At 60.0% G+C, this 57,671-nt stretch carries 51 protein-coding genes and 1 pseudogene (2 of these 52 cut by a window edge); 31 read left to right on the top strand and 21 right to left on the bottom strand.

Translation table 11 applies throughout. The features are described from left to right. From AB4N84_RS08570 to ubiE, 10 genes and pseudogenes are all read right to left on the bottom strand, one after another. Window positions 1-754, bottom strand: a pseudogene (locus tag AB4N84_RS08570) (methyl-accepting chemotaxis protein) (its annotated part extends 260 nt beyond the left edge of the window); the annotation flags it as partial. A gap of 172 nt (window positions 755-926) precedes the next feature. Continuing rightward, the gene (locus tag AB4N84_RS08565; RefSeq protein ID WP_460045975.1) at window positions 927-1,634 is read right to left on the bottom strand and encodes a 16S rRNA (uracil(1498)-N(3))-methyltransferase; all 708 of its coding nucleotides are present in this window, start codon (window positions 1,632-1,634) and stop codon (window positions 927-929) included. After that, a complete protein-coding gene (gene tatC, locus AB4N84_RS08560; RefSeq protein ID WP_460045974.1) occupies window positions 1,631-2,425 on the bottom strand; it encodes a twin-arginine translocase subunit TatC in 795 nt (264 codons plus the stop codon). The genes AB4N84_RS08565 and tatC overlap by 4 nt, the downstream gene beginning before the upstream one ends. Next, window positions 2,422-2,949, bottom strand: a complete 528-nt coding sequence (tatB, locus tag AB4N84_RS08555) for a Sec-independent protein translocase protein TatB (RefSeq protein WP_460045972.1) — start codon at window positions 2,947-2,949, stop codon at window positions 2,422-2,424. Before tatB ends, tatC begins: the two co-directional genes overlap by 4 nt. A gap of 10 nt (window positions 2,950-2,959) precedes the next feature. Continuing rightward, window positions 2,960-3,232 (bottom strand): twin-arginine translocase TatA/TatE family subunit, encoded by a 273-nt coding sequence (locus AB4N84_RS08550; RefSeq protein WP_074751517.1) that lies wholly within the window; start codon window positions 3,230-3,232, stop codon window positions 2,960-2,962. Window positions 3,233-3,275: 43 nt separating this feature from the next. Continuing rightward, complete coding sequence (locus AB4N84_RS08545) at window positions 3,276-3,608, bottom strand: phosphoribosyl-ATP diphosphatase (protein WP_062379266.1); 333 nt, start codon at window positions 3,606-3,608, stop codon at window positions 3,276-3,278. A 2-nt stretch (window positions 3,609-3,610) separates the two neighbouring features. Continuing rightward, window positions 3,611-4,003 carry a phosphoribosyl-AMP cyclohydrolase gene (gene hisI / locus AB4N84_RS08540; RefSeq protein WP_074751519.1) on the bottom strand — a complete coding sequence of 131 codons (393 nt, stop codon included), beginning with the start codon at window positions 4,001-4,003 and terminating at the stop codon, window positions 3,611-3,613. A 56-nt stretch (window positions 4,004-4,059) separates the two neighbouring features. Continuing rightward, window positions 4,060-5,679, bottom strand: a complete 1,620-nt coding sequence (ubiB, locus tag AB4N84_RS08535; RefSeq protein WP_074751521.1) for a ubiquinone biosynthesis regulatory protein kinase UbiB — start codon at window positions 5,677-5,679, stop codon at window positions 4,060-4,062. Further along, window positions 5,676-6,299 (bottom strand): ubiquinone biosynthesis accessory factor UbiJ, encoded by a 624-nt coding sequence (locus tag AB4N84_RS08530; RefSeq protein WP_460045970.1) that lies wholly within the window; start codon window positions 6,297-6,299, stop codon window positions 5,676-5,678. Before AB4N84_RS08530 ends, ubiB begins: the two co-directional genes overlap by 4 nt. Continuing rightward, on the bottom strand, window positions 6,299-7,069 hold the full coding sequence (ubiE, locus tag AB4N84_RS08525) for a bifunctional demethylmenaquinone methyltransferase/2-methoxy-6-polyprenyl-1,4-benzoquinol methylase UbiE (protein WP_074752160.1): 771 nt from the start codon (window positions 7,067-7,069) through the stop codon (window positions 6,299-6,301). Before ubiE ends, AB4N84_RS08530 begins: the two co-directional genes overlap by 1 nt. 141 nt (window positions 7,070-7,210) lie before the next feature. Here ubiE and AB4N84_RS08520 point away from each other — a divergent pair, with 141 nt between their 5' ends. From AB4N84_RS08520 to AB4N84_RS08510, 3 genes are all read left to right on the top strand, one after another. Continuing rightward, complete coding sequence (locus AB4N84_RS08520) at window positions 7,211-7,489, top strand: polyhydroxyalkanoic acid system family protein (protein WP_074751525.1); 279 nt, start codon at window positions 7,211-7,213, stop codon at window positions 7,487-7,489. A gap of 118 nt (window positions 7,490-7,607) precedes the next feature. After that, complete coding sequence (locus AB4N84_RS08515) at window positions 7,608-8,045, top strand: phasin family protein (RefSeq protein ID WP_074751527.1); 438 nt, start codon at window positions 7,608-7,610, stop codon at window positions 8,043-8,045. 10 nt (window positions 8,046-8,055) lie between these two features. Further along, the gene (locus AB4N84_RS08510; protein ID WP_460045968.1) at window positions 8,056-8,973 is read left to right on the top strand and encodes a phasin family protein; all 918 of its coding nucleotides are present in this window, start codon (window positions 8,056-8,058) and stop codon (window positions 8,971-8,973) included. Window positions 8,974-9,158: 185 nt separating this feature from the next. Here AB4N84_RS08510 and AB4N84_RS08505 read toward each other — a convergent pair whose 3' ends face one another. The 10 genes from AB4N84_RS08505 to AB4N84_RS08460 all read right to left on the bottom strand — a co-directional run bounded on the left by AB4N84_RS08505 (window position 9,159) and on the right by AB4N84_RS08460 (window position 22,624). Continuing rightward, entirely contained in the window at window positions 9,159-9,773 is a 615-nt protein-coding gene (locus tag AB4N84_RS08505) for a TetR/AcrR family transcriptional regulator (RefSeq protein ID WP_460045967.1), read from the bottom strand. A gap of 193 nt (window positions 9,774-9,966) precedes the next feature. Beyond that, window positions 9,967-11,649 (bottom strand): class II poly(R)-hydroxyalkanoic acid synthase, encoded by a 1,683-nt coding sequence (phaC, locus tag AB4N84_RS08500; protein WP_460045965.1) that lies wholly within the window; start codon window positions 11,647-11,649, stop codon window positions 9,967-9,969. A gap of 170 nt (window positions 11,650-11,819) precedes the next feature. After that, entirely contained in the window at window positions 11,820-12,674 is an 855-nt protein-coding gene (gene phaZ, locus AB4N84_RS08495; RefSeq protein ID WP_062379246.1) for a poly(3-hydroxyalkanoate) depolymerase, read from the bottom strand. 248 nt (window positions 12,675-12,922) lie between these two features. After that, on the bottom strand, window positions 12,923-14,602 hold the full coding sequence (gene phaC / locus AB4N84_RS08490; protein ID WP_074751535.1) for a class II poly(R)-hydroxyalkanoic acid synthase: 1,680 nt from the start codon (window positions 14,600-14,602) through the stop codon (window positions 12,923-12,925). A 352-nt stretch (window positions 14,603-14,954) separates the two neighbouring features. Beyond that, on the bottom strand, window positions 14,955-15,332 hold the full coding sequence (locus tag AB4N84_RS08485; RefSeq protein WP_460045964.1) for a gamma-butyrobetaine hydroxylase family protein: 378 nt from the start codon (window positions 15,330-15,332) through the stop codon (window positions 14,955-14,957). A 174-nt stretch (window positions 15,333-15,506) separates the two neighbouring features. Then, window positions 15,507-16,844, bottom strand: coding sequence for an ATP-dependent protease ATPase subunit HslU (hslU, locus tag AB4N84_RS08480; RefSeq protein ID WP_074752161.1), 1,338 nt, complete (start codon window positions 16,842-16,844; stop codon window positions 15,507-15,509). Window positions 16,845-16,912: 68 nt separating this feature from the next. Beyond that, complete coding sequence (hslV, locus tag AB4N84_RS08475; protein WP_074751539.1) at window positions 16,913-17,443, bottom strand: ATP-dependent protease subunit HslV; 531 nt, start codon at window positions 17,441-17,443, stop codon at window positions 16,913-16,915. A gap of 241 nt (window positions 17,444-17,684) precedes the next feature. Continuing rightward, the gene (locus AB4N84_RS08470; RefSeq protein ID WP_074751541.1) at window positions 17,685-18,377 is read right to left on the bottom strand and encodes an SPOR domain-containing protein; all 693 of its coding nucleotides are present in this window, start codon (window positions 18,375-18,377) and stop codon (window positions 17,685-17,687) included. A gap of 1 nt (window position 18,378) precedes the next feature. Further along, a complete protein-coding gene (argS, locus tag AB4N84_RS08465; RefSeq protein WP_460045962.1) occupies window positions 18,379-20,124 on the bottom strand; it encodes an arginine--tRNA ligase in 1,746 nt (581 codons plus the stop codon). A 280-nt stretch (window positions 20,125-20,404) separates the two neighbouring features. Beyond that, window positions 20,405-22,624: a primosomal protein N' gene (locus AB4N84_RS08460; protein WP_460045960.1), complete on the bottom strand. Its 2,220-nt coding sequence runs from the start codon at window positions 22,622-22,624 to the stop codon at window positions 20,405-20,407. A 168-nt stretch (window positions 22,625-22,792) separates the two neighbouring features. On the opposite strand from AB4N84_RS08460, the gene rpmE reads away from it, so the two are divergent. The 3 genes from rpmE to AB4N84_RS08445 all read left to right on the top strand — a co-directional run bounded on the left by rpmE (window position 22,793) and on the right by AB4N84_RS08445 (window position 25,291). Beyond that, a complete protein-coding gene (gene rpmE, locus AB4N84_RS08455) occupies window positions 22,793-23,014 on the top strand; it encodes a 50S ribosomal protein L31 (protein WP_062379238.1) in 222 nt (73 codons plus the stop codon). A 74-nt stretch (window positions 23,015-23,088) separates the two neighbouring features. After that, on the top strand, window positions 23,089-23,841 hold the full coding sequence (locus AB4N84_RS08450) for a thermonuclease family protein (RefSeq protein ID WP_460045959.1): 753 nt from the start codon (window positions 23,089-23,091) through the stop codon (window positions 23,839-23,841). Between the two features lie 181 nt (window positions 23,842-24,022). Then, on the top strand, window positions 24,023-25,291 hold the full coding sequence (locus tag AB4N84_RS08445; protein ID WP_460045957.1) for a malic enzyme-like NAD(P)-binding protein: 1,269 nt from the start codon (window positions 24,023-24,025) through the stop codon (window positions 25,289-25,291). A 164-nt stretch (window positions 25,292-25,455) separates the two neighbouring features. Here the strand turns inward: AB4N84_RS08445 and AB4N84_RS08440 are convergent, their stop codons facing one another. Further along, complete coding sequence (locus AB4N84_RS08440; RefSeq protein ID WP_460046965.1) at window positions 25,456-27,930, bottom strand: penicillin-binding protein 1A; 2,475 nt, start codon at window positions 27,928-27,930, stop codon at window positions 25,456-25,458. 208 nt (window positions 27,931-28,138) lie between these two features. On the opposite strand from AB4N84_RS08440, the gene AB4N84_RS08435 reads away from it, so the two are divergent. The 25 genes from AB4N84_RS08435 to gspL all read left to right on the top strand — a co-directional run. Beyond that, window positions 28,139-29,203 carry a pilus assembly protein PilM gene (locus AB4N84_RS08435; protein WP_074751550.1) on the top strand — a complete coding sequence of 355 codons (1,065 nt, stop codon included), beginning with the start codon at window positions 28,139-28,141 and terminating at the stop codon, window positions 29,201-29,203. Continuing rightward, entirely contained in the window at window positions 29,203-29,769 is a 567-nt protein-coding gene (locus AB4N84_RS08430) for a PilN domain-containing protein (protein ID WP_074751552.1), read from the top strand. The genes AB4N84_RS08435 and AB4N84_RS08430 overlap by 1 nt, the downstream gene beginning before the upstream one ends. Then, window positions 29,766-30,413: a type 4a pilus biogenesis protein PilO gene (pilO, locus tag AB4N84_RS08425; protein WP_074751554.1), complete on the top strand. Its 648-nt coding sequence runs from the start codon at window positions 29,766-29,768 to the stop codon at window positions 30,411-30,413. The genes AB4N84_RS08430 and pilO overlap by 4 nt, the downstream gene beginning before the upstream one ends. Next, on the top strand, window positions 30,410-30,937 hold the full coding sequence (gene pilP / locus AB4N84_RS08420) for a type 4a pilus biogenesis lipoprotein PilP (protein WP_074751556.1): 528 nt from the start codon (window positions 30,410-30,412) through the stop codon (window positions 30,935-30,937). Before pilO ends, pilP begins: the two co-directional genes overlap by 4 nt. A 53-nt stretch (window positions 30,938-30,990) precedes the next feature. Then, the gene (gene pilQ / locus AB4N84_RS08415; protein ID WP_074751558.1) at window positions 30,991-33,081 is read left to right on the top strand and encodes a type IV pilus secretin PilQ; all 2,091 of its coding nucleotides are present in this window, start codon (window positions 30,991-30,993) and stop codon (window positions 33,079-33,081) included. Between the two features lie 4 nt (window positions 33,082-33,085). After that, window positions 33,086-33,604 (top strand): shikimate kinase AroK, encoded by a 519-nt coding sequence (aroK, locus tag AB4N84_RS08410; RefSeq protein ID WP_074751560.1) that lies wholly within the window; start codon window positions 33,086-33,088, stop codon window positions 33,602-33,604. Between the two features lie 129 nt (window positions 33,605-33,733). Then, a complete protein-coding gene (gene aroB, locus AB4N84_RS08405; RefSeq protein ID WP_074751562.1) occupies window positions 33,734-34,837 on the top strand; it encodes a 3-dehydroquinate synthase in 1,104 nt (367 codons plus the stop codon). 10 nt (window positions 34,838-34,847) lie between these two features. Beyond that, window positions 34,848-36,464: an AAA family ATPase gene (locus tag AB4N84_RS08400; RefSeq protein ID WP_074751564.1), complete on the top strand. Its 1,617-nt coding sequence runs from the start codon at window positions 34,848-34,850 to the stop codon at window positions 36,462-36,464. Window positions 36,465-36,823: 359 nt separating this feature from the next. Continuing rightward, window positions 36,824-41,269 (top strand): glutamate synthase large subunit, encoded by a 4,446-nt coding sequence (gene gltB, locus AB4N84_RS08395; RefSeq protein WP_460045956.1) that lies wholly within the window; start codon window positions 36,824-36,826, stop codon window positions 41,267-41,269. 122 nt (window positions 41,270-41,391) lie between these two features. Further along, window positions 41,392-42,810 carry an FAD-dependent oxidoreductase gene (locus AB4N84_RS08390; protein WP_074751568.1) on the top strand — a complete coding sequence of 473 codons (1,419 nt, stop codon included), beginning with the start codon at window positions 41,392-41,394 and terminating at the stop codon, window positions 42,808-42,810. Window positions 42,811-42,973: 163 nt separating this feature from the next. Beyond that, entirely contained in the window at window positions 42,974-44,503 is a 1,530-nt protein-coding gene (locus tag AB4N84_RS08385; RefSeq protein WP_460045955.1) for an amidase family protein, read from the top strand. Window positions 44,504-44,712: 209 nt separating this feature from the next. Further along, window positions 44,713-46,242 carry an amidase family protein gene (locus AB4N84_RS08380; RefSeq protein WP_460046964.1) on the top strand — a complete coding sequence of 510 codons (1,530 nt, stop codon included), beginning with the start codon at window positions 44,713-44,715 and terminating at the stop codon, window positions 46,240-46,242. 98 nt (window positions 46,243-46,340) lie between these two features. Then, a complete protein-coding gene (gene hemE / locus AB4N84_RS08375; protein ID WP_074751575.1) occupies window positions 46,341-47,405 on the top strand; it encodes a uroporphyrinogen decarboxylase in 1,065 nt (354 codons plus the stop codon). Between the two features lie 349 nt (window positions 47,406-47,754). Beyond that, entirely contained in the window at window positions 47,755-49,206 is a 1,452-nt protein-coding gene (gene gbpA, locus AB4N84_RS08370; protein WP_460045954.1) for an N-acetylglucosamine-binding protein GbpA, read from the top strand. Window positions 49,207-49,269: 63 nt separating this feature from the next. Continuing rightward, entirely contained in the window at window positions 49,270-49,785 is a 516-nt protein-coding gene (locus tag AB4N84_RS08365) for a cytochrome b (protein ID WP_460045953.1), read from the top strand. Between the two features lie 32 nt (window positions 49,786-49,817). Then, the gene (locus AB4N84_RS08360; protein WP_460045951.1) at window positions 49,818-50,285 is read left to right on the top strand and encodes a type II secretion system protein N; all 468 of its coding nucleotides are present in this window, start codon (window positions 49,818-49,820) and stop codon (window positions 50,283-50,285) included. Window positions 50,286-50,287: 2 nt separating this feature from the next. After that, complete coding sequence (gene gspD / locus AB4N84_RS08355) at window positions 50,288-52,189, top strand: type II secretion system secretin GspD (protein WP_460045949.1); 1,902 nt, start codon at window positions 50,288-50,290, stop codon at window positions 52,187-52,189. Continuing rightward, window positions 52,186-53,652, top strand: coding sequence for a type II secretion system ATPase GspE (gspE, locus tag AB4N84_RS08350; protein WP_460045947.1), 1,467 nt, complete (start codon window positions 52,186-52,188; stop codon window positions 53,650-53,652). The genes gspD and gspE overlap by 4 nt, the downstream gene beginning before the upstream one ends. Window positions 53,653-53,655: 3 nt before the next feature. After that, window positions 53,656-54,867 carry a type II secretion system inner membrane protein GspF gene (gene gspF / locus AB4N84_RS08345; protein ID WP_460045946.1) on the top strand — a complete coding sequence of 404 codons (1,212 nt, stop codon included), beginning with the start codon at window positions 53,656-53,658 and terminating at the stop codon, window positions 54,865-54,867. Window positions 54,868-54,871: 4 nt separating this feature from the next. Beyond that, complete coding sequence (gspG, locus tag AB4N84_RS08340; RefSeq protein ID WP_074751589.1) at window positions 54,872-55,315, top strand: type II secretion system major pseudopilin GspG; 444 nt, start codon at window positions 54,872-54,874, stop codon at window positions 55,313-55,315. Continuing rightward, a complete protein-coding gene (gene gspH, locus AB4N84_RS08335; RefSeq protein WP_460045945.1) occupies window positions 55,315-55,782 on the top strand; it encodes a type II secretion system minor pseudopilin GspH in 468 nt (155 codons plus the stop codon). Before gspG ends, gspH begins: the two co-directional genes overlap by 1 nt. Next, window positions 55,772-56,146: a type II secretion system minor pseudopilin GspI gene (gene gspI / locus AB4N84_RS08330; RefSeq protein ID WP_460045943.1), complete on the top strand. Its 375-nt coding sequence runs from the start codon at window positions 55,772-55,774 to the stop codon at window positions 56,144-56,146. The genes gspH and gspI overlap by 11 nt, the downstream gene beginning before the upstream one ends. Further along, window positions 56,143-56,694, top strand: coding sequence for a type II secretion system minor pseudopilin GspJ (gene gspJ, locus AB4N84_RS08325; protein ID WP_460045941.1), 552 nt, complete (start codon window positions 56,143-56,145; stop codon window positions 56,692-56,694). Before gspI ends, gspJ begins: the two co-directional genes overlap by 4 nt. Then, window positions 56,691-57,548: a type II secretion system minor pseudopilin gene (locus AB4N84_RS08320; protein ID WP_074751597.1), complete on the top strand. Its 858-nt coding sequence runs from the start codon at window positions 56,691-56,693 to the stop codon at window positions 57,546-57,548. The genes gspJ and AB4N84_RS08320 overlap by 4 nt, the downstream gene beginning before the upstream one ends. Beyond that, window positions 57,545-57,671: the start of a type II secretion system protein GspL gene (gene gspL / locus AB4N84_RS08315; RefSeq protein ID WP_460045940.1), read on the top strand. Its footprint extends 983 nt past the window's final position; only the first 127 of its 1,110 coding nucleotides appear in the window; its start codon is at window positions 57,545-57,547; its stop codon lies off the right edge, out of view. The genes AB4N84_RS08320 and gspL overlap by 4 nt, the downstream gene beginning before the upstream one ends.

The following is a 57,671-nucleotide window of genomic DNA, read 5'->3' as shown; positions in this document are numbered from 1 at the left end:
CTTGTCGGCTGACCTGTTGAGCGTCGCGGTATTGACCCACGGCAGCGCGATAGCCCTTGAGCGCGAGATTGGCCTTTTGCAGCTGTGGGATGTACTGAGACGAGACGTCGCCGGCCAGCGTGTTCACACCGATGATGGCTTCGTCGATGGCCGCGTTGGCGTTCTTCTCGAAATCGGGGTTGCCGCTGAAGGTGTAACCGCGCACCTGAAACCGCGCCTGCTGGATCAACTTGCTGACGCCCACTGCGCTGTTGAATTGCAGAATGTTGTCGTGCTGGATCAGGGCTTCTTCGATCTTGTTGACCTCGTCCACGGCCGCATCGGCCGTGGCGCCCAGGTTCACACGGCTGGTTTCGCGGACCTGAATGGCCTTGGTCATGTCGTCAAACGCGCGACGGTAATCGGCAGCGGCCTGAATCTGCGCGTCCAGCAGCTTGAGGTCATCAGCGCCGGCGATTTTGCTGCGGGCGTTCTTGAGGTCGATGTCGAGCGTGTCCAGCGCGGTCATGACACCCGTCGCCGCCTCGGCACTGGATTGCGTTTCATAGCGCATGCGGGCGGTGCGCAGTTCCATGGTCTGTTCGCTGATCTGCGAGATGGCCGCCAGCTTGTCACCGCGCTCGATCAGCGACGAAACGCTCGACCAGCCTGTGCCGGTGATGATCAGGGTCAACAACAGCACCAGCCCGAAACCGATACTCAGTTTGCGACTGACGCTCACGTTTCCGAGGCGTTGGGCAGACCAGCGATACATGGTGTGATTCCTTGCACATTGTTTTTATGGACGTCTGTAGATCGGCCATCATGCCCCAAACTGAAGCACCGTATGGCGGGTGATTCGGCCAACTGCTGTAGGGATTGCCGCGGCCTCGAGCGCTGTGATGCAGGCAGGTGAAATACCCTCCCTGCGGGGAATGATCGGAGGCTTAAAACAACCGGGCGAGGAGGGCGGTGACGGCGGTTTCGACGCGCAGGATGCGCTCACCGAGCTGGACAGGGTTCAAACCCGATGCGCGCAGCAGCTCGACTTCATAGGGAATCCAGCCACCTTCAGGGCCGATCGCCAGCGTCACCGGCTGCTCGACGGCACGGGGGCACGCAGGGAAGTCCCCAGGGTGCCCGACCAGTCCCAGTTTGCCGTCGACAATGGCGGGTAACCGGTCTTCAACGAACGGCTTGAAGCGTTTCTCGATGACGATCTCAGGCAGCACGCTGTCGCGGGCTTGTTCCAGGCCCAGAATCAACTGCTCGCGAATGGCCGCTGGCTCCAGAAACGGGGTTTGCCAGAAGCTTTTTTCTACGCGGTAGCTGTTGACCAGAATGACCTTGGGCACGCCCATCGTAGCGATGGTCTGGAACACCCGGCGCAGCATCTTCGGGCGTGGCAGCGCGAGGACCAGCGTCAGCGGCAGCTTGGCGGGAGGTTCGCGGTCGAAGGCCACCGACAGCTCAGCCTCGCGAGGTTCCAGGCGCAGCAATTCAGCGCTGCCCAGCAGGCCACCCACGCGACCGACGCGCAGGCTGTCACCGACTTCCGAGCGATGCACCTCCTGCATATGCTTGAGGCGCCGGTCACGCAGGACCACGCGATCCGCCGCAATGAAGTCGGCGTCTTCAAGAAGCAGCAGGTTCACGGCTGGGTCGCTGGCGGTTGGTCTTGTTCGTCTTCGGCCTTTTCGTCGTCTTCGTGGTCACCCCGTTTGGTGACCATCGAGCTGCACAGCACACCGATCTCAAACAGCAGCCACATCGGCACGGCGAGGAGTGTCTGCGAGAAGATGTCCGGCGGGGTGAGGATCATGCCGACCACGAAACAGCCGATGACCACGTACGGACGAATCTTCTTCAGGTATTTGACGTCGACGATGCCGATCCACACCAGCAACACGACGGCCACGGGAATCTCGAAGGCCACGCCAAAGGCCAGGAACAGCGTCATGACGAAATCCAGATAACTGGCGATGTCCGTCATCATCGACACGCCTTCCGGGGTCACGCTGGCGAAGAAGTGGAAAATCAGCGGGAAGACCAGGAAGTACGCGAACGCCATCCCGGCATAAAACAGAATGATGCTGGAAACCAACAGCGGCACGGCCACGCGTTTTTCGTGCTTGTACAGGCCCGGCGCAATAAATCCCCAGATCTGATAGAGGATGACCGGCATGGCCAGAAACAGCGCGACCATCATGGTCAGCTTGAAAGGCGTGATGAACGGCGAGGCCACGTCGGTGGCGATCATCGTCGCGCCTTCCGGCAAGAACTTGCGCAATGGCGCCGAAACGAAGGTGTAGATCTTCTGCGTGAAGTAGAACAGCGCGCCGAAAATCACAAAGATCGCCAGCACACAACGCAGCAGGCGCGAGCGCAGTTCAGTGAGGTGCGAGACCAACGGCATTTGCTGGTCGTTTTCCGGAATTTCGCTCATGGGGCTCGTGGTGGCTGTGACGAATCGTTAGCGGAAGGTGCGCTCTGCACCGCAGTGGCCGGCGTGGTCACCGGTGCTGGCGCAGGTGTCGATGCTGGCTGTGCCGGCTCGGCGTGAGTCTGAGCGGGCGGCGGGCTGACCGACGCACTTTCAGCCGGTGCGGCAGGGCCTATATCGGCAGCAGGGCCGGGAGAGGGCGCTGCGCCCATGACCGGTTCACTGGCAGGCGGCGTTTCGGTCTGCGCACTCGGCTGCACGACAGGCGGAGCCGGTGGCTGCTGCGGCTGCATGATTTTGCGCGCTTCTTCTTCCAGCGACAGAATGTGCTCGTTGTGCAACTGACGGCGAATTTCATCGGCGCCGATTTCGCGCTCAACTTCCTGTTTGATCGCATTGAAGCTGCGTTTCAGACGCCCGACCCAAAGCCCGGCGGTACGCGCTGCGCCCGGCAGGCGCTCGGGACCCAGCACCAGCAGGGCAACGAGACCGACCAGCAGCAGTTCAGAGAAGCTGATACCAAACATGCGTCACGACCTAGTCTTTGCGGATGGGCTCTTCGACTTTCTGTGCCTGCGCATCGATGGTGTGTGGCTGATGCAACGGCTGGGTCGGCGGAACGGGCTGCGCAGTCGGTTGCGGCTGAACCGGAGGCTGCTCGGAAGGCTTCTCGTCGTCGTTCATGGCTTTGCGAAAGCCTTTGATCGATTCGCCGACGTCAGTACCCAGATTCTTGAGTTTCTTGGTGCCGAAGACCAGCACGACGACCACAAGAATGACGATCCAGTGTTTCCAGTCAAAAATGCCCATGTCACGTTCCTCACAAGAAATTCAGAGCCCGCAGGCCCACTGTTTATTCCGCCGAACGAGCCGCTTTTTCGGCGTGGCCGGACAGCCCGAAACGGCGATCCAGTTCATCCAGTACGGCTTGTGGATGCTGGCCCAGTGCTGCAAGCATGACCAGGCTATGGAACCACAAGTCAGCGGTTTCGTAGATGACATCGCTGCAGTCACCGCTGATGGCGGCGTCTTTGGCGGCGATGATGGTTTCGACCGACTCTTCGCCGACCTTCTCCAGAATCTTGTTCAGTCCCTTGTGGTAGAGACTGGCGACATAGGAAGAGTCGGCAGCCGCGCCCTTGCGTTCTTCGAGCACTTGCGCAAGGCGAGACAAGGTATCAGTCATGTTCAGTGTCCTGCTTGATAAATGGCTTCTGGGTCTTTGAGCACCGGGTCCACGGTCTTCCAGCCAGCGTCGTCGTAGACGCGGTAGAAGCAGCTTTCGCGGCCGGTATGGCAGGCGATGCCGCCGATTTGCTCGACCATCAGAATGATCACGTCGGCGTCACAATCCAGACGCAGTTCGTGCAGTTTCTGCACATGGCCCGATTCTTCACCTTTGCGCCACAACTTGCCACGCGAACGCGACCAGTAGATGGCGCGGTTCTCAGCGGCGGTCAGGCTCAGTGCTTCACGGTTCATCCAGGCCATCATCAGGACGCGCCCGGTTTTATGGTCCTGCGCAATCGCAGGCACCAGACCGTCGCTGTCCCACTTAATCTCGTCCAGCCAGTCTTTCATCCTCGGCTCCGGCCGCTCTATCGAAGGGTTAGTGTGCCAGCGGCGCCCGCCGATGGCTATCGGCGCACGACCAGATAAAGGCCGGCGACCAGCATCAACACGGCGGGCCAGGCACTAAAGGCCATCAGTTCGTCACCCGACTGAGTATGGGCGGTGGCCAGAACCACGCCACCGGCCAACAGCCCGGCCCCGATCAGGCGCAAGGCCCAATGATCGCCCCGATTCGAGTAAGGCGGTGGTGGATCAGCGGCGTGGGGTTGTGACAGACGCTCCAGCAGGTCGCGTGTCATGTTGGCCAGGTGCGGAATCTGCTCGACCTGGGATTGCAGGTTGCCGATCAGCGTCTTGGGGCTGACGCGCTCGCGCATCCAGCGCTCCAGGAACGGTTGTGCGGTGCTCCACAGGTCCAGTTCCGGATACAGCTGACGGCCCAGCCCTTCGATGTTGAGCAGGGTTTTCTGCAGCAATACCAATTGGGGCTGGACTTCCATGTTGAAGCGGCGCGCGGTCTGGAACAGGCGCATCAACACCTGACCGAAGGAAATGTCCTTCAGGGGCTTCTCAAAGATGGGCTCGCACACCGTGCGGATGGCGGCTTCGAATTCGTTGAGTTTGGTTTCCGCAGGCACCCAGCCGGAGTCGATGTGCAGTTGGGCGACGCGGCGGTAATCGCGCTTGAAGAAGGCGAACAGGTTGCGTGCCAGGTAGTCCTGGTCTTCCGGTGTCAGGCTGCCCACGATGCCGCAGTCGATGGCGATGTACTGCGGATCCCACGGCGCAACGGTGCTGACGAAGATGTTGCCGGGATGCATGTCGGCGTGGAAAAAGCTGTCGCGGAACACTTGGGTGAAGAACAGCTCCACGCCACGTTCGGCGAGTTTCTTCATGTCAGTGCGCTGATCGGCCAGCGTCGCCAGATCGGTGACCTGAACCCCGTAGATGCGCTCCATCACCAGCACTTTCGGCCGGCACCAGTCCCAGTAGACCTGCGGGACGTAGAGCATGGTAGAGCCTTCGAAGTTACGGCGTAGCTGGCTGGAGTTCGCCGCCTCGCGCAACAGGTCGAGTTCGTCGTAGATGGTCTTTTCGTAGTCGGCGACCACGTCCACCGGGTGCAGCAGACGGGCGTCGGCAGACAGCCGTTCAGCGATTTTGGCGAGAATGAACAACCAGGCCAGATCCGACCCGATGATCGGTTTCAAACCAGGACGCACCACCTTGACCACCACCTCTTCGCCGGTTTTCAGTTGCGCGGCGTGGACCTGTGCCACCGAAGCGGACGCCAGCGGGGCGACGTCGAAGCGGGTGAAGACCTGGCTGATCTTCGCGCCCAGCTGAGACTCGATCAGCGCGATGGCTTTCTCGGATTCGAACGGCGGTACACGGTCCTGCAAGAGCATCAGCTCGTCGGCGATGTCTTCAGGCAGCAGGTCGCGCCGGGTCGAAAGCAGCTGGCCGAACTTGATGAAGATTGGCCCCAGGTCCTGCAACGCCAGGCGCAACCGTGCGCCGCGCGTCAGCTCATTCTTGCGTCGCGGAATCCAGCGCCACGGCAGCACGAAGCGTACGGCCAGCAGCCACCAAGGCAGCGGCAGGGCAAACAGCAGGTCATCGAGGCGGTAACGAATTACGACACGCTGGATGCGAAACAGGCGGCGGACGGCAAGCAGGCTCATGCGTTATCGCTGGATTTGAGGGATTGGGCCAGACGCTCGAAGCGGGCTTCGAGGCGTTCCAGGTCTTGTTTGGTCTGATCCAGTTCGGCGAAGCGGGCTTCTGCCTCGCGTTTGCCGACCAGGGTGCGTGATTCTTCGGCCAGATACTCGGCCAGGTTCAGGCTCAGGCTGGCAACGCTGTCACTGGTCCAGCGTGCACTGTTGCGCAAGTGGCCACCGATCAGCGTCGTGGCCACAGGCCCCAGCCAGCGTTGCAACTCATATTCCCAGTCCAGATCGAGATCCTGCAGCACGCCGGTCAGTTCCAGCAGCACGGCACTCTCGCCATCCAGCTCGACTTCCGGGCTGTGCAGGACCGCAGTCTTGTCCTTGCTCAACGCCAGACGCATCAGGCTCGCCGCAGGTGCGCGCAGGGTCACGTCGGCACCGCCTTCCCAATTCGCGGCCAGCATCAGGCCTTCGTCGCTGGGCAGGATGTACAGATGAAACGCAGGGCTGCTGCACTCGACCGCGATCACCTTGCCACTGAGCCGGTCAAGGCGTGGCAAGGCAGTGCTGTCCATCTGCAGCACGCGATTGATGCCGTGCTCGACGCCGGCGAGCAAGCCGCTGATCAACATCAGGGCTTGATACCACGGTGCAACGCGACGATGCCGGAGGTCATGTTGTGGTAAGTCACGCGGTCGAAACCGGCGTCCACCATCATCGACTTCAGGGTTTCCTGATCCGGGTGCATGCGGATCGATTCGGCCAGATAGCGATAGCTTTCCGAATCATTGGTGATCAGCTTGCCGGCCAGCGGCATGAAGGCGAACGAGTAGGCGTCGTAGACCTTGGACATCACTTTGTTGGTCGGTTTGGAGAATTCCAGCACCAGCAGGCGGCCACCCGGTTTGAGCACGCGCAGCATGGAGCGGATGGCGTCGTCCTTATTAGTGACGTTGCGCAGCCCGAAGGCGATGGTTACGCAATCGAAGTAGTTGTCCGGGAACGGCAGCTTTTCAGCGTCGGCCTGGACGAACTTGATGTTGCCGGCCACGCCGCGATCAAGCAGACGGTCACGACCGACCTTGAGCATCGAGGCGTTGATGTCGGCCAGCACGACTTCGCCGGTCGGGCCGACCAAGTGGGAAAACTTCTTCGCCAGATCGCCCGTTCCGCCTGCGATGTCCAGCACGCGGTTGCCGGTGCGCACGCCCGATAGCTCGATGGTGAAGCGCTTCCACAGGCGGTGCATGCCGCCGGACAGCACGTCGTTCATCAGGTCGTACTTGGCTGCAACGGAGTGGAAAACCTCGGCGACTTTCTCGGCCTTCTGGCTTTGCGCTACGGTTTTGTAACCGAAGTGGGTGGTGGGTTCGGCATCGCTGCCTTTGCGCGGATCGTTCATATCGCTGTCACCGGAATAAAGTGCCGCCATTCTAATCGTCGGGGCTGGCTTTGTCTTGACAAGGCTTACCGTGAACAGTTTCTTCGTTGAGCACCGCTGGTATAGTGCGCCGACGATTTACCTCGACGAAGGAGCCCGCCAATGGCGCGAATTACCGTAGAACGCCCGCATGCGCTGGGTAAGGACAAGGCCCGCGAGAAGGCCGAGCTGCTCGCTGAAAAGCTGGGCGACAAATATGGCATCGAGCACACCTGGAATGGCGACACCGTGTCGCTGGAAGGCAAAGGCGCAAAAGGGACCGTTCAGGTCGAAGACGCGCTGGTGCGGGTCAACATCGAACTCAATTTCTTCCTCTCGGCCATGAGCAGCACGATTCAGTCCGAAATCGAGAAGCAGCTGGACAAAGCGCTGACGGCGTAACGCCTACATCACCCGACCGCAACCTAGGGTGAGCTTTCTAATTTTTCTCTCTACTTTGTGCCCATGCCCCGACTTCAGCGGGCGGTTCCTCCTATCCCTTTCGAGCGTGAGGTGCGACATGGTCAAAGTTACCTTGAAGAAGAAAATCGAAGCCGAAGAAACGAAGGCCGTTTCCGAGGTTCGTCTTTATGCGCGCAAGATCTGGCTCGCGGGCCTGGGCGCTTATGTGAAGGCCGGGCAGGAAGGCGCCGACTACGTCAAAGAGCTGATCAAAACGGGCGAACAGACCGAGAAAAAGGCCAAGAAGGTCATCGATGAAAAGGTCGAGGCGGCCAACAGTGAAATCGATTCGGCCAAGGGCGAATTCAAGGGCGAAATCACCAAGGTCAAAGGTCGTGTCGAAGTGCAGCTCGACAAAATCGAAAGCGCATTCGACCGTCGTGTGGCCAGCGCCTTGAATCGCATTGGCATTCCGTCTAAACATGATGTTGAGACACTCTCTGCTAAGCTCGATGAGCTGACGGCATTGCTCGAACGTGTCGCGCGTAAACAATAAGGAGAGCAGGATGGCTGGCAAGAAGAAAACTGAAAAAGAAGGCAGCTCCTGGATTGGCGAGGTTGAAAAATACTCCCGCCAAATCTGGCTGGCTGGTTTAGGCGCTTACTCGAAGATCAGCAATGACGGCAGTAAGCTTTTCGAAACGCTGGTGAAAGACGGCGAAAAAGCCGAGAAGGAAACCAAGGCGACCGTTGGCAAGACGGTAGACACCGCCAAGGCTTCCACCAAATCCCGTGTCGGCGATGTGAAAGACCTGGCACTGGGCAAATGGGGCGAGCTGGAAGGGGCTTTCGACAAGCGCCTGAACAGCGCGATTTCCCGTCTGGGTGTTCCGAGCCGCAACGAAGTCAAAGCCCTGCACAGCAAGGTCGATCTGTTGACCAGGCAAATCGAGAAGCTGACCGGTGCATCGGTCACCCCCATCTCGAAAACCGCAGCGGCCAAACCTGCAGCCAAACCGGCGGCAAAAACCACCGCCAAGCCGCTGGCTAAAGCAGCCGCCAAGCCGTTAGCGAAAGCGGCGAGCACTGTGGCGAAGAAAACCGCAGCGGCCAAACCCGCAGTGGCCAAGGCGGCGGCCAAGCCGGTAGCGGCAGCGTCGAAAGCGGCGGCCTCCACCGCAGCCAAGGCGAAAACGGTCGCCGCGAAACCGGCTGCCAAGCCAGCACCGAAGGCCGCAGCGAAACCGGCGGCCAAGCCTGCGGCGAAACCGGTAGCTGCGGCGAAACCTGCAGCCAAGCCAGCGGCAAAACCCGCCGCCGCGAAGAAGCCGGCCGCAGCCAAAAAGCCTGCCGCTGCCAAACCCGCCGCAGCGCCGACTCCGGCTCCTGCTGCCAGCGCTACACCCACCGCGTCAGCACCGTCGGCCCCGGCCGCTACCCCGTCGCCAGCCTCCACGGCGTCGACACCGTCCAGCCAATCCTGATTCCCGGCTGGCGACACCGAAGCCCGATCTGTGAAAGCAGGTCGGGTTTTTTGTAGGTGACCTCTTGCCTGTGTAGGCGCGCGCTTGCCCGCGATTGCGGTATGTCAGGCAATCAATCAATGCCTGACGCATTGCAATCGCGGACAAGCGCGCTCCTACAGGGGGGGCGCCAAACCCAACGTGGTTCAATCTTCCAGATAATGCCGTGCCAGCTGCTCGGCCGCATGCCGTGCGCCGGGTTTAAGGTGCGGCGCGACCAGCATCATGATCTGGTAAACCACCACGCGTGTTTCACCTTCGCGATCCAGAATGCGCTGGTAATCCAGCGAGAACAGCAGCGTCATGGTGATCTGTTCCACCAATTGCCCCAGCGCCTGCGTGTCGCTGGTGACCTGGCCTTCGGCTTTGAGGCGAGCCAGTAACGAGGCGAGGGTGCGTTTGATCGAGTTGAGCAGATTCCGGATACCGCGAGCGAGTTTGGGCAGGCGGCTGGCGAGGTTCGACAGGTCCTGGAACAGAAAGCGATAGTGCGACAGGCGCTCGACGATCAGGTGCAGGAACAGCCAGTAATCTTCGGCGTCCAGACGTGCATCGGCCGGTGGATCGAGCAGCGGCGCCAGTTCATGCTGAAAGCGCTCAAACAGCTCCATCACCAACGGCTCCTTGCCGTGAAAGTGGTAGTAGAGGTTGCCCGGGCTGATCTCCAGTTCGTTGGCAATTTCCAGGGTTGAAACGTTGGGTTCGCCCTGCTGATTGAACAGCAGCAGGGCGCATTCGAGTATGCGGTCGCGGGTTTTCATCCAGTCTTCTTAATCAGTGTTCATGGCGAACTGTAGGAGCGTGGCTTGTCTCTGGGCCGCATCCGGACGATCTGCCGGGCACCGGCAGCAAATCCGGCGACCGCCATGTTCCGACGTTGCGCAGCGTCTGAGTTTGCGGGTGCTGCGCACCCGATCGCGGGACAAGCCGCGCTCCTACAGGTTTTGCAAATATTCAACGGACACGCACATACGTCCCCGGCGCAGCTTCCATCGGCGGGTAATTCTGGTTACCCAGCGCCGTCAGGGTTTCACGCTGCGCCCCGGACCGCTCCTGAACCCAGCTCAGCCAGCTTGGCCACCAACTGCCATCGGTGCGTTGGGCGTCGTAATACCAGGCGCGTGGGTCGCTGCTCAGTTTGCCGTTCTCGACAAAATTGGCCTTCGGGTGACCCGGTGGATTGAGAATGCTTTGGACGTGCCCGCTGTTGGAGAGCAGAAAACGGCGATCGCCACCCAGCAGCAACGTCGAGCGATAGACCACGTCCCAGGGCGTGATGTGATCGTTGATGCCCGCCACGCTGAAGCTCTCCACGGTGACCTTCTGCAGGTCGATGGGCGTGCCGCAGACCTCAAGGCCGCCAGGGTGTGTCAGCGGGTTGTGCTTGAAGAAGTCCAGCAGGTCGCCGTGCAACGCGGCGGGCAGACGCGTGCTGTCGTTGTTCCAGTAGAGAATGTCGAACGGCGGCGGCGCCTTGCCCAGCAGGTAATTGTTGACCCAGTAAGACCAGATCAGATCGTTGGGACGCATCCAGGCGAACACCTTGGCCATGTCACGCCCGTCCAGTACCCCGCGCTGATAGGAGCGACGCTTGGCTGCTTCCAGCGTCTGCTCATCAATGAACAGCGTCGCCGGGCTCTCGATCTGGCTGTCCAGCAAACTCACCAGATACGTCGCGCTCGACACCCGACGCATCTGCCGTTTGGCCTGCAAATGCCCCTGCAACGCAGCGATGGTCAGACCGCCCGCGCAGGCACCCATCAGGTTGACCTCGCGCGCACCGGTGATGGCGCGGCACACGTTCATCGCTTCTTCGGCGGCTTCAACGTAACTGGACAGCCCCCATTCACGGTGTCGCACATCCGGGTTGCGCCAACTGATGATGAAGGTCTGCAACCCGTTTTTCAGCGCGTACTGGACGAAGCTGTTGGTCGGGCTCAAGTCGAAAATGTAGTACTTGTTGATTTGCGGCGGCACGATCAGCAGCGGGCGCGCGTACTGCTTTTCGCTCATGGGCTTGTACTGGATCAACTCCAGCAGCTCGTTGCGAAACACCACGGCACCGGGCGTTACCGCCAGCGTGCGGCCAATCTCGAACGCGTCCTTGGTGGTCTGGCTGGGCAGGCCATTGTTGTGCATGAAGTCGTCGAGCATATGGCTCAGGCCTTTCACCACGCTGGTGCCGCCTGAGTTGAACAGCTCTTTTACCGCCAGGGGGTTGAGCAGGCTGTTGGTCGGCGCGAGGGCGTCGTTGAGCAGGGCAAAGATGAACTGCGCCCGGGAGCGATCATCGTCGGACAGTTCACTGTCGTCGATCCAGTGACGCACCTGGTGCTGCCAGCTCAAATAGGCCTGCAGCCCACGGCGGTAGAGTGGATTGTGGGTCCATGTCGGGTCGCTGAAGCGTGTGTCGTTAGGGTGCGGCTGATGCGGCGTGTCGCCCAGCATCACACGCCCCAGCTGCCCACCGAGCGCCAGCGCATGACGCGCTGTATAGACCGGGTGCTTGAGGCCTTGCAGCGCCACGTTGCGCAAGGTCGAAAACAGGTCCCTGCCCCGCAGGCCGGTGATCGCACTCTGCGCGTTGATGTAGGTCGCAGGCGTTGTATAAGGACTCTTCGCCGGTTTATCTCGCATGGATCAACACTCCTTCGTCAGACCATCAGCACATACACCTGCGCAGGCGACGAAGTGATCCGTTGCCCGCGCCACCCTGCACCTTGGCAATCCCGCTGACAGTGCAGTCAATGAAGCGATTTCTTTTTTTAAAGCACGAACGCCAGCCAGTCCCGACAAATCCTTTGGGGTTATCGCACGATAGGTGCGGGTTGAGGATGCATGACGGCACGTTGCCGTTCTTGCTGTAGGAACTTCATGATGATGGGCGCCACGGCCTCGGCGCGAGTGATCAAAAACAAATGACCATCATCGATTATGTGTAGCTGGGCATTGGGTATCCGCCAGGCCAGCAGTCGCATGTTGATCAGCGGAATCAATGGGTCATCGTCACCGGCGAGCACCAGCGTGGGCTGCCGGATCTTGTGCAACCAGTGAATGCTGGTCCAGCCCATGCCGGCGAAGAGCTGCCAGTAATAACCCAGCTTTCCGGACGAGCGGACCTTGGCCGCGTGGTTCGCGGCCAGGTGTGGATCGCGACGGAACGCGCCTCCGTAGATTTCCGGTGCGATGCGAATCACGTGAGACGGCTGGATGTAGCGGCGCGGGCTGGCCATCAACCACAGCACCTTCGGCTTGCCCGGCACCATCACGGCGCCTGCTGCGGTGGCGGCAAGCACGAGCTTTTTACAGCGCTCGGGGTAGTCGTGCGCGAACTGCTGAGCCAGCGCACCGCCCCAGGACACGCCAATCGCATTGACCTGACCATAGTCCAGATAATCGAGCATGCGCGCCGCCAGTCTGGCCAGACCGGGAAAGCGGTAAGGGCGACTGGGCGTCGACGAGCCGCCTACGCCGGGTACATCGAAAGCGATGACCTCAAGGTCCGGGTCCAGTGCGTCGACGAAGGGAAACACCAGCTCCAGGTTGGCGCCGATGCCGTTGAAAATCAGGAGCGGCGTGAGATGACTCTTGCCGGGGCGCACCGCGGTGCGGATGTTGTGGCCATCCAGATCGATGGTGCGAAATACAAACGGTTGCGGCATGCGCGAAGCCCTGTGGGTTAAACGCCGGTAATGCTGTCCTGCGCGTTTTCCGGTCCTGAAACCGCCTGGGCGGCTCCTGTGTGTTCGATGCTTGCCGTTCCATCTACAACGCATGCCCCTGTAGGAGCGCGCTTGCCCGCGATGGCTTAAGGTCTGACACCACAACTGTGCCTGACACACCGTAATCGCGGGCGAGCGCGCTCCTACGCCCTGCGGGCAGAATCAAAAGCGCATCGCCGCTTTGAAATCTATCGCTCGTGAACATACGTGCCCGGCGACGCCTCGCCCGCCGGATACGCCTTGTTACCCAGTGTAGCGGGGGATTTTTTCAGTTTGCCGGAGCGCTCGGCCTGCCAGGCCTGCCAGTGCAGCCACCAGGAATCCGTGTGCTTGGTCGCGTCTTCCTGCCAGCGGTTGGCATCGTCCGGCATCTCAGGGTTGGTCATGAACCGCGCCTTCGGGTTGCCCGGCGGGTTCAGGATGCTCTGGATATGCCCGCTGTTGGACAGCACGAACTCGGTCTTGCCGCCAAACAACCTGGCCGACTTGTAGCACGACACCCACGGTGTGATGTGATCATTGGTGCCGGCCAGACAGAAGACGTCACTTTTGACCTGCTTCAGATCGATCGGCGTGCCGCAGACTTCCAGCGCGTTGGGGCGAACCAGCGGATTGTTCTTGAACATCTCGATCAAGTCACCATGAAACGCGGCGGGCAGACGGGTGGTGTCGTTGTTCCAGAACAGGATGTCGAACACGGGCGGCTCGTTGCCCAGCAGATAATTGTTCACCCAATAGTTCCAGATCAAGTCGTTGGGGCGCATCCAGGCGAACACCTTCGCCATGTCTTTGCCCTCCAGCACGCCTGCCTGATACGAATGGCGCTTGGCCGATTCCAGCGTCTGTTCGTCAACGAACAGAGCGACCTGCGTGTCCAGGGTGGTGTCGAGCACGCTCACCAGCAGGGTCAGCGCGTTGACTTTTTGCTCGCCGAGGGCTGCGTAATGGCCCAGCAATGCGGTGCAGGTGATGCCGCCGGAACACGCGCCCAGCATGTTCACGTCTTTGCTGCCGGTGATCTTGCAGACCACGTCCACGGCTTCTTTCACGGCGTCGATGTAGGTCGACAGGCCCCATTCACGCTGGGCCTTGGTCGGGTTTCGCCAACTGATGATGAACGTCTGCACGTTGTTGCGCAGGCAGAAGCGGGCCAGGCTTTTGTCCGGGCTCAGGTCGAACACGTAGAACTTGTTGATCTGCGGTGGCACCACCAACAGCGGTCGCTCAAACACCTGCTCGGTGATCGGCTTGTACTGGATCAGCTCCAGCACGTCGTTGCGAAACACCACCACGCCATCGGTGGTCCCCAGGTTCTTGCCGACTTCGAACGCGTCCATGTTGACCTGGCTCGGCATGCCGCCGTTGTTCACCAGGTCTTTGGCCAAATGTGACAAGCCGTCGAGAATGCTTTTGCCGCCGGTTTCGAAAAAGCGTTTGACCGCGGCCGGGTTGGCCGCGCCATTGGTGGGCGACATCGCTTCGGTCATCAGGGTAATCACGAAGTGGCCCCGGCTGATGTCTTGAGCGGACAGGCTGCTGTCGTCGATCCAGTCGTGCAGTTCCTTGCGCCAGGCGAGGTAGGTCTGCAGGTAGCGACGGTAGAGCGGGTTCTGGCTCCAGGCCGGGTCGACAAAGCGACGGTCGTCGCTGTCAGGCGTGAGCGTGGATTTGCCGAGCAGGACGTTTTTGAGTTCGAGTCCGAAGTGGGCCACGTGCTTGGCGCTGTGGAACGGTTGCCTGATGGCCTGAGTCAATACCATGCGTGCCGTGGTGAGCAAATCCTTGCGCCTCAGGCCTACCACAGGGTTCAGCCCCAAGGTGTGTTCAGAGGCTTGACGCGGCAGATCATCATTACTCTTGTTACTCATCTACGACGCTCCATTGTCCTGAGACGAGCACTGACGTCCCTGTGAAAACACGTCACGGGCAAACGCCAGCACTGCTCTCGGGTGACCGATGATTAACACAACAGGTGTGAACGCTTACGCCAGGCACCGATTTTTTGGGGGTGCTGCAAGCGACGGCTACGAACATCACCGACAGGCTTCTGCAACGACTCCGATGCAGATGGCTTGCCAGAATCATTGGTTACGCGAGATTTCAAAAAATCGCAAGCAGGGCCAGTCATTGACCGCTGCGCGGGACATTGAAGCAAATGGAATTAGAAAGTGCGTCCTAAAACGCCAGTCGGTCGTCCAGCACCCGGGCTAGAGCGCTGGCTTAAAGCATCAGTCGAATGACTTGCTCGGAAGGGTCGCGGGATTTGCCTGCAGCTTTGAGCTCGGCCAGATAGTCGTCCCACAGTTGCGCCTGACGTTGCGCCAGTTGCTCAAGGTACTCCCACGTGAACAGTCCGCTGTCATGACCGTCGTCGAAGGTCAGTTTTAGTGCGTACTGACCGGCCGGTTCTATCTTGCTCAGGCCGACACCCAGCTTGCCGAATTGCAGAATCGGATTGCCATGGCCCTGAACCTCGGCGGAAGGCGAATGCACCCGCAAAAATTCGGCAGGGAGGTGGTATTCCTCATCCGGGCCGTATTTCAGGCTGAGGATCTTCGAGGCTTTGTGAAGCTGGATTGCGGTGGGGATGCGGGTCATAGACATTCGCGCCTTGCGCAGGAGTTGTAGGAGCCGGCTTGCTGGCGCACGCCACAGCACAGCCGATATCGTAGGCAGACTCATCTGCAGCATTCGCCAGCAAGCCGGCTCCTACAGGAGATCTGCGTTCAGCCCGAATAGTAGCGGCTGGACAGACCTCGTGGTGGCGTGCGGTTAGAGAATGTAACGCGACAAGTCTTCGTCTTCTGCCAGCTCGCCCAGATGGCTGTTGACGTATTCGGCGTCGATCTGGATCGTTCCGGTGTCCTGCGAAGTCGCCAGGTCGCCCGCGCTGAAAGAGACTTCTTCCAGCAGACGCTCCAGCAAGGTGTGCAGACGACGGGCACCGATGTTTTCGGTCTTCTCGTTGACCTGCCAGGCGATTTCCGCCAGACGCTTGATGCCTTCGGGCATGAACTCGATGTTCAGGCCTTCGGTTTTCAGCAGCTCGCGGTATTGCTCGGTCAGGGACGCGTGTGGCTCGCTCAGAATGCGTTCGAAATCCTGCGGGCTCAGTGCCTTGAGCTCTACGCGGATCGGCAGACGACCTTGCAGTTCAGGCACCAGATCGCTCGGCTTGCTCAAGTGGAACGCGCCGGAAGCGATGAAAAGGATGTGGTCAGTCTTGACCATGCCCAGCTTGGTGTTGACGGTGCAGCCTTCGATCAGGGGCAGCAGGTCACGCTGTACACCTTCGCGAGACACGTCGGCGCCGCCGACGTTGCCGCGCTTGGCCACCTTGTCGATCTCGTCGATGAACACGATGCCGTGCTGTTCGACCGCTTCCAGCGCCTTGCCCTTGAGCTCTTCGTCATTGACCAGACGGCTCGCTTCTTCGTCGCGGACCATCTTCAGCGCGTCCTTGACCTTCAGCTTGCGGCTCTTCTTCTTGCCCTTGCCCATGTTGGCGAACAGGCTTTGCAGCTGGTTGGTCATCTCTTCCATGCCGGGCGGCGCAGAAATGTCGACGCCGCCCATTTCGGCGACTTCGATTTCGATTTCCTTGTCGTCCAGCTGGCCTTCTCGCAGGCGCTTGCGGAACAGCTGGCGCGTGTTGGAGTCGGTGCTCGAGGACGCGTCCTCGTTGAAGCCTACGCGTGCCGGCGGCAGCAGAGCGTCGAGAATGCGGTCTTCGGCAGCGTCTTCGGCGCGATGACGCACCTTGGTCATTTCCTGTTCGCGCAGCAGTTTCATGGCGGCGTCGGCCAGATCACGAATGATCGACTCGACATCACGGCCCACATAACCGACTTCGGTGAACTTGGTCGCTTCGACCTTGATGAACGGCGCGTTGGCGAGCTTCGCCAGGCGACGGGCGATTTCGGTTTTACCGACACCGGTCGGGCCGATCATCAGAATGTTTTTCGGGGTCACTTCGACACGCAGCTCTTCTGGCAGCTGCATCCGGCGCCAGCGGTTGCGCAGCGCGATGGCGACGGCGCGTTTTGCATCGTCCTGGCCGATGATATGGCGATTGAGTTCGTGGACGATTTCGCGGGGAGTCATGGACATGGTTTTCAACGGTCCTCGGTCGTGGATGAGTTCAGCGGGCCGCGATGAATTGCGGCCTGCGGCAGGACTCATTCAGCGAGGTCCTGCTCCTCAATGGTGATGTGGTGGTTGGTGAATACGCAGATGTCGCCCGCGATGTGCAGGGCCGTCTCGGCGATTTCACGCGCCGACAGTTCGGTTTTCAGCAGCAGGGCGCGCGCGGCGGCCTGGGCGAACGCACCGCCGGAACCCATGGCGATCAGGCCATCCTCGGGTTCTACGACGTCACCGTTACCGGTGATGATCAGCGAGGCATCTTTGTTGGCAACGGCCAACATGGCTTCCAGGCGGCTGAGGGAACGGTCGGTCCGCCAGTCTTTCGCCAGCTCGACGGCCGCGCGGACAAGGTGGCCCTGGTGTTTTTCCAGCTGCGCTTCGAAGCGTTCGAACAGGGTGAAGGCGTCGGCAGTGGCGCCTGCGAAACCGGCGATGACCTGACCGTGATAAAGACGGCGGACTTTTTTGGCGTTGCCTTTCATGACGGTGTTGCCGAGGGAAACCTGGCCGTCACCCGCCATAACGACTTTGCCTTGGCGGCGCACTGAAACGATGGTGGTCAAGGGGAGAGTCTCCACGCTGCGGGGCGAAAATGCCCTGATGGAAACTCATATGGGGGTGGGGGCGGGTATTTCAACTGCTGGAGGGGTTGGGGGATGAATGGCAGCTGTTGATAAGCGCAGGATGCCGCATCTCCCTGTAGGAGCGCGCTTGCCCGCGAAGGCGTCGTGTCAGACGGCGTATTCGTTTATGACACACCGCATTCGCGGGCAAGCGCGCTCCTACATCGGAATGCGCAGGTTCTTAACGGCTCTGACGCTGTTGCAACAAAAGGTTACTGAACCCACCACCGGCCAACTGCTTCTGCGCCGTGGTCAGTTGCTCGCGGTTGCTGAACGGTCCCACCAGCACGCGGTACCAGGTTTCATCCTTGACCGTGCCCGACTCAACCGTCGCGGCCTGGCCCAGCAGAATGATCTGCGCACGTACCTTGTCGGCGTCGGCCTGCTTGCGGAACGAACCCGCCTGCAGGAAGAACGTCGTCACGGGCGCTGGCTTTGTGACCGGTGGCGCCGGTGGAGGCGTCAGGCCACTGAGCGCCGCCTGAGCGCGCGCCGTGTCGATCTTCGCCGCCTGTTCAGGCGTAACCGGTGTCGTTGGTGCGACCACAGGAGGCGGTGTTTTTTCAGGCACCGCTTCGTTCGGGACAATGACTTCCGACTCAGGCAGCAAGGTATAGAAATCGTACTTCGGCTTGACCGGTGCGGTCGGGCTCGGCGGCGTTTTGTTCGCCTCGGCAATCTTCGCGGCCTTGGCCTCAGCCTTGTTGCGCTTGATGTCGTCGCCGCTGCCGGGCTCCAGTTTCATCAGGAAAACGATGAAGGCACCAACGGAAAGGCCGATCGCCAGCCACAGCCATCCCGGAATCGGCTTCTTTGCGGGTGCCTCGTACCGGCTGGCGCCGCGCTTGGGAGCAGGTTTCTTTTTGACTGCCAACTTACATACGCTCCAGAGTTTCCAGACCCAGCAATTGCAGGCCTTGCTTGAGGGTGCGGCCGGTCAGGTGCGCGAGGCGCAGACGGCTTTGCTGCTGCTCGGGGGTTTCCGCGTTCAGGATCGGGCAGTTCTCGTAGAAGCTGGAGAACAGACCGGCCAGGTCGTACAGGTAAGCGCACAGCACGTGCGGCGTACCTTTGTCGGCGACGTTGTTTACGGTTTCGCCGAACTGGGCCAGTCGCGCCGCCAGGTCCTGCTCCTGAGGTGCGTCGAGGATGATCTGGCCGTTGTTTTCGTCGTACGCCTCGCCTTTCTCTTCCAGCTTGCGGAACACGCCGACCACGCGGGTGTAGGCGTACAGCAGGTAAGGCGCGGTGTTGCCCTCGAAGCTCAACATCTGATCGAAGTTGAAGCTGTAATCGCTGGCGCGGTGTTTCGACAAGTCGGCGTATTTGACGGCGCTGATGCCCACGGCCTTGGCGATGGTGCGCAGTTCGTCTTCGGCGACTTCCGGGTTTTTCTCTTTCACCAGCACGTAGGCGCGTTCTTCGGCTTCGTCCAGCAGGTCGACCAGTTTGACGGTGCCGCCATCGCGGGTCTTGAACGGACGGCCGTCGGCGCCGTTCATGGTGCCGAAGCCCATGTGCTCCATCTGCATGCCGTTGGTCACGAAGCCTGCGCGACGCGCGACTTCGAACACCTGCTGGAAGTGCAAGGCCTGACGCTGGTCGACGAAGTACAGCGCGCGGTCGGCTTTCAGGACGTTGCTGCGGTAGCGAACGGCCGCCAGGTCAGTGGTCGCATACAGATACCCGCCGCCGGCTTTCTGCACGATCACGGGCAGCGGTGTGCCTTCAGCGGTTTTGAATTCTTCAAGGAATACGCACTGAGCGCCATTGCTCTCGACCAGCAGCCCGGCTTTCTTCAGGTCGGCGACGACATTGGCCAGGTCGTCGTTGTAGGCGCTTTCGCCCATCACGTCCTTCGGCGTCAGTTTGACGTTCAGGCGTTCGTACACTTCCTGACAGTGCGACAGCGAGATGTCCTTGAAGCGGGTCCACAGCTTCAGGCATTCAGGATCGCCCGCTTGCAGCTTGACCACCAGGCCACGCGCGCGCTCGGCGAAGTCTTCGGATTCGTCGAAACGGCCTTTGGCGGCGCGGTAGAAGTTTTCCAGGTCCGACAGTTCGTCGCTGGTGGCCGGGGTTTCTTGCAGGTAGGCCAGCAGCATGCCGAACTGAGTACCCCAGTCGCCGACGTGGTTCTGACGAATGACGGTGTCACCGAGGAACTCGAGAACACTGGCCACGCCGTCGCCAATGATGGTCGAACGCAGGTGGCCGACGTGCATCTCTTTGGCCAGGTTCGGCGCCGACAGATCAACCACGACGCGCTGCGCAGGACCGTTCTTGCGCACCGACAGTGTGGCGTCGGCCAGCGCGGCATCGAGGCGCGAGGCCAGGGCCTGGGTGTTCTGGAAGAAATTGAGGAAGCCTGGACCTGCGATATCGACCTTGCTGATCTGCTCGTCGGCAGGCAGCGCCGCAACGATTTTCTCAGCCAGATCGCGAGGCTTCATGCCTGCAGGCTTGGCCAGCATCATGGCGATATTGCTGGCGAAATCGCCGTTTTTCTTGTCCTTGGCGTTTTCCACCTGAATCGCCGGCGTCAGCCCTTCCGGCAAGACGCCTTCGGTGACGAGTTGGCTCAGAGCTTGTTGGATCAGCTGGCGAATGGTGTCTTTCATGGTGCTCTCTTTCGACCGCAAGCGCGGCAGCGCTCGATGCGCGGGTGGAAAAACTGGGCATTATCCGTTGCCGGAGCCACCTTGCCAACCGCGATGGATGCACGGTTGTGATTTTGGTCGCGACCGTAATCACGTGTAGGAGCGTGGCTTGTCCCGCGATCGGCTGCGTAGCAGTCGTCAACCTGCGCACCTCGGCTTATTCTGACGGACTGCATTCACAGGGTTTGCTGCCGCTGCGCGCCAGATCGCGGGACAAGCCGCGCTCCTACAGGAACCGTGATCAATATAGATCCACCGGATCGACATCCAGCGACCACCGGACCTGTCGCCCGCTCGGCATGTTTTCAAGGGCCAGCAGCCAGGTCGCCAACAGCTTGTGCAATGGCGCGCGGGCGCTGGCCTGGACCAGCAATTGCGCGCGGTATCGACCGGCACGGCGTTCCATGGGAGCCGGAACCGGGCCCAACAGTTCAATTCCACCCAGTGCCATTTCCTTCAACAGGTGCTCCGCTTCCGTGCAGGCTTCGTCGAGAAATCCCTCAGCCTGACCCGGCTTGTGCGCTTCAGCGCGCAACAACGCCAGGTGCGAAAACGGCGGCAATCCGGCAGCACGGCGCTCACTCAAGGCTTGTTCGGCAAAGGCGAAATAACCCTGCTCGGTGAGCTGAATCAACAGGGGATGCTCGGCCAGGTGCGTCTGAATAATCACCTTGCCCGGTTCTTCCGCGCGCCCGGCTCGGCCCGCCACCTGCACGATCAGTTGCGCCATCCGTTCGCTGGCCCGGAAGTCGCCGGAGAACAAGCCGCCGTCGGCGTCCAGAATCGACACCAGCGTCACGCGCGGGAAGTGATGCCCTTTGGCAAGCATCTGCGTGCCGACCAGAATGCACGGCTGGCCCTTTTGAATCGTCGCGAACAGCTGATTCATCGCGTCTTTGCGCGACGTGCTGTCGCGGTCGACGCGCAGCACGGGATAGTCGGGGAACAGAATCGCCAGCCGCTCTTCGGCGCGCTCGGTGCCCGCGCCCACCGGCCGCAGATCGACTTTGCCGCAGGCGGGGCAATTGCGAGGCACGCGCTCGACATGGCCGCAATGGTGGCAGCGCAGCTCGCCGGAGCGCTGATGAACGGTCATGCGCGCGTCGCAACGGTTGCATTCCGACAGCCAGCCACAGTCATGGCACAGCAATGTTGGCGCAAACCCTCGGCGGTTGAGGAAGACCAGCACCTGTTGGCCTGCCGCGAGTGTCTGGCCGATCGCTTGCTGCATCGGGCCGGAAATGCCGCTGTCCAGCGGACGGCTCTTCACGTCCAACCGCAGGAAGCGGGGCTGTTGGGCGCCACCGGCACGCTGGTTCAGGCGCAGGAGGGCGTACCTGCCGGTGTAGGCGTTGTGCAGGCTTTCCAGCGAAGGCGTGGCGGAGCCCAGCACAATCGGGATGTCTTCCTGCCGCGCGCGCACCAGCGCCAGGTCGCGGGCGTGATACCGCAGGCCTTCTTGCTGTTTATAAGAGCCGTCGTGTTCTTCGTCGATGATGATCAGGCCGGGGTTTTTCATCGGCGTGAACAACGCAGAGCGGGTTCCGATAATGATGTCGGCCTCGCCATCACGCGCCGCCAGCCAGGCATCCAGACGGTCGCGGTCGTTCACGGCCGAATGCAGCAGGGCGATGCGCGCGTTGAAGCGCTGCTCGAAACGGGCGAGTGTCTGCGGGCCGAGATTGATCTCGGGGATCAATACCAGCGCCTGCTTTCCGGCTTCCAGCGTCTCGCGGATCAGTTGCAGGTAGACCTCGGTCTTGCCGCTGCCGGTCACGCCGGCCAGCAGCGAGGCGTGAAAGCTGCCAAAGCCCGAACGTATTGCCTCGTAGGCCGCGCGCTGTTCCGTGTTCAGTGCCAGTTCCGGCTGCGCCAGCCAGTGCTCGTGTCGCGCCACAGGTGCGTGGCCGCGCACTTCAACCGTCACCAACTCCTTGGCCAGCAGCAGGTTCAGGCTGTCCCGGTTCAGCATCAGCTTGCTCAACAATTGATGAGCAACGCCGTGAGGATGTTGCGCCAGCGTCCTGAGCGCTTCTTTCTGTTTGGGCGCACGGGCGATGCGCGGGTCATCCACGCTGGCACCTTCTGCGGCCTGCCAGAAGCGTTCCTGACGCGCCTCGGCCGGTTCGCCCTGACGCAGCAGCACGGGCAGCGCCCAGCTCAACGTGTCGCCGAGGCTGTGCTGGTAGTACTGAGCCGTCCAGAGGCAGAGCTTGAAGAGCGAGGGCGGCAGCGGGGCTTCCTGGTCCAGGAGGGCGATCGCGGGTTTTAATTTGTCAGCGGGTACTTCACTGTGATCGGTGACCTCCACGAGAATCCCGATCATTTCCCGGCGGCCAAACGGGACCCTCAGGCGCATGCCAGGCTGCAGAGCGCTGGGAGCGACTCCGGCGGGAGCGCGGTAATCGAACAGACGACGCAGGGGCGAGGGCAGGGCGAGGCGCAGAATGGCGTCGGGCACGCGTGGGATTTCCTGTTACGGAGTATGACCAAGGGCGCGATCTTAGCAGACGACCGGCATTAACGTTCCCTTGCGTCATTTGCACGCTCTGTTAATATGCGCGGCCTAATTCCGTGCGGTATTCAACAATAGTGTTGGGTGGCGGCACGCTAGCCTGAGGAAATACCGATGAAAGCTGATATCCATCCAGTTTACGAAGACGTCGTTGCGACCTGCAGCTGCGGCAACGTCATCCACACCCGTTCGAACCTGGCCAAGCCGCTGAGCCTGGACGTGTGCAACGAGTGCCACCCGTTCTACACCGGTAAGCAAAAGACTCTGGACGTTGGCGGCCGCGTCGACAAGTTCAAGTCGCGTTTCGGTGCGTTCGGCGCAACCAAAGCGAAGTAAGAGTGGTCATTCTGGATCGCTCCCCGAGCTACTCCAGGCTGCTCAAAAAGGCGTCCCTTGCGGGCGCCTTTTTTATGTCTGCGATTTGGCTTTCTGCGGCTCAGGCGCTGTGCCCGATGCCGGATTCCTTGCCCGTGGCACAGGTGCAGCGCGTGGTCGACGGCGACACGCTACGCCTGAGCGATGGGCGCAGCGTGCGCATGATCGGCCTCAATGCGCCAGAAACTGGCAAAAAAGGTCAGTCTGCCCAGCCGTTCGCTGAAGCGGCCAAGCGTCGGCTGCAAACCTTGGTCGATGACAGCGGCGGTCAGGTCAGTCTGCGTGTCGGTGAACAGGCCACCGATCATTACGGACGCACCCTGGCCAATGTCTATGGCCGCAATGGCGCCAATCTCGAAGCACAATTGCTGGCCGAAGGGCTCGGTTATCTGGTCGCGGTGTCGCCCAACGTCGCGCTGGTCAATTGCCAGCAGGCGGCGGAGAAAACGGCTCGTCAGACGGGGCTCGGCGTGTGGCGCAACTCACCGGTGCAATCGCCGGATCAGATCAATACCGGTGGCTTTGCCGTGGTGTCCGGGCAGGTCACGAACGTGCAGCGCAACGGCGGCGGGATCTGGATCGAGTTCTCGGACGCGCTGGTGCTGCGCATCGCCCCGGACCTGGTGAAGCAGTTCGACACGGCTGCGCTTTTACGCCTAAAAGGGCAGAGCATTGAAGCGCGGGGCTGGATTGTGGATCGCTCTCGTCGCGGCGGGCTGAAAGCAGGTCAGGCGAGATGGATGATGCCAATCACGCATCCTGCCATGTTGAATACAAGTATTAATTAAATTTGTAGACAATATGCAGATCGTATTGTCTTCACTGCAGGCCTTGTATTTCGCGGCTCTACGCTGAAAGTCGTAGATGCGACCTCTTGACACAGCTGACTCGCCAGTCTTGTTAGGACTTTGTGACTTGCGTATGCTCGTTCGTCCGTCTGTCCAACAGCAAAAAAAGCGGAATGCCCACATGTCAGATTTGAAAACTGCCGCTCTCGACTATCACGCCAATCCTCGTCCAGGGAAACTGAGCGTCGAACTCACCAAAGCCACCGCGACAGCTCGCGATCTGTCACTGGCGTACAGCCCGGGCGTCGCTGAGCCGGTGCGTGAAATCGCACGCGATCCTGAACTCGCTTACAAGTACACCGGCAAAGGCAACCTGGTCGCGGTCATCTCCGATGGTACTGCGATCCTCGGCCTGGGCAACCTCGGTCCACTGGCTTCCAAGCCAGTCATGGAAGGTAAAGGTGTACTGTTCAAGCGCTTCGCTGGCATCGACGTGTTCGACATCGAAGTCGATTCGGAAAGCCCGCAGGCCTTCATCGACACGGTCAAACGCATTTCCATCACCTTCGGCGGCATCAACCTGGAAGACATCAAGGCACCTGAGTGCTTCGAGATCGAAAAGGCGCTGATCGAGCAGTGCGACATTCCTGTGTTCCACGATGACCAGCACGGCACCGCGATCGTGACCGCAGCCGGCATGATCAACGCACTGGAAATCGCCGGCAAAACCCTCGAGCAGGCAAAGATTGTCTGCCTGGGCGCCGGTGCTGCAGCCATCTCCTGCATGAAGCTGCTGGTGAGCATGGGTGCGAGGATCGAAAACATCTTCATGATCGACCGTAACGGCGTGGTTCATTCCGGCCGTACCGACCTGAACCAGTACAAAGCGCAGTTCGCTCATGCGACTGACAAGCGCACCCTGGCGGATGCCCTTGATGGTGCTGACGTGTTCGTAGGGCTGTCCGGTCCTAACCTGCTGAGCGCTGAAGGCCTGAAGTCCATGGCCGCCAACCCGATCGTGTTCGCGTGCTCGAACCCTGATCCGGAAATCTCGCCGGAGCTGGCTCACGCCACTCGCGACGACGTGATCATGGCAACCGGTCGTTCGGATTACCCGAACCAGGTCAACAACGTGCTGGGCTTCCCGTTCATCTTCCGCGGTGCACTGGACGTTCGCGCCAAGCGCATCAACGAAGAAATGAAGATCGCTGCAGCCAACGCTCTGCGTGAACTGGCCAAGCTGCCGGTGCCTCAGGAAGTCTGTGACGCCTACGGTGGCATCAAGCTGGAATTCGGCCGTGAATACATCATTCCGAAGCCAATGGATGCACGCCTGCTGGGTCTGATCTCCGATGCGGTTGCCAAGGCCGCTATCGCGACCGGCGTAGCCACTCAGCCGTACCCGAAACATTACCCGCTGAAAAGCGTGGATGAAGTGTTTAACGGCTGATAGCTGAGCAACAAACAAAAAGCCCTGCACAGATGCAGGGCTTTTTTGTGGGTCTTGGGTTTTGCTTCGACTGTAGGAGTGAGCTTGCTCGCGATTGCGATAAGCCAGTCACCTCGCAGGTGTCTGGCATGCCTTCATCGCGAGCAAGCTACCTTCTACAGCGATCAGAACAGATCGATCGGCGCTGACTCATCGGCAGGCAGCGGGCTGCCAGGTGCCGGGCTGCCGTTCAACTCGTTCACGCTCGGCGGGGTGTCTTCGCTCTTGAACAGCTCGAAGAACGCGCCTGCCGTGCTTGGCGTGGCCGAGCGACCGCTGACCGGGTCGATGCGCAGACTGAGGATGCCGTCAGGCTCGGCCTGCACATGCGGTGGCTTGTCCTTGAGCGCGGCGCTCATGTAGCTCATCCAGATAGGCAGCGCAACGGTGCCGCCGAACTCATGGCGACCGAGGCTTTCGGGCTGATCGAAGCCCGTCCAGACCGTGGTCACGTAATCGGCGTTATAGCCCGAGAACCACGCATCCTTCGAGTCGTTGGTCGTACCGGTCTTGCCCGCGATGTCCGGACGGTTCATCGACAGCGCGCGTCGGCCAGTCCCGCGCTTGATCACATCCTGCAGCATGCTGTTGAGGATGTAAGTCGTGCGACCGTCCACGATGCGTGGTGCAACGGCAGGCGCAGGTGGTGCGCCGCTGGCGTCCAGCGCATTCGGGGCTGTATTGGCAGTCAGGGCGGGTGTTTCCGGTGCGGCGAAGGTCGAGGCATCGCTGACTGCCGCCTCGCTGACCTCTTTCGGGTTGGGATCGTTGGCCGGCACGGTGGGCGGGTTGGCGACGAACAGCGTCTTGCCTTCGCGGTCCTCGATCTTGTCGATCAGGTAGGGGCTGATCTTGTAACCGCCGTTGGCGAAGGTGCTCCAGCCGCTGACGATTTCCATGGGCGTCAGCGTCGCGGTGCCCAGTGCCAGCGAGAGGTTAGGCGGCAGGTCGGCCTTGTTGAAGCCGAAACGGGTGATGTAGTTGATCGCGGTGTTGACGCCCAGGCTCTGCAGCAGGCGGATCGACACCAGGTTACGCGACTTGTACAACGCCTCACGCAGACGAATCGGCCCCAGGAACGTGCCGTTGTCGTTCTTCGGACGCCAGACCTTGTCGACGGCTTCGTCGACGAACACGATCGGTGCATCGTTCACCAGGCTCGCGGCGGTGTAGCCGTTGTCCAGGGCGGCCGAATAAAGGAACGGCTTGAAGCTCGACCCCGGCTGACGCTTGGCCTGCATGGCGCGGTTGTAGTTGCTCTGTTCGAAGGCAAAGCCACCGACCAGCGCGCGAATCGCACCGTTGCGCGGATCCAGCGACACCAGTGCGCTCTGAGCGAGCGGAATCTGGCTGAACTTGAGCGAGTTGTCCGGCTGACGCTGGAGGCGAACCAGGTCGCCGACGTGAGCGACATCTGACGGCTGCTTCGGATTCGGGCCAACGCTGTTGGTGTTCAGGAAGGCCTTCGCCCACTTCATGCTGTCCCAGGCAACGGTTTCTTCTTTCTCGCCATTGCGTGTCAGCACGTGGATGCCGTTCTTGTCGACCTGGCTGACGATGGCCGGCTCAAGACCGCTGATCGGACGCTGCTTGGTCAGTTCTTGTGCCCAGCCATCGCGGGTCAGGCCCGGAAAGCGGCTTTCAGGCCCGCGATAGCCATGGCGCTGGTCGTATTCGATCAGTCCATCCTGCACGGCCTTGTTGGCGTCTTCCTGAAGATTGCTTGGCACGGTAGTGGTGACGCGGAAGCCTTCTGTGTAGGCTTCGCTGCCGTAACGGCCGACCATTTCGGCGCGGGCCATTTCGGCGATGTACGGCGCGTTCACTTCAGGGCTCTGAACGTGGTAGCTGGCGTTGATCGGCTCGGCCAGTGCTGTCTGGTAGGTGTTCTGGTCGATCTTGCCCAGCTTGAACATGCGCCCCAGAATCCAGTCGCGACGCTCCTTTGCGCGCACCGGGTTGGCCAGTGGGTTGAATCGTGACGGTGCTTTGGGCAGGCCTGCGATCATCGCCATCTGCGCAACGCTCAGGTCGCGAATGGATTTACCGTAATAAACCTGTGCGGCGGCCTCGATACCATAAGCCCTGTTGCCCAGGTAGATCTTGTTGACGTAGAGCTCGAGAATCTCGTCCTTCGTAAGTTGGCGCTCGATTTGCAAGGCCAGAAGAATCTCGGTGGTTTTCCGTGAGAAGCTGCGCTCGCTGGTCAGGAAGTAGTTTTTGGCGACCTGCATGGTGATGGTCGAGCCGCCGGACTGAATATGACCGCTCTTGATCAGCTGGGTAGCGGCGCGCATCAGGCTGCTGGGGTCTACGCCGTAGTGGTTGGCGAAGTTGTCGTCTTCGGCGGACAGCAGGGCGTGAATGAAATTAGGTGGAATATCGGCGAAACGGATGGGAGAACGGCGCATTTCACCGAACTCCGCAATCAGCTTGCCATCGCTGCTGAACACGCGCAGCGGGATTTGCAGCTGAATATTGCGCAGCGCATCGACCGAAGGCAGGTTCGGCGACAGGTAAAGGAAGGCGCCGCTCAAACCGAGCAGTAGCCCGCAGACGATAGCGACAAAGGACCACCAGAAAAACTTCAGCAGGCGTATCAAGGCTTTTGGATTTCCAGAAAAAGAATGGGTTAAGCGCAGGCATTTACAAATGAACACGCCTTGAAGCTTTGCTACACGAAAAAAACGCTGGGCATTATAAGCATTTTTCGTCGCCAAGCGTTATTTGCGCTACTGTCAAGGCTGCCGACAGTGGCGTTGGACATAAAAATATCCGTAAGTGACGGAAACGCATAGGGAATCGGTTGTGTTCGAACTCTTCAGTAAGAAGGCCAATACCCTTCTAGGGATCGATATTAGCTCCACCTCGGTAAAACTCCTTGAATTGAGTCGTTCCGGTACCCGCTACAAGGTCGAGTCTTACGCGGTAGAACCGCTCCCCGCCAATGCGGTGGTCGAAAAGAACATTGCCGAGCTTGAAGGGGTCGGCAATGCGTTGACGCGCGTGCTGGTCAAGGCCAAGAGCAACGTCAAAATCGCGGCGGTCGCCGTCGCGGGTTCGGCAGTGATTACCAAGACTATCGAGATGGACGCCGGCCTTTCCGACGACGAGATGGAGAACCAGCTCAAGATCGAGGCCGACCAGTACATTCCCTATCCGCTGGAAGAAGTCGCCATCGACTTCGAGGTGCAAGGATACTCGGCGCGCAACCCAGAGCGCGTTGAAGTCCTGCTGGCCGCCTGCCGCAAGGAAAACGTCGAAGTGCGCGAAGCAGCCCTGGCGCTGGCCGGTCTGACGGCGCGCGTGGTCGATGTCGAAGCCTATGCGCTGGAGCGCTCCTTTGGCCTGCTCTCGGCTCAGCTTGGGCAGGATCACGAACAATTGACCGTGGCCGTCATCGACATCGGCGCGACCATGACCACCCTCAGCGTGCTGCACAACGGCCGCATCATCTATACCCGCGAGCAACTGTTCGGCGGGCGGCAGCTGACCGAGGAAATCCAGCGTCGCTACGGCTTGTCGGTGGGCGAAGCGGGGCTTGCGAAGAAGCAGGGCGGCCTGCCGGATGACTATGTGCGTGAAGTCCTGCAACCCTTCAAGGACGCCGTGGTTCAGCAGGTTTCCCGCTCGCTGCAATTCTTCTTCGCGGCCGGCCAGTACAACCGTGTCGACTACATCATGCTGGCGGGCGGGACGGCGTCCATTGCCGGTCTTGATCGCTTGATCCAGGAGCGCCTGGGCACGCCAACCATGGTGGCTAACCCCTTTGCCGACATGGCATTGAGCGCCAAGGTCAACGCCGGTGCGCTGGCCAGTGATGCGCCAGCATTGATGATCGCGTGCGGTCTGGCTTTGAGGAGCTTCGACTGATGGCACGGATCAACTTACTCCCTTGGCGTGAACAGCAGCGCGAAGAGCGCAAAAAACGCTTTTTGATAGCGCTCGTCGGCGTATTGGTGGCCGGTATCGGCGCTATTTTGCTGGCTGATCAATATTTGAGCAGCGCTATCAGTCATCAGAATGCTCGCAACCAGTTCATCAAGACTGAAATCGTTCAGCTCGATGCGCGCATCAAAGAGATCGGTGAGCTGAAGGCGCGTCGCAAGCAACTGCTGGAGCGGATGAAGATCATTCAAGACCTTCAAGGCAATCGGCCGATCATTGGCCGTATCTTCGATCAACTGGCCCGTACACTTCCGGACGGCGTGTATTTCAGCCAAGTGAAGATGACCGACAAGTTGATCAGCATCGCTGGTGCTGCCGAATCGAACAACCGTGTATCGGACCTGCTGCGTAATCTGGACGCGTCCGATTGGCTTGAAGCGCCCAGTCTGACGGAGGTGAAGGCCAATACCGCAGGGGCGGTCGATCAGTCCAACACCTTCCAGTTGACCGTGCGTCAGACGCAGCCGGCTGTCGATGGAGTCAAGCCATGAATGTGAATGAATGGCTGGACGGCCTGCGCAAGGTCGACGTCAACGACCTGGATTTCAACAACGTCGGTTCTTGGCCCGCAGCGCTGAAAACCATTGCTGGCGCGTTGCTGTTGGTCCTGGTGCTGGCCGGTGGTTACTTTTTCTACATTCAGGACATGCAGGCGCAACTGGATCAGGCGCGTACCGATGAAGTCACGCTGAAGGAGCAGTTCTCCAACAAGGCTTTTCAAGCGGCGAACCTGACGGCTTACAAGACCCAGATGGTGGAGATGGAAAACACCTTCGGCGCCTTGTTACGGCAGTTGCCCAGCGACACCGAAGTGCCGGGTTTGCTCGAAGACATCACGCGTACGGGGCTTGGAAGCGGTCTGGAGTTTGAAGAGATCAAGCTGCTGCCTGAAGCGGCTCAGCAGTTCTACATCGAATTGCCGATCCAGATCACCGTCACGGGCGCTTACCACGACCTGGCGACCTTCGTCAGTGGTGTGGCGAGCCTGCCACGCATCGTTACCCTGCATGATTTCGAGATCAAGCCGGTGGACGCCAAGTCTCCCGGGAAACTGCGTATGAGTATTCTCGCCAAAACCTATCGCTACAACGACAAGGGACTTCAGAGCACTGACAACAAGGGACCGGCGAAATGAGGACCGTGCATTGGTTGTGCATCGGCGTCACGTTGATGGCGTTGGCGGGTTGTGACGGTTCTGGTGATTTCGACGATCTGAAGCAGTTCATGGCCGAGGTACGCGCCCGTCCGGTCGGCAACATCGAGCCCATGCCCAAGTTTCGTCCCTATGAAGCGTTCACGTATGCCGCGTCGAGTCTGCGCAGTCCGTTTCAGCCGCCGATCAAGGTCGATCTGGTGAACCGGCAGAAAGGCTCGCGTCTGGTTCAGCCGGATCCAACACGGGTCAAGCAGTTCCTGGAAGGCTTCAACATCGATGGTTTCGAAATGGTCGGCACATTGAGCAATGAAACCGGTATGTTCGCGTTGCTGCGCGGCGCCGGTGGTGTGCACCGGGTCAAGGTCGGTGACTATCTGGGTCGCAATGACGGCCGGATCGTCAGCATCACCGAGTCGGCGGTGCAGGTGATAGAAATCGTGCCTGATGGAGAGGGGGCGTGGCTGGAGCGGCCGCGAAGCATTTCCCTTAAAGAACGCTCATGAAGACGACAAGCAAGCGAAACACCTTCGGATCTGCACAGTGGTGGAATGTAAACATGACTAGGATTCTTTCAATGATCGGCGTGTCGCTATGGATGGCGATGCTTTCACCGATTCTCCAGGCGGCCAACCTCAAGACGCTGGATGTCGCTGCATTGCCGGGGGATCGGGTCGAGTTGAAACTGTCCTTCGACGGTCCGGTGGCCGCGCCGCGTGGTTACACCACGGAGCAACCGGCGCGTATCGCGCTGGACCTGCCCGGCGTGACCAATCAGTTGGCAATCAAGAGTCGCGACCTGGGTTCAGGTAATGCGCACAGTGTCGTGGTGGTCGAGGCCAAGGATCGCACCCGCGTGATCATCAACCTCACCACTCTGGCGCCTTACAGTTCACGGGTCGAAGGGAACAACCTGTTTGTGGTGGTCGGTCAGGGTGCCGCTGCCGCACAAGGTTCGCAGCCGAGCACGGCTTTGGGCGCTCCTCGGGTTGGCGTGCCGCCAGCGCCGACTCAGGCGGCCCAGCCCAAGCCAGCCCCACGCGCTTACGCACCGGGCCCGCGCTCGGTGAAAAATGTCGATTTTCAGCGCGGTGAGCTGGGCGAGGGTAACGTCGTCATCGAGCTGAGCGATCCGGGCATTGCGCCGGACATTCAGGAGCAGGGCGGCAAGATCCGTGTCGACTTCGCCAAGACGCAGCTGCCTGATCCGCTGCGCGTACGTCTGGATGTGAAGGACTTTGCTACCCCGGTTCAGTTCGTCAACTCCAGTGTCACGGGCGACAAGACCAGTATTTCCATCGAGCCTTCCGGTGCGTTCGACTATTCGGCGTACCAGACCGATAACAAGCTGACCATCAGCGTACGTCCGCTCACCAACGAGGACGTGCAGCGTCGTAACGCCGAAAAGCTGGTGTACACCGGCGAGAAGCTGTCCCTGAACTTCCAGGACATCGATGTTCGCTCTGTATTGCAGCTGATCGCTGACTTCACCAACCTCAACCTGGTCGCAAGCGACACTGTTCAGGGCGGCATTACCTTACGTCTGCAGAACGTGCCGTGGGATCAGGCGCTGGATCTGGTGCTCAAGACCAAAGGTCTGGACAAGCGCAAAGTCGGCAATGTGTTGCTGGTGGCGCCTGCGGACGAAATCGCTGCCCGCGAGCGTCAGGAACTGGAGTCGCTGAAGCAGATTTCTGAGCTGGCGCCTCTGCGTCGGGAGCTGCTGCAGGTCAACTACGCCAAGGCTGCTGACATTGCCAAGCTGTTCCAGTCCGTGACCAGCGGCGATTCCAAGACCGACGAACGGGGTTCGATCACGGTCGACGATCGCACTAACAACATCATTGCCTATCAGACCCAGGATCGCCTGGACGAACTGCGCCGTATCGTCTCCCAGCTGGACATTCCGGTGCGTCAGGTGATGATCGAAGCGCGCATCGTCGAAGCCAACGTCGATTACGACAAGGCGTTGGGCGTGCGTTGGGGTGGTTCGAGTACCCACGGCAACTTCACCTCCGGTGGTGCGGGCACGGTGACTGGCGTGGGCAACACCAACGGGCCGTATGTCGACATGGGCGTGGCCGATCCGACGTCGTCGATTGGTCTGGGCTTCCTGACCAACAACACGATTCTGGATCTCGAGTTGTCGGCCATGGAAAAAACCGGCAACGGTGAGGTGGTGTCGCAGCCCAAAGTCGTGACCTCGGACAAGGAAACCGCGAAGATCCTGAAAGGTACGGAAGTGCCGTATCAGGAAGCCAGCTCCAGTGGCGCGACGTCGGTGTCGTTCAAAGAAGCCTCGCTGTCGCTTGAAGTAACGCCGCAGATCACGCCGGACAACCGCATCATCATGGAGGTGAAAGTCACCAAGGATGAGCCTGACTATGTGAACACGGTGCTCGGCGTGCCGCCGATCAAGAAGAACGAGGTCAACGCCAAGGTCCTGGTTGCAGATGGCGAAACCATCGTAATTGGTGGTGTGTTCTCGAATACGCAGAGTAAAGTCGTCGACAAGGTGCCATTTTTGGGCGATGTGCCGTATGTTGGCCGCCTTTTCCGGCGGGATGTGGTCTCGGAGAAAAAATCCGAGCTGTTGGTGTTCCTCACTCCGCGTATCATGAACAACCAGGCGATTGCTGTGAGTCGTTGATTCTGTGCGAAATTTAATACTTGTGGGACCGATGGGGGCTGGCAAGAGCACCATCGGTCGTCTGCTGGCCAAAGAGCTTCGACTGCCGTTCAAGGATTCCGACAAGGAAATCGAACTGCGAACGGGCGCCAATATCCCGTGGATCTTCGACAAGGAAGGTGAAGCGGGCTTTCGTGATCGCGAACAAGCCATGATTGCCGAGCTCTGCGCCTTTGACGGCGTGGTGCTGGCGACCGGCGGTGGCGCAGTCATGCGTGAAGAGAACCGTCGTGCGCTGCATGCCGGCGGGCGCGTGGTGTATCTCCACGCCTCAGTGGCGCAGCAAGTGGGGCGCACTTCCCGTGATCGCAACCGGCCTCTGTTGCGTACCGCCGATCCGGCGCGGGTGCTGCGTGAGCTGCTGGCCATTCGCGATCCGCTGTATCGGGAAATCGCCGATGTCATCATCGAAACCGATGAGCGGCCGCCACGCATGGTCGTTCTTGACATCCTTGCGCTGTTGGCCGAGCTTCCTCCCCGTTAAAGCGCAGGCAGAAATGCGCTATCCTCGGCGACCATAAAAAGCGGGGCCGCCAAATGGCCTTGCGCCGTGGTCCGTATCGACGCCCATGCGTCGAACAGGCATCCAATTGTTAGAACAGTGTGGGGACACATGCAGACACTCAAGGTCGAGCTCGGCGAGCGCAGCTACCCGATTCACATTGGCGAAGGCTTGTTGGATCGGCCCGAACTGCTCAAGCCCTACATTGCCGGCAAGCAAGTGGCGATCGTTTCCAATGCCACCGTTGCGCCGCTGTACATGGAGCGCCTGACTCAAGCGCTCGCCGGTTACAACGTCCTGCCAATCGTCCTGCCCGACGGCGAAGCCTTCAAGAACTGGGAAACCCTGCAGCTGATCTTCGACGCCCTGCTGACCGCGCGCCACGACCGTCGCACGACCGTGATTGCGCTGGGTGGCGGTGTGATCGGCGACATGGCGGGTTTTGCCGCCGCCTGTTATCAGCGCGGCGTAGATTTCATTCAGGTTCCGACCACACTGCTGTCTCAAGTCGACTCCTCCGTGGGCGGCAAGACCGGGATCAACCATCCGCTGGGCAAGAACATGGTGGGCGCGTTCTATCAGCCGAACGCTGTGCTCATCGACACCGCGTCGCTGAACACCCTGCCTGAACGCGAGCTGTCGGCCGGGCTTGCCGAGGTCATCAAATACGGTCTGATTTGTGACGAACCGTTCCTGACGTGGCTCGAAGAGAATGTGGACAGGCTGCGCGGTCTGGATCAAGTCGCGCTGACCACTGCCATCGAGCGCTCCTGTGCGGCCAAGGCTGCGGTCGTGGGCGCGGATGAACGCGAGTCGGGCGTGCGCGCCACCTTGAATCTGGGGCATACGTTCGGCCACGCCATCGAAACCCACATGGGTTACGGGGTCTGGCTGCATGGCGAAGCCGTTGCTGCGGGTACGGTCATGGCGCTGGAGATGTCGGCGCGGCTTGGCTGGATCAGCGAGCAGGAACGAGACCGTGGTATCCGTCTGTTTCAGCGTGCCGGGTTGCCGGTGGTTCCGCCTGAAGACATGACGCCTGAGCATTTCCTCGAGCACATGGCGGTGGACAAGAAGGTGATCGATGGTCGTCTGCGCCTGGTGCTGCTGCGCCGGATGGGTGAAGCAGTGGTGACTGACGAATATCCAAAAGAAGTACTACAGGCCACACTGGTCGCGGACTACCGCGCCTTGGTGGATCAGCTTAGAGGTTAATGAAAAATCCATGACTAGTTTGCACGCCGATGAGGCCTTCCTCGGTCATTACCAATTGAGTCATGACCCCTTTGCCACGCGGGTCCCCGGCTTCAAGTTTTTCCCTGCCCAGCGCAAACCGGTGCTGGGGCAGCTGCACCACCTCGCCCGCTACAGCCAGTTGCTGTTGCTGGTCACCGGGCCTCACGGCAGCGGCAAGACCTTGCTGCGCCAGGCGTTGGTCGCGAGCACGAACAAGCAGTCTGTGCAGAGCGTGGTGGTTTCCGCCCGTGGTGCCGGTGACGCATCGGGTGTGCTGCGCCAGGTGGCTCAGGCCCTGAATGTCGCTCAGCCCGAAATGAAAGCCATTCTGTCGCAGGTCGTGCAACTGGCCCTGACCGGCCAGGAAGTCTACATCCTCGTGGACGATGCCGAACAACTGGGCGAATCCGCACTCGAAGCGTTGTTGGGATTGGCAGCGGGCACTCCGGAAGGGCGTCCGCACGTCTTCCTGTTCGGCGAGGCATCGATCATCGATCGTCTGGATCAGCTGTGCGCCGAGAGCGGCACTGAAGAAGAACGCTTCCACGTTATCGAGCTTGCACCGTATACCGAAGAAGAAACCCGTGAGTATCTGGCACAGCGGCTGGATGGCGCTGGCCAAGGCATTGAAGTGTTCAGTGCCGAGCAGATTGCCGATATTCACGAGCAGTCCAATGGATGGCCGGGCGCGATCAACCAGGTCGCGCGCGATTCGATGATCGAAGCCATGATCGCCAGCCGCTCTGCGGTCAAGCGTCCAAGTATGGGGTTCAAAATGCCTAAGAAACACGTGTTGGCTTTGGGTGGGGTTGTTGTTGCAGCGGTTTTGGCTGCCTGGTTGATTCCGGGTCGCAACAACGCGCCCGCGACAGCGCCCGCCAATTCCCAGGCACAACTGCCGCTGGGCCAGGGTCAGGCGCCTGCTCAGCAGTCGAACAACGGGGGGCCGGCCATCGAGTTCGCCGGGAACTCGCAGCCAATGCCGCTACCGTTGGTCGGCAACTCTCAGCCGGTCATGCGCGGCCCTCTGGCCGAAGCCGCAGGCTCGGGTGAGGGCGATGGCGAGGACGGTGGCCCAGCCGCCAACCAGTCGTTGCAGCCGCCGACCGTGACCACGACCGCGCCACCGGCCGGCGCTGCAGCGGGTCCTGCTCCAGCGATGGCGCAAACGCCAGTCCCGACGCCGCGTCCTGCACCGGCCGCCAAGCCTGCGCCAGCACCGGCACCTGCCGCAAAACCGGCACCGACTCAGGTCGCGACCGCCAAGCCAGCACCAGCACCTGCCGCCAAGCCGTCTGCCGCCGCTCCCGCTTCGGCCGGCGGCACGTGGTACGCAGGTCAGGCGCCGACTCACTACGTGGTGCAGATCCTCGGCACCAGCTCCGAAGCCACTGCTCAGAGCTACGTGAAAGAACAGGGCGCCGAGTACCGTTACTTCAAGAAAACCCTGCAGGGCAAGCCGCTGTACGTAGTGACTTACGGCAGTTTTGCAGACCGCAATGCGGCACTCGCCGCGATCAAAGTCTTGCCAGCGAAGGTTCAGGCTGGTAAACCTTGGCCTCGTACTGTCGGCAGTATCCAACAGGAACTCGCCGCAGCTCGCTAAGAACGCAGCGACCCTACCCGGGTCGCTCGGTTAGCTCCCCCGAATTTCCCGCATGAGCGTGCTGCCAACGAGCAGCGCGCCTTGTGGTGTCTGCGTCTCAGACACACATTGAATTTTGGGTTCTGTTTGGTCAGACTCGCAAAAAAGCTCTGGCTAGCACGAGAATCGCTTTAAAACCTTTCATGAATGCGACATAAATTTGCGACGTTTCGTCGCTAAATTTGTGAGGTTTTGTGTCGGTGTGTACAATGACCTCCCTTTTGCTCCCGCAAAGCTGGCGTACGTTCAGCGTGGACGGTAAATGGTTGAATTGAAAAGAAATTTGTCTCGTTAAGAGGCAGCCTGGTGAGAATGTGTCTATGAAAGCAGGTCTGTACCATCCAGAAGAATTCAAGGATAACTGTGGTTTCGGCCTGATCGCCCATATGCAAGGCGAGCCCAGTCATCACCTGTTGCAGACGGCTATCGAAGCCCTGACCTGCATGACCCACCGTGGTGGGATCAACGCCGACGGCAAGACCGGTGACGGTTGCGGGCTGTTGATTCAAAAACCCGACATGTTTCTGCGCGCTGTGGCCAAAGAGCAATTCAGCGTCGAACTGCCGCGTCAGTATTGCGTGGGCATGGTGTTCCTCAACCAGGACGATGCCAAGGCGCAGGCTGCTCGCGAGAACATGAATCGCGAAATCCTGGCCGAGGGCCTGACCCTCATCGGCTGGCGCGAAGTGCCGATCGACACCAGCGTGCTGGGCCGTCTGGCGCTGGAGCGTCTGCCCAAGATCGAGCAAGTGTTTATCGGTGGCGAAGGCCTGAGCGATCAGGAATTCGCGATCAAGCTGTTCTGCGCCCGTCGCCGTTCGTCGGTGTCCAACGCCGCCGACACCGACCACTACATCTGCAGCTTTTCGCACAAGACCATCATCTACAAAGGCCTGATGATGCCGCGTGACCTCACGGCATTCTATCCAGACCTCAACGACGAGCGCCTGCAGACCGCGATCTGCGTGTTCCACCAGCGCTTCTCGACCAACACCCTGCCGAAATGGCCGCTGGCTCAGCCGTTCCGCTTCCTCGCCCACAACGGCGAGATCAACACCATCACCGGTAACCGCAACTGGGCGCAGGCGCGTCGCACCAAGTTCACCAACGAACTGATGGACCTCGACGAGCTGGGCCCGTTGGTCAACCGTGTCGGTTCGGACTCCTCGAGCATGGACAACATGCTGGAACTGATGGTGACCGGCGGCATCGACCTGTTCCGCGGCGTGCGCATGCTCGTGCCACCTGCATGGCAGAACGTTGAAACCATGGACCCGGATCTGCGGGCGTTCTATGAATTCAACTCCATGCACATGGAGCCGTGGGACGGCCCGGCCGGTATCGTGATGACCGAAGGTCGCCACGCCGTCTGCCTGCTCGACCGTAACGGTCTGCGTCCGGCGCGCTGGGTCACCACCAAGAACGGCTACATCACGCTGGCGTCCGAAATCGGCGTGTGGAACTACACCCCGGAAGACGTCATTGCCAAGGGCCGTGTGGGCCCGGGCCAGATCTTCGCCGTGGACACCGAGACCGGCCAGATCCTCGACACCGACGCCATCGACAGCCGTCTGAAGTCGCGCCACCCTTACAAGCAGTGGCTGCGCAAGAACGCGCTGCGTATCCAGGCCACCCTGGAAGATCACGATCACGGCTCGGCGTTCTACAACCCGGATCAGCTCAAGCAGTACATGAAGATGTTCCAGGTCACGTTCGAAGAGCGTGATCAGGTGCTGCGTCCGCTGGGCGAGCAAGGTCAGGAAGCGGTCGGCTCCATGGGCGATGACACGCCTATGGCCGTGCTGTCGCGCCGTGTGCGCACGCCGTATGACTACTTCCGTCAGCAGTTCGCGCAGGTGACTAACCCGCCGATCGACCCGCTGCGTGAAGCCATCGTCATGTCGCTGGAAGTCTGCCTCGGTGCCGAGCGCAACATCTTCCAGGAGTCGCCAGAGCACGCCTCGCGCGTGATCCTGAGCTCGCCGGTCATTTCTCCGGCCAAATGGCGCTCGCTGATGAACCTGGATCGTCCAGGCTTCGACCGCGCGATCATCGACCTGAACTACGACGAGAGCATCGGCCTGGAAGCCGCCGTGCGTAACGTTGCTGATCAGGCTGAAGAGGCCGTGCGTTCCGGTCGTACCCAGATTGTGCTGAGCGACCGTCATATCGCGCCGGGCAAACTGCCTATTCACGCGTCGTTGGCCACCGGCGCGGTGCACCACCGCCTGACCGAAAAAGGCCTGCGTTGCGACAGCAACATTCTGGTCGAAACCGCGACGGCGCGTGACCCGCACCACTTCGCGGTACTGGTCGGCTTCGGTGCGTCAGCGGTGTATCCGTTCCTGGCCTATGAAGTGCTGGGTGACCTGATCCGCACCGGTGAAGTGCTGGGCGATCTGTACGAAGTCTTCAAGAACTACCGCAAAGGCATCACCAAGGGCCTGCTCAAGATTCTGTCGAAGATGGGCATCTCGACCATCGCGTCGTATCGCGGTGCGCAGCTTTTCGAGGCCATCGGGCTGTCCGAAGAAGTCTGCGACCTCAGCTTCCGTGGTGTGCCAAGCCGCATCAAGGGCGCACGGTTTGTCGACATCGAAGACGAGCAGAAGGCACTGGCCGGCGAAGCCTGGAGCCCGCGCAAGCCGATCCAGCAAGGCGGCCTGCTGAAGTTTGTCTACGGCGGCGAATACCATGCTTACAACCCTGACGTGGTGGCGACGTTGCAAGCGGCCGTGCAGCAGGGCGACTACAGCAAATTCAAGGAATACACCGCGCTGGTGGACAATCGTCCGGTGTCGATGATCCGCGACCTGTTCAAGGTCAAGGAGCTGGAGACGCCGTTGTCGATTGACGACATCGAGCCGCTGGAAGCGATCCTCAAGCGATTCGACTCGGCGGGTATCTCGCTGGGTGCGCTGTCGCCTGAAGCTCACGAAGCGCTGGCCGAAGCGATGAACCGTCTGGGGGCGCGCTCCAACTCCGGTGAGGGCGGCGAAGATCCGGCGCGCTACGGCACGATCCGCAGCTCCAAGATCAAGCAGATCGCAACCGGCCGCTTCGGTGTGACACCTGAATACCTGGTCAACGCCGATGTGCTGCAGATCAAGGTCGCTCAAGGCGCCAAGCCGGGCGAGGGCGGTCAATTGCCAGGCGGCAAGGTCAACGGCCTGATCGCCAAGCTGCGTTATGCAGTGCCGGGCGTGACCCTGATTTCGCCTCCGCCGCACCACGACATCTATTCCATCGAAGATTTGTCGCAGCTGATTTTTGACCTGAAACAGGTCAATCCGTCGGCGCTGGTCTCGGTCAAACTGGTGGCAGAAGCGGGCGTCGGCACCATCGCTGCCGGTGTTGCCAAGGCTTATGCCGACCTGATCACCATCTCCGGTTACGACGGCGGTACAGGTGCATCGCCGCTGTCGTCGATCAAGTACGCGGGCGCTCCGTGGGAAATCGGCCTGGCCGAAACCCACCAGACTCTGCGCGGCAACGACTTGCGCGGCAAGGTCCGGGTACAGACCGACGGTGGTCTGAAAACCGGTCTGGACGTGATCAAGGCAGCCATCCTCGGCGCTGAAAGCTTCGGCTTCGGCACGGCGCCAATGATCGCGCTGGGTTGCAAATATCTGCGTATCTGCCACCTGAACAACTGCGCGACCGGCGTGGCGACCCAGAACGACAAGCTGCGCAAGGATCACTACATCGGCACCGTCGACATGGTGATCAACTTCTTCACCTACGTGGCTGAAGAAACCCGCGAGTGGCTGGCCAAGCTGGGCGTGCGTTCGCTGGAACAACTGATCGGCCGTACCGACTTGCTGGACATCCTGCCGGGCGAGACCGCCAAGCAACAGCATCTGGACCTGACGCCTTTGCTGGGCAGCGATCACATTCCTGCCGACAAGCCTCAGTTCAGCCTGGTCGACCGCAACCCGCCGTTCGACAAGGGCCTGCTGGCCGAGAAGATGGTCGAGATGGCCAAGTCGGCCATCGAGTCCAAGTCCGGCGGCGACTACGCACTGGATATCTGCAACTGCGACCGTTCCATCGGCGCGCGGATTTCCGGCGAAATCGCCAAGCTGCACGGCAACCAGGGCATGAAAGACGCTCCGGTGACCTTCCGCTTCAAAGGCACCGCGGGTCAGAGCTTCGGTGTGTGGAACGCCGGTGGTCTGAACATGTACCTGGAAGGCGACGCCAACGACTACGTCGGTAAAGGCATGACCGCTGGCAAGCTGGTGATCGTGCCGCCAAAAGGCAGCCCGTTCAAAACCCAGGACAGCGCCATCATCGGCAACACCTGTCTGTACGGCGCCACGGGCGGCAAGCTTTTTGCTGCCGGAACCGCAGGCGAGCGTTTCGCGGTGCGTAACTCTGGCGCCCACACCGTGGTGGAAGGCACTGGCGATCACTGCTGCGAATACATGACGGGCGGCTTCGTCTGCGTACTGGGCAAGACCGGCTACAACTTCGGCTCAGGCATGACCGGTGGTTTCGCCTACGTGCTGGATCAGGACAACACCTTCGTTGACCGGGTCAACCACGAACTGGTTGAAATTCAGCGCATCAGCGGCGAAGCGATGGAAGCCTATCGCAGCCATCTGGAGCGCGTGCTGGCCGAGTACGTGGCGGAAACCGACAGTGAGTGGGGCCGTAATCTCTGGGAAAACCTGGACGACTACCTGCGTCGCTTCTGGCTGGTGAAGCCTAAGGCTGCAAACCTGAAATCCTTGTTGTCCAGCACCCGCGCAAATCCGCAATAAGGGCAGCTGTCAGCGGCACGCTTCAAGCCGCAAGCTAACGGCAGCGCGCGAGTGCCTGCGAACATGATTTTCTTGCTGCTTCAAGCTTGGCGCTTGAAGCAGCAGTCAGGAGTTTTAACACCATGGCTGAACGTCTGAGTAACGACTTCCAGTTCATCGATGTCGGGCGCAAAGATCCGAAGAAGAAACTGTTGCGTCAACGCAAGAAAGAGTTCGTTGAAATCTACGAGCCCTTCAAGCCCCAGCAATCGGCTGATCAAGCCCACCGCTGCCTGGGTTGCGGTAACCCGTATTGCGAATGGAAGTGCCCGGTGCACAACTTCATTCCCAACTGGCTCAAGCTGGTGTCCGAGGGCAACATCCTCGCGGCGGCCGAGCTGTCGCACCAGACCAACACCCTGCCGGAAGTCTGCGGCCGCGTGTGCCCGCAGGACCGTCTGTGCGAAGGTGCGTGCACCCTCAACGACGGCTTCGGCGCGGTGACCATCGGTTCGGTGGAGAAATACATCACCGACACCGCGTTCGCCATGGGCTGGCGTCCGGACATGTCCCGGGTCGTGCCGACCGGCAAGCGTGTGGCCATCATTGGTGCAGGCCCTGCAGGTCTGGGCTGTGCCGACGTGCTGGTACGGGGTGGCGTGACCCCGGTCGTCTTCGACAAGAACCCGGAAATCGGCGGCCTGCTGACCTTCGGTATTCCGGAGTTCAAGCTCGAGAAGAGCGTGCTGAGCAACCGTCGCGAAGTCTTCACCGGCATGGGTATCGAGTTCCGTCTCAATACCGAAGTCGGCAAAGACATCACCGTCGAGCAGTTGCTGGAAGAGTACGACGCCGTGTTCATGGGCATGGGAACGTACACGTACATGAAGGGTGGCTTCCCGGGTGAAGACTTGCCGGGTGTACACGACGCGCTGGATTTCCTGATCGCCAACGTCAACCGCAATCTGGGCTTTGAAAAGTCGCCGGAAGACTTCGTCGATATGAAGGGCAAGAAAGTGGTCGTGCTGGGCGGTGGTGACACCGCGATGGACTGCAACCGCACGTCGATCCGTCAAGGCGCCAAGTCGGTCACCTGCGCTTATCGTCGTGACGAAGAAAACATGCCGGGCTCGCGCAAGGAAGTGAAAAACGCCAAGGAAGAAGGCGTGAAGTTCCTCTACAACCGTCAGCCGATCGCCATCGTGGGCGAGGACAAGGTTGAAGGCGTCAAGGTCGTCGAGACCCGCCTGGGCGAGCCTGATGCCCGTGGCCGTCGCAGCCCTGAGCCGATTCCGGGTTCCGAAGAGATCATCCCGGCCGACGCCGTGGTCATCGCGTTCGGTTTCCGTCCGAGCCCGGCGCCATGGTTCGAGCAGTTCAGCATCGACACTGACAGCCAAGGCCGCGTTGTTGCGCCAGAGCAAGGCAAGTTCAAGCACCAGACCAGCAACCCGAAGATCTTCGCCGGCGGCGACATGGTCCGGGGTTCCGACCTGGTGGTCACGGCAATCTTCGAAGGGCGCAATGCCGCTGAAGGTATCCTGGACTACCTGGGCGTCTGACGCGTGTGTCATCGGGGTGCGCTGCTTGACGGCGCGCCCCGTGCAAGCCTTCAGCTAATTCCTGCGCAGTACGCTTATTCCTCTGACATGCCGTTTCGTCTACCTGGCCTAAGCTCGCAAACGTCGCTCACATTCGAGCGCTTTCGACCAAGGACGGTAGATAATGAACGTATTCAAAACAGGGATATTCCTTTCCCTTTTCAGTGCCCCCTGGGCATTCGCGGATGATCAGATTGCCGCCATCTTCGATGGCCCGGTATTTGGCTCGGTCATAGAAAGCCAGCCTGTCGACTTTCAGTCCAGCGTGGCGCTCCAGGCATTGATGAGCTCAGGCAGCCTGACCTCTGTAGAGCTGGTGACACATCTGCTTCGGCGCATCGATGCCCTCAACAACAAGGGCCCGCAGCTCAATGCAGTGATTGAAATCAATCCTGATGCCCTTGGCATCGCCGAGCAGTTGGATCGAGAACGCGCTGCGAACGCAACGCGCGGTCCGTTGCACGGCATTCCGGTATTGGTTAAGGACAACTTCGATACCGCAGACAAGATGCAAACGACCGCGGGCTCACCGGCGCTAGTGGGCCCGGCACCGCAGTACGATGCGTTCGTGGTGAACAAACTTCGAGAGGCCGGCGCGATCATTCTGGGCAAAGCCAACCTCAGCGAGTGGTCCGCTTTCCGGGGCGACAATATTCCCAACGGTTGGAGCGGCCGTGGCGGACAGACCCGTAATCCCCATGATCTGGCCAGTGAGGTTTGCGGTTCCAGTTCGGGTTCAGCAGTCGGCGTTGCCGCAGGATTTGCTCCAGTTTCAATCGGGACGGAAACCCATGGCTCGATCATCTGCCCGGCCAGCAAGAACGGTGTTGTGGGCGTGCGGCCCACCACCGGCTTGCTCAGCCGAGCAGGTGTGATCCCTATTTCCAGCCGCCAGGACACGCCCGGCCCGATGGCGCGGACCGTCACCGATGCTGCCCTTATGCTGACCGCCATGAGCGGCAAGGATGCGCGAGACAAGGCTACCTATGGTGTGCCCAATAATCCTGTGGACTATCTTCCCTACCTTAGAGCGGACGCCCTGCAAGGTAAGCGTCTGGGCTATCCGGTGAAGACGGTGGACGGTCAATTCATGGACGATGATCCTGCATTTGAAACGATCAAAAAGCACTTGCGCCGGATCGGCGCGATACTGGTCCCGATTGATGTCCCTGCCAGTAATAGATACACAGAGTGGGAGTTGCTTCAGGCGGATTTTGCCGCTGAACTCAACACTTACCTGCAAACCCGTCCCGGGCTGGATGTGCGCTCTATGAATGACATTGTCGCGTTCAATACCCGGCACCTCGGGGCTGAGAACTATGACCAGAACAACCTGATCAATTCATCGTCGATGGATATCGAGCAGCAGTTGTACTTCGAGGCGGCAACACAACTTCAGCGTACTCACCGCGAATTGATCGATGGGCTAATGGGAAAGTACGGGTTGGATGCGCTCATCGATTGGTCTGACAGGTCCTTCAACGGTTCAGGTGCCCTCGCGGGATATCCAGGCTTAACCTTGCCTGTAGGGGCCAACGAAAAAGGAATGCCGCTGGGCCTGTATTGGCTGTCCACCGCTTGGGACGAGGCGAGGTTGTTGAGCTTTGCTTATGCACTGGAGCAGGGATTGCCCGCGGGCAGGCAGGACTTGTAGGCAGGTAGGCGGGTGGCAGCATTGCAGGGGAAACGCCGGCTTTCACGTATCGCACAGCGGGTACTTACGCATCTGACATCCGTTGCTGAACGCGCCGCTATCCGACGCCTCGCATCTTTCTAAACTCCCTGGTTTTCGCTCACTAACGAGCGTTTTCAACGAAAGGGATTTGATGGATGAAAACCACTGCACTGCTGTTCGCCCTGGTGATGGGTGGCCTGAATTGTGTTCATGCCGATGAGGAGCCGGAGCTGGAGCCGGAGCTGGACGGGCCGGTCTTCGCATCGCTGATTGCCCCCGACCCCAGCGATTTCGCATCAACGGTTCAATTGCAACAGCGCTTGTCCTCAGGCGAGTTGACGTCTGTCGCGCTGGTCCGGCAACTGTTGGCACGCATAGAAGCGTTGAACAAAAAAGGCCCGCGACTCAACGCTGTCATTGAAGTTAATCCGGATGCGCTGGCGATCGCCGCGCACATGGACAAGGAGCGCGCCGAAGGCCGTGACCTCGGACCTCTTCACGGCGTGCCGGTATTGGTTAAAGATGTCTTCGACACGGCGGACAAGATGCAAACGTCTGCGGGTTCACTGGCAATGGTTGGCCAGCCTGCATCAAAGGATGCATTCGTGGTGCAACGTTTACGGGCGTCCGGCGCGATCATTCTCGGCAAATCGAATTTGAGCGAATGGTCTAACTTTCGCGGCCGAACCATTCCCCATGGCTGGAGTGGTCGCGGCGGGCAGACGCGCAATCCCCATAACCCCGACGCCACTACCTGCGGCTCAAGCTCGGGCTCGGCTGCGGCTGTAGCAGCGGGTTTCGTGCCTGTTTCTGTGGGCACGGAAACCAACGGTTCGATCATCTGCCCTGCCTTCAGAAATGGCGTCGTGGGGATTCGACCGACCGTGGGCCTTTTGAGCCGGGCGGGCGTCATTCCTATCTCCAGCCGTCAGGACACACCCGGACCGATGGCGCGCACGGTCACCGATGCCGCGCTCCTGCTCTCGGCGATGAGCGGTACGGACGCTCGGGACACCGCCACGTATCAGGTACCGAACGGGCCTGTCGACTATCACGCCTTGCTGGATCGGGATTCACTCAGAGGTGCGCGTCTGGGTTACCCCCTTTACGGTTTCGGGGGTGTTCCGATGCTGACCGATCCCGAGTTCATCCGGGTCGGCAAGATCCTCAAGGCAGCGGGCGCCACGCTGGTGCCCGTCCTGCTGGCCAATCCGGCCGAGGGCGCCTTTACCTGGCCGCTGCTGCAACTGGATTTCAAGCGCGAACTGGCGGTCTACCTTCAGACCCGATCCGGCCTGCCGGTCAGCACGCTGTCGGACATCATCGCGTTCAACGCCAGCAATCCGGGCGAGGAGAATTACGGTCAGGGCAACCTGGAACAGGCTCAACAGCAAAGCTTTTCACAGACCAGTTATTTCAGAATGACCAGTGCGCTCAAAAACAATAATCGGATGGCCATCGACAATGCGTTGCGCAACCACTCGCTGGACGCGCTGCTGGACCTGTCGAGTGGCGTGCTCAAATCCTACGGCGCGCGCGCGGGCTACCCAGGAATTACCGTGCCATCAGGTTTTGACGAAGATGGCGATCCTACGGGCCTGTACTTCTTCGGCACCGCCTGGAGTGAGGCGTCTCTGCTGTCCTTTGCCTATGCGTTTGAACAGGCACTGAAGGACAGTTCGCCAGCTCAGCCGGCGTCTGAAGCCGCTGCGGGTTGATGCGACAAATCGCCCCCATAGACAAAAGGCGCGGTACTTACCGTGCCTTTTACGTCTGTGTCTGAGAAAATGCCCGCACTTTTTTTGCGGATGCCGCCATGACTGCCCTCAAGAACGACCGTTTCCTTCGCGCCCTGCTCAAGCAACCCGTTGACGTCACGCCGGTTTGGATGATGCGTCAGGCGGGTCGTTATCTGCCGGAATACCGCGCCAGCCGCGCCAAGGCCGGCGATTTCATGAGCCTGTGCATGAATCCGGCGTTCGCTTGCGAAGTCACGTTGCAGCCGCTGGAACGCTATCCGCTGGATGCGGCGATCCTGTTCTCCGACATCCTCACCGTGCCTGACGCCATGGGCCTGGGCCTGTATTTCGAAACCGGCGAAGGCCCGCGTTTCAAGAAAACCGTCAGCACCCTGGCCGACATCGAAGCGTTGCCAATCCCGGATGCCCAGAAAGACCTGGGCTATGTGATGGACGCCGTCAGCACGATTCGTCGCGAGCTTAACGGGCGCGTGCCGCTGATCGGCTTCTCCGGCAGCCCATGGACCCTGGCGACGTACATGGTCGAAGGTGGCTCGTCCAAGGATTTCCGCAAATCCAAAGCGATGCTCTACGACAACCCTCAAGCCATGCACCTGCTGCTGGACAAGCTGGCGCAGTCGGTGACCGCGTACCTCAATGGTCAGATCCTGGCGGGCGCGCAAGCCGTGCAGATCTTCGACAGCTGGGGCGGTAGCCTCTCTGCTGCTGCGTATCAGGAGTTTTCTCTGGCCTACATGCGCAAGATTGTCAGCGGCCTGATTCGCGAACATGACGGTCGTAAAGTGCCGGTCATCCTGTTCACCAAAGGCGGCGGCCTGTGGCTGGAGAGCATCGCCGACGCAGGTGCCGACGCGCTGGGCCTGGACTGGACCTGCGACATCGGCGAAGCCCGCCGTCGTGTCGGCAGCAAGGTGGCGCTGCAAGGCAACATGGACCCGACCGTCCTTTACGCAAATCCGCAGGCCATCCGCCAGGAAGTGTCGAACATCCTCGCCAGCTACGGCAGCGGCACCGGCCACGTCTTCAACCTTGGCCATGGCATCACGCCGGAAGTCGACCCGGCCAATGCGGGGGCTTTCATCGAAGCGGTGCACGAGATGTCAGCGAAGTACCACCAGTAAGCGCGGATACGCCTATACGAAAACGCCCGGTCGATGCCGGGCGTTTTTTTTGCTCATGCGATTATGAAGATAACGCTGAGGTTTGAATGACTTCCATCTGTAACAAATAAGAGAGGTTTCTTCATGTATCTGAGGCGGTTTCCTACATCTAAATATTTTATAGTCCGTAGAATTTTTGATCTCGCTTATTGGTTTACCGAAGACGCTAATTTCAATTCGAATGAGTATAACTAAGCTCAAGCGGTGTTTTGATTCGTCGCGAACTACGTTTTTGGTCGATCTGCGGAGTATCAGCGAGGCTGTCGTTACATGGAAGAATAGTTTAAAAATTACACGGGATGAGAAAATGATGTCGACACTGACCGCCGTATCACCACGGGTATCCTCCCTCGCCCTACTTGCGGTGCTACTGTCTCCGCAATTTGCAGCCGCCCATGGCTACCTTAATGATCCACCTTCTCGGGCATTTGCTTGTCAGAAGGGTTTGAATACAGAGTGCGGCGCCGCTCAATACGAACCACAAAGTGTGGGGGAGACCGCAAAGGGGTTCCCGGAAGCCGGTGTTCCGGATGGCAAGATCGCCAGTGGGGCCCTGTCTCAATTTTCTGCGCTCGATATCCAGTCCGCCAACCGCTGGCACAAAACCGAAATCAAAGACAGGACCGTTAACTTCGACTGGTACTACAAGGCAACGCATCCCGCGACGAAGTATCAATATTTCATTACCCGCAGCGGGTGGAATCCCAACGCGCCGTTGACCCGTGAGTCCTTTGATCTCACCCCGTTCTGCGTGGTCGACGCCGGCGGAAAGTTGCCGACCGACCAGCCCCAGGGCAGCGAAGGACCTGCACGGGAGAAGCATGCCTGCCAGATTCCAGGCGACCGCGAAGGGCACCATGTCCTGCTAGGGATCTGGACCGTCGATGATACGCCGGGTGCTTTCCATGATGTGGTGGATGTGAACATCGTTGCCGAAGCCGAGGCGCCGGATGGCTGGAGGCCTGTGGGTAACATCACGCCGCGCAATGGGCTGCTGACCGGCGACAAGGTGACTGCGAGAGCGCTGACCAATGATGGAGAAAGTTCGGAATTCAGCGCTCAATTGATTATCGCCACTGCTGAGGAAGGTAAACCGGAAAACTGGTCGTTCATGCTCGCTGAGCAACTTAACGCCGCCAATACGCTCGTGCGTGCCGGCGTACGTGGCGAAGATGGCACGATTCAACCCGTCAGGGGCACTAACAATCTGTATGCCAAGCAGGAAAGCGGGGTCAATCGCTACGAACTGCAAATGGAATTGGTGGAAGATGCTCAAGCCGAATTGAACATTCAGTCTTTCGACAAAAACCTTGAACTAGTAAAGGGGCGGGCGACACTGCCGGTGACCGTGACCAGCAACCGCACGATGAATATCCAGGCCACGGTATTCGATTCAGCCAACAAGGCTGTGGGATCGAGCACATCCCTCGTCCAGGCGGGCAACGCAACTCTGGACATTGCACTCCTGAGCAATCCGGGCAGCCATCAATTGAAATTGATCGGCGTGACGCCGGACGGTCGTACGACGCGCCAGGCGCTGGAAGTTCTGGAGCTCAAAGGCGAGGGCGGCGGTCAGGACTACGATGCGGTCTATCCGGAAGGCATTGAAACCTACGTGGCCGGAACAACCGTGCTTCAGCCTGCTGACGGCAACGTTTACGAGTGTAAACCGTTCCCGGCCGCTGGCTGGTGCACGCAGAATGTTCATCATTACACGCCGGGTACCGGTTCTGACTGGCAAGACGCCTGGATACTCAAGTAAGTAACCTTCAAGCTTTGAGCGGCTCCATTGCGCTGCTCAAAGCTCTTAACGACTGGATTTGATATGCACTTGCCTGGATCTTATTCGCGCGTGCAGATAGGTCTTCACTGGCTCTCTGCAGTTGTTATTTTGTGGGCGTTGGTGACGGGGAGCTTGTTGAGTTTTTTAGAACTTCCCGCTGAAATAAAAGACGGTATGGCAAGTTTCAATGTGTCGCTGACAACCGTGTTCATTCCGTTTTTCATGTTGCGTCTTTATGTGGCCGCTTCGCGTTCTGCGACAAGTATTAATGCTTCATGGACACTTCAGCAGGTGGCTGCCCGTCTCACGCATCGCGCCATTTATACCTTGACCACGGTGGTGTTGATCAGCGGCGTCTTGATGATGCAACACGGTGCCGACGTGTTCGGCTTTGCTCAATTCGGCCCTGTTTTGACACACGTCTGGCTGCGCGAATGGTTCACTCAGATCCATACCTGGAGTTGTGTCGCGCTCGCGGCTTTGATCACGTTGCACGTAGCGGCGGTCATCAAACATCAGCTTTCAGGCCATTCGATCATTAAGCGAATGTGGCATTGATCAGCAGGCATCACGGATTCGCCGTCCTCGTTATGGCCGCAGTGCTGGGCTATGGCGCCCATTTGCTTTGGGCCGAGCGGAGCTATCGCCAGAGGCTGCACGCCGTCACGGCATTCCCTCCTGTCGCTCGTCCCCTCGAGGCATTACCCACGCCAGACAACAGCGCGTTGCTCACGGTGCTTGGTTTCAAGACTCAGGAGGCAGCCCCGCGCAGTCAGGAACCGGCCGTATTGCGTGGCACCGTGGTTTCTTCGGGCAAGCAGTCCAGAGCGCTGCTGACGGTGGGCGGTAGCCAAAGGAGTTATAGGGAAGGGGAGCGCCTGCCAAGTGGCAGCGTGGTGCTACGCATCGACGCCGGTCGGGTTTTCTTATGGCGTAACGGTCGTGAGGAGGTTCTGCCTCTGGTGGTGTCGGCTCAGCCGGTACTGCGCACTGCGACTGCTGTCACGCCTATGGTGCACTCTCATCTGCGGCCCAATGCCGCCAAGCTTCAGGATTGAACATGAACATGGTTGCCATGGTGGGTGGGTGCAAACAGGCTGTCTGCATCGTTTTGCTGGTTCTGACTTTCTACAGCGCTACGGGAGCTGCAGACGACGAGCCTCGATGGCAGTTGGCAATGAACGACGCCGACGTGCGGGACGTGGTCCGTGAAATGTCCTCGATCCTGGGCGCAACCGTTGTTCTTGACCCTCGCGTTCAAGGGCGGATCACGGTCATGTCGGATCAGTCTATGGATCGCGAAGGCGTGCGCCGGCTTTTCTATTCGGTACTCGACTCCCATAACTTCACGGTGATCGATGAGGGCGAACGTATCCTGATCGCGCCGGTGGCAGAGGCGAAGACGCGGGCCGGCCAGACCGACAGCCGCACTGCCCGCAGTGGCCAGTTCGTCACTGAAGTCATCGCGTTGAGCAACAGCACCGCGGCCGATCTTTCCACTCTGCTGCGCCCCCTGGTCTCGGCGAACGGCTATATAGGGCCGTCAGCATCGAGCAACGCGCTGGTGCTCACTGATACGGCGAACAATGTGCATCGGATCGGCGGCATCGTCGCTCAACTGGATTCCGGACAGAAGAGCGGTCATTCGGTCGTTCCCTTACGACACGGGCTGGCCGAGCAACTGGCCAAGGTGCTTGAACAGTCTCTGGGCAAGCAGGGCATCGACGCCGGAGGACTTGTGATTGCCGACACTCGCAATAATCGTCTGGTGCTGGTTGGTAATCCATTGACACGCCGGCGCCTTGCCGCGCTGGCAAAGGATCTGGACACGCCGGCTTCGACCCGCGCAGAGCACTCACGCGTCATTCGACTGCGTCACAGTGATGCCCGTCAACTGGCGGAGGTACTCGATGCCATGGGGGCAGGGCTTGGCGAGAATGCCGAGAAAGGAGCCGCGTCGGCACAGAAGGCGATGGTCAAGTCCGACGATAGCCAGAATGCCTTGGTCCTTATTGCTGAGCCGGCGCAGTTGCGAACGCTGGAGCACGTGGTACAGCAGCTAGACCAGCCGCGCTCCCAAGTGTTGATTCACGCCGCCATCGTTGAGGTTTCCGGCGACATTGCCAATGCGCTTGGCGTGCAATGGGGGGCTCAGACGGGCGGTGTCCTGGGTGCTATCAACTTTCCCGGAGCCGGTATCAGTTTTCCCGCAATGGCGGCGGGCGACGTCAAATTGCCCGACGGTGCGGTACTGCGCGTAGGCAATGATCGCTTCGGTGTGCTGATCAACGCTTTGGCTAGCGACACGCGTAACAATGTGCTTTCTACCCCGAGCCTGTTGACGCTCGACAACCAGGAGGCGGAAATCCTCGTGGGGCAGAATGTACCGTTCAAGAGCGGTTCGTATCAGACCCCCGGCAGCGGCTCGGAAAACCCTTACACCACGGTCACCCGTCAGGATATCGGCATCAAGCTGAAGATCCGTCCGCACATCAATGACGGGGAGACACTGCGTCTGGAAGTCGAACAGGAAAACTCCGAGATCGCCAGCTCGGTAGAGGGACTGAACGATCTGATCACCAACAAGCGAGCGCTCAAAAGCACGATTCTCGCGGACGACGGCCAGATCATCGTGATTGGGGGGCTGATCAAGGACAGCGTTCGAACTCGCCAGAGCGGCGTCCCGCTGCTCAAGAACATCCCCTGGCTGGGCGCCTTGTTTCGCTGGAGCAGCGACACTCGCGAAAAGACCAATCTGATGATCTTTTTGCGCCCGACCATTGTGCGTGGCAAAGACGAGCTGGCTGAGGTGACGGCAGATCGCTACCGGTCGTTGCGAAACCTCAGCGGGCCGGGAAACGGCAATTCGTTGCTGCTACCTGGCGAAGCCCGACAGCTGTTCGACAGGGAAACGGAGGCAGCCGAAACCGATCTGCATCAGAGCCGTGGGCGCAAGCCATGACCCAGTTGCTGCCCTTCGGTTTCGCCCGGCGTTTTGGCGTGATGTGTGAAAAACTCGAAAGCGGTCCCAGGGTGTTGTTGCGTGCCGACACACCGTTTACCGCACTCTCGGAGGTTCAGCGGCGGTTCGGCGGCAGTGATATTGCCTGGCAAATGCTCGATGAACCGCACTTCGCTGCGCAGCTGGCGAGTGCCTACAGCGATGGGCAACGCGCGGCTGAGGACGTTGCGCAAGGGCTGGATGACGAGCTCGATTTGCTGGAAGTCGCCGAGCAATTGCCGCAAACCGCCGACCTGCTGGAGCAGGAGGGGGATGCTCCGATTATTCGGCTGATCAATGCGTTGCTCAGCCAGGCTGTGCGTGAAAAAGCCTCGGATGTGCACCTTGAAACGTTCGAACACAGTGTTTCCGTTCGCATTCGCGTCGACGGCCAGTTGCGCGAAGTGCTCAAACCCCGTCGGGAACTGGCGAATCTACTGGTTTCTCGGATCAAGGTGATGTCGCGACTGGATATCGCTGAAAAGCGCGTCCCTCAGGATGGTCGGATGGCGTTGCGCCTGGCTGGGCATGAAGTCGACGTGCGCGTTTCCACGTTGCCCTCTGCCCACGGAGAACGGGTGGTGCTGCGCTTGCTGGACAAGCGAAAGGGCGCACTGGACCTGCGGCAACTGGGCATGCCTGACGATACGCTGGAGCAGTTTGAACATTTGCTGGGCAGGCCCCACGGAATTTTTCTGGTCACCGGGCCAACCGGTTCCGGCAAGACCACCAGTCTGTATGCCGCGCTGACCTACCTCAATGATCAGACGCGGAACATTTTGACGGTCGAGGACCCTATCGAATACCACCTGCCGGGCATCGGCCAGACGCCGGTCAATCCCAAGGTCCAGATGACGTTTGCCCGTGGCCTGCGGGCCATCCTGCGACAGGATCCGGACGTTGTGATGGTTGGCGAGATCCGTGATCGCGAAACCTCGGATATTGCGGTGCAGGCGTCGTTGACCGGGCATCTGGTGCTATCAACCTTGCACACCAATAGCGCCGTGGGCGCGGTTACCCGTTTGCTGGATATGGGCGTGGATGCCTATCTGCTCGCGTCTTCACTTTTGGGTGTGTTGGCGCAACGTCTGGTACGAATGTTGTGTGAGCACTGCAAGACGCCCTGGATTGCTGACGAAAAGGCGGTCGAGCGGCTGGGTCTGGACGTCGGCAAACGCCATGAGCTGTTCAGGGCGACGGGGTGTGAGCATTGCCAGCGGGGTTACCGTGGACGCATCGGCATCTACGAGTTGATTACGGTCACGCCTCGGCTGGCAGAGCTGATTCACAACGCGGCAAGTGAGCCTGAACTGACCCAGGAAGCCCGAACCTGTTCCCGCAGTCTGTTTCACGACGGTCGTCGACTGGTTATGGAGGGGCGGACCAGCCTCGACGAATTGCTGCGTGTGAGCCAGGAGAACTAGGAAATGGCATGGTTCGATTATCAGGCTCAGGATGCCTCCGGTCGCCGCCATCGTGGTCAGGAACAGGCTCAAAGCGCGCGTCATGCTCGTCAGCGGCTTCGCGAGCGAGGGCTGTTACCGATCGACGTCAAACCGTCGATCAGTCTGTCCATCGGTTGGGCGGGAGGGCAGAGAGGACGCTGGTTAAGATCGGGCGAGTTGACCCTGCTAACCCTGCAGCTGTCGACTCTGATTCAGGCGGGGCTGCCACTGGAGGAGGCATTACAGGTCGTCGCAGCACAAAGTGAAAAGCCTCGTGTCAGCCATTTGGTAACGGCGGTCGCGACCCGAATCAGTGAAGGTCACGATCTGGCGTCGGCGCTGTCCGCATTCCCTCGCGCCTTTCCGGCACTGTTCTGCGCAACCATTGCTGCAGGTGAGCGCTCCGGCCACCTGGGGGTCGTTCTTGAGCAACTGGCGGAGTACACCGAAGGGCGGCAGCAGTCGAGGCAGAAAATTCAGCTTGCCCTCGTTTATCCGATGATCCTGTTTTGCGCGTCGCTGGCCATTGTCAGCTTTCTGTTGGGGTTTGTGGTGCCGGATGTAGTCAAGGTGTTCATCGACAGCGGTCAGCCCCTGCCTGCGTTGACTGAGGGGCTGATTGCGCTGAGTTCCGGGCTGCGTCGCTACGGTCTGCTGCTTTTGGTCATTCTCATGGCATTGATGGGCGTGGGTTATTGGGCTCTACGGCGCCCTGCTCTGCGCGGGCGCTTTCATGATGGATTGTTGTGCATCCCGGTTCTGGGAAAGGTGCTTCGAGCCACGGATGCGGCGCGTTTCGCGAGCACCCTGGCCATTCTTGGCAAAAGTGCCGTGCCGCTGGTGGATGCGCTGCACATCTCGGCGGCAGTCATCGGCAATCAGTCGATTCGCAAACGAATGCAGGATGTCGCGCGCCGTGTACGCGAAGGACAGACCTTGACCCGTAGCCTTGAGCACGGCGGAGACATTCCCCCCTTGATGCTGCACATGATCGCGAGCGGCGAGCGTGCGGGTGAGCTCGACCGCATGCTTGAACGTGCCGCGCAACAGCAGGAAAAGACTCTGGCCGCCAGCATTGCGCTAATGGTCAGCCTGTTCGAACCGGCGATGCTGGTACTGATGGGCGGCGTGGTACTCCTGATCGTCATGGCCATTCTGATGCCGATCCTAAACCTCAACCAACTGGTGAATTGAGCTTATGGCAATCCCGCAACAACGTCGGCAATACGGATTTACCCTCATCGAAATCATGGTCGTGGTCGTGATCATCGGGGTCTTGGGCGCGCTGGTGATTCCGCAATTCATGAGTCGCCCGGACCAGGCCAAGGTCACTGCGGCGCACACAGATATTCAGGCATTGAGCACGGCACTGGAGATGTACCGGCTCGACAATTTCAGCTACCCGTCAACCCAACAGGGACTTGAGGCTCTGGTTATACGCCCTTCGGGTACGCCTGCCGCGAAGCACTGGAATCCTCGGGGGTATCTGAAGAGCCTTCCTTCCGATCCATGGGGCACGCCTTACCAGTATCTGAGTCCGGGCGCTGCTGGCGCAGCGTTTGATTTGTACTCCTACGGCGCAGATGGCGTGGCGGGTGGTGACGACTTTGCCGCCGACATCGGTGACAGGACTGCCGAGTGATGCCTGGACGTTGTCGTGGTTTCACCCTGTTGGAAATCTTGACGGTCATGGTGCTGATCGGTGTGCTGCTGGGTCTGGCGACCGTCGGATTGCGCGCAGGCCCCGCTCAGAAAGCGCGCCAGTATGCCCATGAGCTGGTGACGATGATTACGCAACTGCGCGTCAAGGCCGTGTCTGACGGAGCGGAATATGGCGTGCGTTTCGATGATGACGGCTACCGACTGATGGAGTGGAAAGAGGGCCAGTGGTTTCAACGCAGCGCTCATCCAGTGGGGGAGGGCATGTCGTTTCGTCTGGAGTTGGAAGGGCAGGCTTTGCAGCTGTCTCATCGTGCCGATGAGCCACAGTTGTTGATTCTGAGCAGCGATGAAACAAGCGCGTTTGCGCTCTACTTTGAAACTGCAGAAGGCCCCTTGCTAGCCGTATCCAGTGACGGTGTGAACGATCCGGTGATCGATGGGCACTGAGCGCGGGTTCACGCTGCTGGAGGTGATGGTCGCGTTGGCAGTGTTCGCTCTGCTATCCGCTGCCGTGCTTTCGGCTTGTCAGTTTGTACTGAGTCAGCATGCCGGATTGCGCGAGCGCCTGTTTGCCAGCTGGCTGGCCGACAATCATTTGACCGAGCTTCGTTTGCGGTTGCCAAGCCCGGGCCAACAACGCATTACGCGGAGCTTTGCGGGCGAATCCTGGGCGCTGGAGCAGCACGTCAAGCGTGGTCGCGATGACCGTTGGCTCAGTATCGAGATCGAGGTGAGCCACGGCGCCAATAGCCCAGTCGTTTATCGAACGGTGGGCTGGATCGCTCCAATGCCTGAGGCTGCGCTTCCATGATCCGACAGCGTGGTTTCACCCTGTTGGAGCTGATTGTCAGCCTGGCGATTTTTTCACTGATCGGGCTCGCCAGCTGGCACCTGTTCGAGAGTGTTTTCCGGGTGCAGGATCAACTGCGCCAAGAGGAGCAAAGCCTGCGTGCATTGCGTCGCGCGGTCGCGGTGATCGAACGCGATGTATTGCAGATTGTTCCGGCCTCTGCAGGTCAGGCGGTGTTGATACGCCAAGGTGTGTTGAATCTGAGCCGCGGTAACTGGCGCAATCCGTTGGGGCATGCGCGCGGCGAGCGACAGGAAGTCAGTTACGTGATTGAGCAGGGGCGTCTCTGGCGCTACAGCCGCAGTCCGGATCTGCCCTTAGTCCAAAAGCAGCGGTTATTGGAGGATGTTCGCGGCCTTGACTGGCGTCTGTATGACGACAGGCACGGCTGGCGTAGTGATGAGGGCAGTGCGCGGGAATCAGGCCGACCGCGCGCGCTGGAAATGACCCTGTCCTGCGGTGCATTCGGGCAAATCCGTCGTGTCATTGCGCTGGCGGAGGGGGCATGACCCATTCTTGCCAGCGCGGAGTCGCACTCATCAGTGTCCTGCTGGTCACCAGCCTGGCATTGTTTGTGGTTGCAGGTTTGATGCGTAGCCACCGGATGACGGTGCAAGGAACCGCCCAGCAGCTTCATCAGCAGCAATTACGTCAGGCCGCGCTGACAGCAGAAAGCTACGCATCGCAGCTCTTGCTTGCATCCGATATCAGAGAGGCTACGACCATTCACCTCGGGCAGGACTGGGCACTCAAGGCACAGGCTTTTCAACTACCGGATCTGGATGTCCGATTGGAGATCGAGGACCTGGCAGGACGCTTCAATCTGACGCGACTGGTCGGGACCGGTGGTGTAGACGACGTCACGCTGCAGCGCTGGGTTCGTCTATTGAGCGCGCTGGATATTCCAGCTTTCGATCTGCGGCGGCTGAACGACTTCACGCTCACCGATGCGGCGCAGCTTCAGCGAATGCCTCAGCTGAAAAAAGACGATCTGCAACGACTGCTGCCGTGGGTTGTTGTGCTGCCGCGCGACGCGATGCTTAACGTCAATACTGTATCGGCGCCCGTTATGGCCAGCCTGGAAGGTATGACGCTTTCCGCTGCCAGAGGGCTGGTCAGCCAGCGCGCGCCGCGAGGTTATGCTGATATCGAGTCATTCACCCGCGCCCCTGGAGTGCTAGGGCTGGGGGTGTCGACTCATGGTCTGAGCGTGAGTAGCCGATGGTTTCGCGTTTCAGTGCATGTGCGCATCGCCGACACCCAGTTGCGGTTGATCAGCGATGTTGAGCGGGTGCGCAACACGAATCGAACGCGCGTCATTCGACGTCGTTTAGTAGCGTCTGCCGAGCATTTTCAACCATGAGTACCTGGCTTTACCTCACTCCTGAAGGCTTCAATGACCTCGATGGGATTTGCCCTGTAAGGTACTGGAGCGATGATGGCTCTGAGCGTTCCTGCCCTTTGTCCGAAGCCGGAAACGCGCTTT

It is taken from the genome of Pseudomonas sp. S2_H01 (genome assembly GCF_054668305.1).
This window is presented reverse-complemented; position numbering and strand designations above follow the sequence as displayed.

What these genes read in the sequence shown, in the direction of transcription:
- tatC (WP_460045974.1), bottom strand. Translation starts at nt 2,425, where the DNA reads ATGAGCGAAATTCCGGAAAACGACCAGCAAATGCCGTTGGTCTCGCAC.
- tatB (WP_460045972.1), bottom strand. Translation starts at nt 2,949, where the DNA reads ATGTTTGGTATCAGCTTCTCTGAACTGCTGCTGGTCGGTCTCGTTGCC.
- AB4N84_RS08550 (WP_074751517.1), bottom strand. Translation starts at nt 3,232, where the DNA reads ATGGGCATTTTTGACTGGAAACACTGGATCGTCATTCTTGTGGTCGTC.
- AB4N84_RS08545 (WP_062379266.1), bottom strand. Translation starts at nt 3,608, where the DNA reads ATGACTGATACCTTGTCTCGCCTTGCGCAAGTGCTCGAAGAACGCAAG.
- hisI (WP_074751519.1), bottom strand. Translation starts at nt 4,003, where the DNA reads ATGAAAGACTGGCTGGACGAGATTAAGTGGGACAGCGACGGTCTGGTG.
- ubiB (WP_074751521.1), bottom strand. Translation starts at nt 5,679, where the DNA reads ATGAGCCTGCTTGCCGTCCGCCGCCTGTTTCGCATCCAGCGTGTCGTA.
- AB4N84_RS08530 (WP_460045970.1), bottom strand. Translation starts at nt 6,299, where the DNA reads ATGTTGATCAGCGGCTTGCTCGCCGGCGTCGAGCACGGCATCAATCGC.
- ubiE (WP_074752160.1), bottom strand. Translation starts at nt 7,069, where the DNA reads ATGAACGATCCGCGCAAAGGCAGCGATGCCGAACCCACCACCCACTTC.
- AB4N84_RS08520 (WP_074751525.1), top strand. Translation starts at nt 7,211, where the DNA reads ATGGCGCGAATTACCGTAGAACGCCCGCATGCGCTGGGTAAGGACAAG.
- AB4N84_RS08515 (WP_074751527.1), top strand. Translation starts at nt 7,608, where the DNA reads ATGGTCAAAGTTACCTTGAAGAAGAAAATCGAAGCCGAAGAAACGAAG.
- AB4N84_RS08510 (WP_460045968.1), top strand. Translation starts at nt 8,056, where the DNA reads ATGGCTGGCAAGAAGAAAACTGAAAAAGAAGGCAGCTCCTGGATTGGC.
- AB4N84_RS08505 (WP_460045967.1), bottom strand. Translation starts at nt 9,773, where the DNA reads ATGAAAACCCGCGACCGCATACTCGAATGCGCCCTGCTGCTGTTCAAT.
- phaC (WP_460045965.1), bottom strand. Translation starts at nt 11,649, where the DNA reads ATGCGAGATAAACCGGCGAAGAGTCCTTATACAACGCCTGCGACCTAC.
- phaZ (WP_062379246.1), bottom strand. Translation starts at nt 12,674, where the DNA reads ATGCCGCAACCGTTTGTATTTCGCACCATCGATCTGGATGGCCACAAC.
- phaC (WP_074751535.1), bottom strand. Translation starts at nt 14,602, where the DNA reads ATGAGTAACAAGAGTAATGATGATCTGCCGCGTCAAGCCTCTGAACAC.
- AB4N84_RS08485 (WP_460045964.1), bottom strand. Translation starts at nt 15,332, where the DNA reads ATGACCCGCATCCCCACCGCAATCCAGCTTCACAAAGCCTCGAAGATC.
- hslU (WP_074752161.1), bottom strand. Translation starts at nt 16,844, where the DNA reads ATGTCCATGACTCCCCGCGAAATCGTCCACGAACTCAATCGCCATATC.
- argS (WP_460045962.1), bottom strand. Translation starts at nt 20,124, where the DNA reads ATGAAAGACACCATTCGCCAGCTGATCCAACAAGCTCTGAGCCAACTC.
- rpmE (WP_062379238.1), top strand. Translation starts at nt 22,793, where the DNA reads ATGAAAGCTGATATCCATCCAGTTTACGAAGACGTCGTTGCGACCTGC.
- AB4N84_RS08450 (WP_460045959.1), top strand. Translation starts at nt 23,089, where the DNA reads ATGTCTGCGATTTGGCTTTCTGCGGCTCAGGCGCTGTGCCCGATGCCG.
- AB4N84_RS08445 (WP_460045957.1), top strand. Translation starts at nt 24,023, where the DNA reads ATGTCAGATTTGAAAACTGCCGCTCTCGACTATCACGCCAATCCTCGT.
- AB4N84_RS08430 (WP_074751552.1), top strand. Translation starts at nt 29,203, where the DNA reads ATGGCACGGATCAACTTACTCCCTTGGCGTGAACAGCAGCGCGAAGAG.
- pilO (WP_074751554.1), top strand. Translation starts at nt 29,766, where the DNA reads ATGAATGTGAATGAATGGCTGGACGGCCTGCGCAAGGTCGACGTCAAC.
- pilP (WP_074751556.1), top strand. Translation starts at nt 30,410, where the DNA reads ATGAGGACCGTGCATTGGTTGTGCATCGGCGTCACGTTGATGGCGTTG.
- pilQ (WP_074751558.1), top strand. Translation starts at nt 30,991, where the DNA reads ATGACTAGGATTCTTTCAATGATCGGCGTGTCGCTATGGATGGCGATG.
- aroB (WP_074751562.1), top strand. Translation starts at nt 33,734, where the DNA reads ATGCAGACACTCAAGGTCGAGCTCGGCGAGCGCAGCTACCCGATTCAC.
- AB4N84_RS08400 (WP_074751564.1), top strand. Translation starts at nt 34,848, where the DNA reads ATGACTAGTTTGCACGCCGATGAGGCCTTCCTCGGTCATTACCAATTG.
- gltB (WP_460045956.1), top strand. Translation starts at nt 36,824, where the DNA reads ATGAAAGCAGGTCTGTACCATCCAGAAGAATTCAAGGATAACTGTGGT.
- AB4N84_RS08390 (WP_074751568.1), top strand. Translation starts at nt 41,392, where the DNA reads ATGGCTGAACGTCTGAGTAACGACTTCCAGTTCATCGATGTCGGGCGC.
- AB4N84_RS08385 (WP_460045955.1), top strand. Translation starts at nt 42,974, where the DNA reads ATGAACGTATTCAAAACAGGGATATTCCTTTCCCTTTTCAGTGCCCCC.
- AB4N84_RS08380 (WP_460046964.1), top strand. Translation starts at nt 44,713, where the DNA reads ATGGGTGGCCTGAATTGTGTTCATGCCGATGAGGAGCCGGAGCTGGAG.
- hemE (WP_074751575.1), top strand. Translation starts at nt 46,341, where the DNA reads ATGACTGCCCTCAAGAACGACCGTTTCCTTCGCGCCCTGCTCAAGCAA.
- gbpA (WP_460045954.1), top strand. Translation starts at nt 47,755, where the DNA reads ATGTCGACACTGACCGCCGTATCACCACGGGTATCCTCCCTCGCCCTA.
- AB4N84_RS08365 (WP_460045953.1), top strand. Translation starts at nt 49,270, where the DNA reads ATGCACTTGCCTGGATCTTATTCGCGCGTGCAGATAGGTCTTCACTGG.
- AB4N84_RS08360 (WP_460045951.1), top strand. Translation starts at nt 49,818, where the DNA reads ATGGCCGCAGTGCTGGGCTATGGCGCCCATTTGCTTTGGGCCGAGCGG.
- gspD (WP_460045949.1), top strand. Translation starts at nt 50,288, where the DNA reads ATGAACATGGTTGCCATGGTGGGTGGGTGCAAACAGGCTGTCTGCATC.
- gspE (WP_460045947.1), top strand. Translation starts at nt 52,186, where the DNA reads ATGACCCAGTTGCTGCCCTTCGGTTTCGCCCGGCGTTTTGGCGTGATG.
- gspF (WP_460045946.1), top strand. Translation starts at nt 53,656, where the DNA reads ATGGCATGGTTCGATTATCAGGCTCAGGATGCCTCCGGTCGCCGCCAT.
- gspG (WP_074751589.1), top strand. Translation starts at nt 54,872, where the DNA reads ATGGCAATCCCGCAACAACGTCGGCAATACGGATTTACCCTCATCGAA.
- gspH (WP_460045945.1), top strand. Translation starts at nt 55,315, where the DNA reads ATGCCTGGACGTTGTCGTGGTTTCACCCTGTTGGAAATCTTGACGGTC.
- gspI (WP_460045943.1), top strand. Translation starts at nt 55,772, where the DNA reads ATGGGCACTGAGCGCGGGTTCACGCTGCTGGAGGTGATGGTCGCGTTG.
- gspJ (WP_460045941.1), top strand. Translation starts at nt 56,143, where the DNA reads ATGATCCGACAGCGTGGTTTCACCCTGTTGGAGCTGATTGTCAGCCTG.
- AB4N84_RS08320 (WP_074751597.1), top strand. Translation starts at nt 56,691, where the DNA reads ATGACCCATTCTTGCCAGCGCGGAGTCGCACTCATCAGTGTCCTGCTG.